Source organism: Acinetobacter sp. WCHAc010052, from assembly GCF_002165295.2.
Lineage (GTDB): Bacteria > Pseudomonadota > Gammaproteobacteria > Pseudomonadales > Moraxellaceae > Acinetobacter > Acinetobacter chinensis.
The window spans coordinates 403,700-461,370 of sequence record NZ_CP032143.1; the positions used below are offsets into that span (position 1 = coordinate 403,700).

General features: G+C 43.3%; 57 protein-coding genes and 2 pseudogenes (2 of these 59 running past the window's edge). 38 read left to right on the top strand and 21 right to left on the bottom strand.

The annotated features are described in order from the left end of the window. Positions 1 to 548, top strand: the 3' portion of a protein-coding gene (wecB, locus tag CDG61_RS02295) for a non-hydrolyzing UDP-N-acetylglucosamine 2-epimerase (RefSeq protein ID WP_087549909.1). It extends 598 nt beyond the left edge of the window; the window shows 548 of its 1,146 coding nt (coding positions 599-1,146); its start codon lies off the left edge, out of view; it ends in the stop codon at positions 546 to 548. 31 nt (positions 549 to 579) lie between these two features. On the opposite strand, the gene CDG61_RS02300 is transcribed toward wecB, so the two are convergent. The 6 genes from CDG61_RS02300 to CDG61_RS02325 all read right to left on the bottom strand — a co-directional run bounded on the left by CDG61_RS02300 (position 580) and on the right by CDG61_RS02325 (position 8,242). Beyond that, positions 580 to 1,446 (bottom strand): hypothetical protein, encoded by an 867-nt coding sequence (locus CDG61_RS02300; protein ID WP_087549910.1) that lies wholly within the window; start codon positions 1,444 to 1,446, stop codon positions 580 to 582. Next, positions 1,424 to 3,250, bottom strand: coding sequence for a hypothetical protein (locus tag CDG61_RS02305; protein WP_087549911.1), 1,827 nt, complete (start codon positions 3,248 to 3,250; stop codon positions 1,424 to 1,426). Before CDG61_RS02305 ends, CDG61_RS02300 begins: the two co-directional genes overlap by 23 nt. Next, the gene (locus CDG61_RS02310; RefSeq protein ID WP_087512858.1) at positions 3,250 to 4,500 is read right to left on the bottom strand and encodes a glycosyltransferase family 2 protein; all 1,251 of its coding nucleotides are present in this window, start codon (positions 4,498 to 4,500) and stop codon (positions 3,250 to 3,252) included. Before CDG61_RS02310 ends, CDG61_RS02305 begins: the two co-directional genes overlap by 1 nt. Continuing rightward, positions 4,487 to 5,401: a hypothetical protein gene (locus tag CDG61_RS02315; RefSeq protein WP_087549912.1), complete on the bottom strand. Its 915-nt coding sequence runs from the start codon at positions 5,399 to 5,401 to the stop codon at positions 4,487 to 4,489. Before CDG61_RS02315 ends, CDG61_RS02310 begins: the two co-directional genes overlap by 14 nt. Further along, the gene (locus tag CDG61_RS02320; RefSeq protein WP_087549913.1) at positions 5,385 to 6,143 is read right to left on the bottom strand and encodes a hypothetical protein; all 759 of its coding nucleotides are present in this window, start codon (positions 6,141 to 6,143) and stop codon (positions 5,385 to 5,387) included. The genes CDG61_RS02315 and CDG61_RS02320 overlap by 17 nt, the downstream gene beginning before the upstream one ends. Positions 6,144 to 6,418: 275 nt before the next feature. After that, positions 6,419 to 8,242, bottom strand: coding sequence for an acyl-CoA dehydrogenase C-terminal domain-containing protein (locus CDG61_RS02325; RefSeq protein WP_087549914.1), 1,824 nt, complete (start codon positions 8,240 to 8,242; stop codon positions 6,419 to 6,421). A 241-nt stretch (positions 8,243 to 8,483) separates the two neighbouring features. Here CDG61_RS02325 and CDG61_RS02330 point away from each other — a divergent pair, with 241 nt between their 5' ends. Continuing rightward, positions 8,484 to 10,907, top strand: a complete 2,424-nt coding sequence (locus tag CDG61_RS02330) for a hypothetical protein (RefSeq protein WP_087549915.1) — start codon at positions 8,484 to 8,486, stop codon at positions 10,905 to 10,907. 63 nt (positions 10,908 to 10,970) lie between these two features. Here the strand turns inward: CDG61_RS02330 and aroE are convergent, their stop codons facing one another. From aroE to hemF, 3 genes are all read right to left on the bottom strand, one after another. After that, complete coding sequence (gene aroE, locus CDG61_RS02335; protein ID WP_087550022.1) at positions 10,971 to 11,759, bottom strand: shikimate dehydrogenase; 789 nt, start codon at positions 11,757 to 11,759, stop codon at positions 10,971 to 10,973. Between the two features lie 127 nt (positions 11,760 to 11,886). Then, positions 11,887 to 12,096, bottom strand: a complete 210-nt coding sequence (locus CDG61_RS02340; RefSeq protein WP_087512893.1) for a hypothetical protein — start codon at positions 12,094 to 12,096, stop codon at positions 11,887 to 11,889. 217 nt (positions 12,097 to 12,313) lie between these two features. Then, complete coding sequence (gene hemF / locus CDG61_RS02345; RefSeq protein WP_087549916.1) at positions 12,314 to 13,255, bottom strand: oxygen-dependent coproporphyrinogen oxidase; 942 nt, start codon at positions 13,253 to 13,255, stop codon at positions 12,314 to 12,316. Positions 13,256 to 13,497: 242 nt separating this feature from the next. On the opposite strand from hemF, the gene hemN reads away from it, so the two are divergent. Next, positions 13,498 to 14,862, top strand: a complete 1,365-nt coding sequence (hemN, locus tag CDG61_RS02355) for an oxygen-independent coproporphyrinogen III oxidase (RefSeq protein WP_087549918.1) — start codon at positions 13,498 to 13,500, stop codon at positions 14,860 to 14,862. A 194-nt stretch (positions 14,863 to 15,056) separates the two neighbouring features. On the opposite strand, the gene ribA is transcribed toward hemN, so the two are convergent. Further along, a complete protein-coding gene (ribA, locus tag CDG61_RS02360) occupies positions 15,057 to 15,659 on the bottom strand; it encodes a GTP cyclohydrolase II (protein ID WP_087512850.1) in 603 nt (200 codons plus the stop codon). 302 nt (positions 15,660 to 15,961) lie between these two features. On the opposite strand from ribA, the gene dxs reads away from it, so the two are divergent. The 8 genes from dxs (at position 15,962) to CDG61_RS02400 (ending at position 24,926) form a co-directional block, all read left to right on the top strand. Further along, positions 15,962 to 17,866 (top strand): 1-deoxy-D-xylulose-5-phosphate synthase, encoded by a 1,905-nt coding sequence (dxs, locus tag CDG61_RS02365; protein ID WP_087549919.1) that lies wholly within the window; start codon positions 15,962 to 15,964, stop codon positions 17,864 to 17,866. A 119-nt stretch (positions 17,867 to 17,985) separates the two neighbouring features. Beyond that, complete coding sequence (locus tag CDG61_RS02370; protein WP_087512848.1) at positions 17,986 to 18,816, top strand: inositol monophosphatase family protein; 831 nt, start codon at positions 17,986 to 17,988, stop codon at positions 18,814 to 18,816. A 596-nt stretch (positions 18,817 to 19,412) separates the two neighbouring features. Beyond that, positions 19,413 to 21,293, top strand: coding sequence for a DEAD/DEAH box helicase (locus CDG61_RS02375; RefSeq protein ID WP_087549920.1), 1,881 nt, complete (start codon positions 19,413 to 19,415; stop codon positions 21,291 to 21,293). Positions 21,294 to 21,703: 410 nt separating this feature from the next. Beyond that, on the top strand, positions 21,704 to 22,522 hold the full coding sequence (locus tag CDG61_RS02380) for an ABC transporter ATP-binding protein (protein WP_087549921.1): 819 nt from the start codon (positions 21,704 to 21,706) through the stop codon (positions 22,520 to 22,522). Next, on the top strand, positions 22,519 to 23,298 hold the full coding sequence (gene mlaE, locus CDG61_RS02385) for a lipid asymmetry maintenance ABC transporter permease subunit MlaE (RefSeq protein WP_087549922.1): 780 nt from the start codon (positions 22,519 to 22,521) through the stop codon (positions 23,296 to 23,298). Before CDG61_RS02380 ends, mlaE begins: the two co-directional genes overlap by 4 nt. Further along, complete coding sequence (locus CDG61_RS02390; RefSeq protein WP_087549923.1) at positions 23,298 to 23,981, top strand: outer membrane lipid asymmetry maintenance protein MlaD; 684 nt, start codon at positions 23,298 to 23,300, stop codon at positions 23,979 to 23,981. The genes mlaE and CDG61_RS02390 overlap by 1 nt, the downstream gene beginning before the upstream one ends. Before the next feature lie 18 nt (positions 23,982 to 23,999). Continuing rightward, positions 24,000 to 24,626, top strand: a complete 627-nt coding sequence (locus CDG61_RS02395; protein WP_087549924.1) for an MlaC/ttg2D family ABC transporter substrate-binding protein — start codon at positions 24,000 to 24,002, stop codon at positions 24,624 to 24,626. A gap of 12 nt (positions 24,627 to 24,638) precedes the next feature. After that, a complete protein-coding gene (locus CDG61_RS02400) occupies positions 24,639 to 24,926 on the top strand; it encodes an STAS domain-containing protein (protein WP_087549925.1) in 288 nt (95 codons plus the stop codon). 150 nt (positions 24,927 to 25,076) lie between these two features. On the opposite strand, the gene CDG61_RS02405 is transcribed toward CDG61_RS02400, so the two are convergent. Then, positions 25,077 to 26,090: a CorA family divalent cation transporter gene (locus tag CDG61_RS02405; RefSeq protein ID WP_087549926.1), complete on the bottom strand. Its 1,014-nt coding sequence runs from the start codon at positions 26,088 to 26,090 to the stop codon at positions 25,077 to 25,079. Between the two features lie 156 nt (positions 26,091 to 26,246). Between CDG61_RS02405 and CDG61_RS02410 the strand changes: the two genes are divergently transcribed. Together CDG61_RS02410 and CDG61_RS02415 are read left to right on the top strand one after the other, a co-directional pair. Beyond that, entirely contained in the window at positions 26,247 to 26,843 is a 597-nt protein-coding gene (locus CDG61_RS02410) for a TIGR00730 family Rossman fold protein (RefSeq protein ID WP_087550023.1), read from the top strand. A gap of 78 nt (positions 26,844 to 26,921) precedes the next feature. Next, positions 26,922 to 27,314 (top strand): NUDIX hydrolase, encoded by a 393-nt coding sequence (locus CDG61_RS02415; protein ID WP_087549927.1) that lies wholly within the window; start codon positions 26,922 to 26,924, stop codon positions 27,312 to 27,314. A 334-nt stretch (positions 27,315 to 27,648) separates the two neighbouring features. On the opposite strand, the pseudogene CDG61_RS02420 reads toward CDG61_RS02415, so the two are convergent. After that, positions 27,649 to 28,269: pseudogene (locus CDG61_RS02420) on the bottom strand (ComF family protein); the annotation flags it as partial. 109 nt (positions 28,270 to 28,378) lie between these two features. Here CDG61_RS02420 and CDG61_RS17720 point away from each other — a divergent pair. Further along, positions 28,379 to 28,726, top strand: coding sequence for a DUF4184 family protein (locus CDG61_RS17720; RefSeq protein ID WP_087549929.1), 348 nt, complete (start codon positions 28,379 to 28,381; stop codon positions 28,724 to 28,726). 5 nt (positions 28,727 to 28,731) lie between these two features. Beyond that, positions 28,732 to 29,139 (top strand): DUF4184 family protein, encoded by a 408-nt coding sequence (locus tag CDG61_RS17785; protein ID WP_171405569.1) that lies wholly within the window; start codon positions 28,732 to 28,734, stop codon positions 29,137 to 29,139. A gap of 13 nt (positions 29,140 to 29,152) precedes the next feature. Here CDG61_RS17785 and recG read toward each other — a convergent pair whose 3' ends face one another. Continuing rightward, on the bottom strand, positions 29,153 to 31,198 hold the full coding sequence (gene recG, locus CDG61_RS02435; protein ID WP_087549931.1) for an ATP-dependent DNA helicase RecG: 2,046 nt from the start codon (positions 31,196 to 31,198) through the stop codon (positions 29,153 to 29,155). 383 nt (positions 31,199 to 31,581) lie between these two features. Between recG and CDG61_RS02440 the strand changes: the two genes are divergently transcribed. Then, positions 31,582 to 32,370: an NAD(P)H-binding protein gene (locus CDG61_RS02440; protein ID WP_087549932.1), complete on the top strand. Its 789-nt coding sequence runs from the start codon at positions 31,582 to 31,584 to the stop codon at positions 32,368 to 32,370. A gap of 147 nt (positions 32,371 to 32,517) precedes the next feature. Here CDG61_RS02440 and CDG61_RS02445 read toward each other — a convergent pair whose 3' ends face one another. Both CDG61_RS02445 and plsB read right to left on the bottom strand, forming a co-directional pair. Then, on the bottom strand, positions 32,518 to 34,605 hold the full coding sequence (locus CDG61_RS02445; protein WP_087549933.1) for an acyltransferase family protein: 2,088 nt from the start codon (positions 34,603 to 34,605) through the stop codon (positions 32,518 to 32,520). A gap of 203 nt (positions 34,606 to 34,808) precedes the next feature. After that, a complete protein-coding gene (plsB, locus tag CDG61_RS02450; protein WP_087549934.1) occupies positions 34,809 to 37,373 on the bottom strand; it encodes a glycerol-3-phosphate 1-O-acyltransferase PlsB in 2,565 nt (854 codons plus the stop codon). 288 nt (positions 37,374 to 37,661) lie between these two features. On the opposite strand from plsB, the gene CDG61_RS02455 reads away from it, so the two are divergent. Together CDG61_RS02455 and CDG61_RS02460 are read left to right on the top strand one after the other, a co-directional pair. Then, positions 37,662 to 38,534, top strand: coding sequence for an acyl-CoA thioesterase (locus CDG61_RS02455; RefSeq protein ID WP_087549935.1), 873 nt, complete (start codon positions 37,662 to 37,664; stop codon positions 38,532 to 38,534). Between the two features lie 237 nt (positions 38,535 to 38,771). Then, a complete protein-coding gene (locus CDG61_RS02460; protein ID WP_087549936.1) occupies positions 38,772 to 40,010 on the top strand; it encodes a dicarboxylate/amino acid:cation symporter in 1,239 nt (412 codons plus the stop codon). Between the two features lie 85 nt (positions 40,011 to 40,095). Here CDG61_RS02460 and CDG61_RS02465 read toward each other — a convergent pair whose 3' ends face one another. From CDG61_RS02465 to hmpA, 4 genes are all read right to left on the bottom strand, one after another. Beyond that, positions 40,096 to 41,043, bottom strand: coding sequence for a metal-dependent hydrolase (locus tag CDG61_RS02465; protein WP_087549937.1), 948 nt, complete (start codon positions 41,041 to 41,043; stop codon positions 40,096 to 40,098). Between the two features lie 158 nt (positions 41,044 to 41,201). Then, a complete protein-coding gene (gene yihA, locus CDG61_RS02470; protein WP_087549938.1) occupies positions 41,202 to 42,047 on the bottom strand; it encodes a ribosome biogenesis GTP-binding protein YihA/YsxC in 846 nt (281 codons plus the stop codon). Between the two features lie 85 nt (positions 42,048 to 42,132). Further along, entirely contained in the window at positions 42,133 to 42,561 is a 429-nt protein-coding gene (locus CDG61_RS02475) for an RrF2 family transcriptional regulator (RefSeq protein WP_087549939.1), read from the bottom strand. A gap of 87 nt (positions 42,562 to 42,648) precedes the next feature. Beyond that, positions 42,649 to 43,857 carry an NO-inducible flavohemoprotein gene (hmpA, locus tag CDG61_RS02480; RefSeq protein ID WP_087549940.1) on the bottom strand — a complete coding sequence of 403 codons (1,209 nt, stop codon included), beginning with the start codon at positions 43,855 to 43,857 and terminating at the stop codon, positions 42,649 to 42,651. 303 nt (positions 43,858 to 44,160) lie between these two features. Here hmpA and CDG61_RS02485 point away from each other — a divergent pair, with 303 nt between their 5' ends. The 4 genes from CDG61_RS02485 (at position 44,161) to CDG61_RS02500 (ending at position 47,055) form a co-directional block, all read left to right on the top strand. Next, positions 44,161 to 44,529, top strand: a complete 369-nt coding sequence (locus CDG61_RS02485; RefSeq protein ID WP_087549941.1) for a hypothetical protein — start codon at positions 44,161 to 44,163, stop codon at positions 44,527 to 44,529. Positions 44,530 to 44,540: 11 nt separating this feature from the next. After that, on the top strand, positions 44,541 to 45,125 hold the full coding sequence (locus tag CDG61_RS02490; protein ID WP_087549942.1) for a hypothetical protein: 585 nt from the start codon (positions 44,541 to 44,543) through the stop codon (positions 45,123 to 45,125). An 18-nt stretch (positions 45,126 to 45,143) separates the two neighbouring features. Continuing rightward, a complete protein-coding gene (locus CDG61_RS02495; RefSeq protein ID WP_087549943.1) occupies positions 45,144 to 45,644 on the top strand; it encodes a hypothetical protein in 501 nt (166 codons plus the stop codon). A gap of 175 nt (positions 45,645 to 45,819) precedes the next feature. Beyond that, positions 45,820 to 47,055 (top strand): ATP-binding protein, encoded by a 1,236-nt coding sequence (locus CDG61_RS02500; protein ID WP_087549944.1) that lies wholly within the window; start codon positions 45,820 to 45,822, stop codon positions 47,053 to 47,055. Between the two features lie 53 nt (positions 47,056 to 47,108). Here CDG61_RS02500 and CDG61_RS02505 read toward each other — a convergent pair whose 3' ends face one another. Together CDG61_RS02505 and CDG61_RS02510 are read right to left on the bottom strand one after the other, a co-directional pair. After that, positions 47,109 to 48,656, bottom strand: coding sequence for a helicase HerA-like domain-containing protein (locus tag CDG61_RS02505; RefSeq protein WP_087549945.1), 1,548 nt, complete (start codon positions 48,654 to 48,656; stop codon positions 47,109 to 47,111). A gap of 252 nt (positions 48,657 to 48,908) precedes the next feature. Further along, a complete protein-coding gene (locus tag CDG61_RS02510) occupies positions 48,909 to 50,093 on the bottom strand; it encodes a PLP-dependent transferase (protein ID WP_087549946.1) in 1,185 nt (394 codons plus the stop codon). Between the two features lie 162 nt (positions 50,094 to 50,255). On the opposite strand from CDG61_RS02510, the gene CDG61_RS02515 reads away from it, so the two are divergent. The 16 genes and pseudogenes from CDG61_RS02515 to rpsN all read left to right on the top strand — a co-directional run. Continuing rightward, positions 50,256 to 50,993: a type 1 glutamine amidotransferase gene (locus CDG61_RS02515; RefSeq protein WP_087550024.1), complete on the top strand. Its 738-nt coding sequence runs from the start codon at positions 50,256 to 50,258 to the stop codon at positions 50,991 to 50,993. A 265-nt stretch (positions 50,994 to 51,258) separates the two neighbouring features. Further along, complete coding sequence (gene rpsJ / locus CDG61_RS02520; RefSeq protein WP_004725677.1) at positions 51,259 to 51,570, top strand: 30S ribosomal protein S10; 312 nt, start codon at positions 51,259 to 51,261, stop codon at positions 51,568 to 51,570. A 59-nt stretch (positions 51,571 to 51,629) separates the two neighbouring features. Beyond that, complete coding sequence (rplC, locus tag CDG61_RS02525) at positions 51,630 to 52,268, top strand: 50S ribosomal protein L3 (RefSeq protein WP_087512822.1); 639 nt, start codon at positions 51,630 to 51,632, stop codon at positions 52,266 to 52,268. A gap of 11 nt (positions 52,269 to 52,279) precedes the next feature. Continuing rightward, a complete protein-coding gene (rplD, locus tag CDG61_RS02530; protein ID WP_087512821.1) occupies positions 52,280 to 52,882 on the top strand; it encodes a 50S ribosomal protein L4 in 603 nt (200 codons plus the stop codon). Beyond that, on the top strand, positions 52,879 to 53,199 hold the full coding sequence (gene rplW, locus CDG61_RS02535; RefSeq protein ID WP_087512820.1) for a 50S ribosomal protein L23: 321 nt from the start codon (positions 52,879 to 52,881) through the stop codon (positions 53,197 to 53,199). Before rplD ends, rplW begins: the two co-directional genes overlap by 4 nt. 11 nt (positions 53,200 to 53,210) lie before the next feature. Further along, positions 53,211 to 54,035 carry a 50S ribosomal protein L2 gene (rplB, locus tag CDG61_RS02540; protein ID WP_087549947.1) on the top strand — a complete coding sequence of 275 codons (825 nt, stop codon included), beginning with the start codon at positions 53,211 to 53,213 and terminating at the stop codon, positions 54,033 to 54,035. Positions 54,036 to 54,054: 19 nt separating this feature from the next. Further along, positions 54,055 to 54,330, top strand: a complete 276-nt coding sequence (rpsS, locus tag CDG61_RS02545) for a 30S ribosomal protein S19 (RefSeq protein ID WP_004281508.1) — start codon at positions 54,055 to 54,057, stop codon at positions 54,328 to 54,330. A gap of 9 nt (positions 54,331 to 54,339) precedes the next feature. Further along, entirely contained in the window at positions 54,340 to 54,669 is a 330-nt protein-coding gene (gene rplV / locus CDG61_RS02550; RefSeq protein ID WP_087512818.1) for a 50S ribosomal protein L22, read from the top strand. Position 54,670: 1 nt separating this feature from the next. Further along, positions 54,671 to 55,484, top strand: a pseudogene (gene rpsC / locus CDG61_RS02555) (30S ribosomal protein S3); the annotation flags it as partial. After that, on the top strand, positions 55,427 to 55,840 hold the full coding sequence (gene rplP, locus CDG61_RS02560) for a 50S ribosomal protein L16 (RefSeq protein ID WP_087512817.1): 414 nt from the start codon (positions 55,427 to 55,429) through the stop codon (positions 55,838 to 55,840). The pseudogene rpsC and the gene rplP, both read left to right, overlap by 58 nt. Next, positions 55,840 to 56,037, top strand: coding sequence for a 50S ribosomal protein L29 (gene rpmC, locus CDG61_RS02565; protein ID WP_087512816.1), 198 nt, complete (start codon positions 55,840 to 55,842; stop codon positions 56,035 to 56,037). Before rplP ends, rpmC begins: the two co-directional genes overlap by 1 nt. Further along, on the top strand, positions 56,034 to 56,291 hold the full coding sequence (rpsQ, locus tag CDG61_RS02570; RefSeq protein WP_004691314.1) for a 30S ribosomal protein S17: 258 nt from the start codon (positions 56,034 to 56,036) through the stop codon (positions 56,289 to 56,291). Before rpmC ends, rpsQ begins: the two co-directional genes overlap by 4 nt. A gap of 91 nt (positions 56,292 to 56,382) precedes the next feature. Beyond that, the gene (gene rplN / locus CDG61_RS02575) at positions 56,383 to 56,751 is read left to right on the top strand and encodes a 50S ribosomal protein L14 (RefSeq protein WP_004657680.1); all 369 of its coding nucleotides are present in this window, start codon (positions 56,383 to 56,385) and stop codon (positions 56,749 to 56,751) included. A 9-nt stretch (positions 56,752 to 56,760) separates the two neighbouring features. Then, positions 56,761 to 57,078 carry a 50S ribosomal protein L24 gene (gene rplX / locus CDG61_RS02580; protein ID WP_087512815.1) on the top strand — a complete coding sequence of 106 codons (318 nt, stop codon included), beginning with the start codon at positions 56,761 to 56,763 and terminating at the stop codon, positions 57,076 to 57,078. Between the two features lie 16 nt (positions 57,079 to 57,094). After that, positions 57,095 to 57,631, top strand: coding sequence for a 50S ribosomal protein L5 (gene rplE / locus CDG61_RS02585; RefSeq protein WP_087512814.1), 537 nt, complete (start codon positions 57,095 to 57,097; stop codon positions 57,629 to 57,631). Between the two features lie 9 nt (positions 57,632 to 57,640). Then, positions 57,641 to 57,671 carry the 5' portion of a 30S ribosomal protein S14 gene (gene rpsN, locus CDG61_RS02590; RefSeq protein WP_087512813.1) on the top strand. Its footprint extends 275 nt past the window's final position, so the window shows 31 of its 306 coding nt (coding positions 1-31); its start codon is at positions 57,641 to 57,643; its stop codon lies off the right edge, out of view.

Consider the following 57,671-nt stretch of genomic DNA (forward strand, 5'->3'; position numbering starts at 1 on the left):
AGGAGCTGGGATTAAATTTTAATCCAGAGCAGAAAGTGGTACTGGTGACAGCGCATCGACGTGAAAATTTTGGTGAAGGGATTGAGCATATCTGTCAGTCAATTCAGACACTGACAGAGCATTATCCTGAACTGAATTTTGTCTGGCCGGTACACTTAAATCCAGCTGTACATCAGGTGGTACATGGATTCTTTAAAGACCATAAACAGGTACATCTGTTACAGCCGCTGGATTATCCAAACCTGCTAAATATGATGCATCGGGCATATTTTATTATGACGGATTCGGGAGGACTGCAGGAAGAAGGTCCATCCTTTAACAAGCCGGTACTGATTTTAAGAACAACCACAGAGCGTCCAGAAGTTGTCGATGTGGGCGCTGGTGTACTGGTTGGAACAGACAAAGAGCTGATTATCGAACATGCCAGACGACTGATGGATGATAAAAAATATTATCAGCAAATGTCAGAAGTGGAAAATCCCTTTGGAGATGGTCATGCATCTGAACGTATTCTGGAACGGATGTACCAGGATGTCTTTGGACGCTGAATGATGGAATGTACCTGATCTGACTCAGACATCAGGTATTCATTTTTTGCCATAAAGCAATCATATATACAGATGGTCGGCTCAGATAGTGTGGACCATCAAAGATATAGACTTTCTGGTTCTGATAAGTGTTGAGCTGCTGAATAATTTCCCAGGGATAGGCAGCTCGGAAACCACCACCACGTTTAGGTCTGAATGCTTCAACCACAAGGACGATCCGTTCTTTGCCAAATTTATGCTGCAGATTTTCCAGTATTTTTTTTGCCTGGACTGGGGTGCGTACACCTGTACCGACACCATCCTGGAAAAAAACCTGAGTCTGTTCAGGAAGCCAGCTGCCTAACCACAGATCATAAGCGGCGGGTTCGGCTTTAGCACTGTATATACTGACCCATAACGGTTTAGGTAGAGTTTTGAGGGTTTGTCCCAGTAAGCCAACACCTAACCAGGAGGGATCGGCTTCGACAGGAAAATAATAGGCTGTCGGTTTCTGTGTTAACTGCTGTTCCTGAATAAACTGTAGTGACATTTCGCCATGGCGGGCTACATTGGCGCGTGCCTGTTTTTCATCATACTCACCTGAAAGCCCCAGAATCAGATGTTTTGCCCATGCATTCTGCTGGATTTTTTTCCAGTCAGGCAGTGGATTCCATTGCGGAATATTTTGCGTAGGAACCCATGATTTACCATCCACCACACCAAACTGAGGTACGAAAGTCCGTACCCCGAGCAGATCCCAGTTGCCGCTTGGTCTGGTCTGTAAAGTCGGTTGCCAGAAAACACCAACCACCTGAGCAGGTGGTACTGTACCAGGCGTTGCCCATACAGTACCCAGTAACAACACACTGATCATGATGCTGACATAGAGACTGATTTTAATCGTCTTTTTTCGTATCATTTTTACGTTTACGCCATAGTAACAGAAGCATGATGACTACAATTGCAAATAAGCCGAGCATGATCCAGAGGAAGCTGTTGGATTGTTTAATCACTGCCTGCTGCGTTTTCACCGGAGAAATATTTTCCAGGATATGCAACTGTCCTTCAGATGAGACAAAAATCTGTCCTACATTATTTGGAATTTCACTCTGAATGCCAGACCAGTACTGGTTAAAGGTATTGGCTCCAAGCTCGTTACTGGTAATGAAGTGTACATTGTCGTTGGTGAACACCGCAAAAAAACCATTTTGTGCAGTAGGTGCGTAGAGCATATTTTCATGCTGTTTCACCAGTTGCTGATAGGTTGCAGCATCAATACGGATATTCACTTTTTCAGGTGCTGCTGGATTAAATGTTGAAATCTGCAGCTTGACTGGTGCATTGGTCAGTAACATATCTTTGGCAGACTGCATGGCGGTGACAGCCATTCCCAGACTGCCAGGATCACCGGATACCGCAATTTTGGGTGTGGCGGCAAGAGATGATGAAGCACTCATGACCCCGATTTTTAATGTATAAGGCAGTGTCAGCTGAGATTTTTCTGTATTGACCCAGACTGCGCCGTGTGCAGCGGGCAGACATTGGGAGTTGGCAATAATTGAGTTTTCCAGATGTAAATTATAATTTGGCTTAACTTCAACTTTGGCACCTAAAATATTAAACTGGCGATCAAGCGGTTTTTCTTCCAGATAAGCCAGCTGAATATTTCCTGCCAGCTGATCATTGATCCAGGCGGAGATTGAAGAACCTTCAAGCAAACCGGTCTGTGAACGCAGTGAAATAATACCGGAAAGACTGTCAGAGGGTTCCCAGACGGATGGGAAGGCTAAACTGAAATTATATTTGTCCAGACCTATCCTGAAGTCCTGGATACCAAAATCTGCCAGGGTATTGAATGTTCGGGCGGTTGCCCATTCAGGCTCAGAAACTGAGGAGGTGATACTGGCGGAGTCACCGGTCAGCTGATTGTTGAACTTTGGTTGCAGCAGTACGCGGGCAACAGCTTCGAGCTGTTCAGCCGTGGAATATTCGATACTTAATGTCGGAATCCCCTGAACATAGCTTAACTTTACAGGTGCAGTAGTTAAGTTCGGAACCTGTTTGATATTAATCCGATAATCAGCCGGCTGCTCTGTTTTCTGTTCAGGACGGAACCACTGAATCTGCCTTGCATGTTCCCAGCCCACGACCAGTCGCGCCAGTATATTACGTTCAGTTATGCTTTTGGTGTTGTAGTCAAAAACAGCTCTGAGTGGTGTTTTACTCGTGAGTTTAGGGTTGTACAACGCATCTGGCAGTTCACTTAAACGGAGCTGTGAACGGTGAGGCTGATAACTGATTTCTGCCTGTTCAAGTGAGCTGATATAAATGGGTGGTTCAGCACACATGTTTTCTTTTGAAGTGGTCTCACGGTTTTCAACAATAAAATCCAGACGGTGAAAGCCACTTTTTTCAACAGGCAGTGGAAAGCTCAGAAGACCGGTGCCATCTAAAGTTGTTCTGTAAATGGGTTTGTCATTATAAGTGACCAGCAGGTGCGTATTGGGGTCGGTATTATATTTTGCTTTATATACCGCATTGTTCCATTGCTCGCCTTGACCGACATAAAAATACTGACTGATCTGACTGCGTTTGTTCTGGCTTAAAACATCGTTAAATGTCCAGCTGGCAGGGACAGCGGCATGAGATAAGGTCGTCATGAAACTCATGGCACTGGTTGCCAGCAGGCAGAGGGAGAGGGTTTTGAAATGGAAAGTTTTCATTATTTTTTCTCTTTGCTGCGTTCAGTTTTATACCATTGAATACCTTCACCTTTGATTCTGCTTTTCAGCATGTCGTAGGCGGCTTTGACAACGATAATCAGGAAAACTTGTGAATATGAAAAATAAGCAATCACTGAATAAAAATACAATTCAGGTTTTACTTTTTCTAAAGATAAGGTAAACCACATCTGAGCAATATACAGGCAGAATGAGAGCCCCCATAAAGCAACGAAGGGTCCTGGAATGGTCATGCCTGCGATATTCAGCAGCCCTAAAACCAGTGCGACATGGCTCCAGAAAAGGGCAGGTACAAACATGATGTAACACATGATGTTGTTGCCAATTTCAACGCCAATTGGAAAGGGTTTTCTCAGGGCAATCGGGAGGTATTTTTCCGTAACGTAGAAATTCCCCTGAGTCCAGCGTGAACGCTGTTTAATAAATACCTCAAGAGAGGGTGGGTCCTGCTGCCAGCCGATTGCATAGGGAACCCACTTGATTCTTTTACTGCCCAGAAAGACACGGAAGCTCATTTCAGTGTCATCCACCAGGGATTTTTCATCGAAACCACCTAAGGTATCCAGCGCATTTCGCCAGATCACATAATTGGTGCCCATCAGGGTGGAAAGACGGAAACGGTTCCATCGTCCACCCTGAAAAATCCACTGAAAGTAAATAAACTCAATTGCAATGAAGCGCGTTAAAATACTGTCACGCCAGTTCCGGGTTCGGACTTTACCATTCACTGCAACCAGGCTTGAATCTGCAATCAGTGTCTGGGCCAGTAAGCGTACACAGTCAGGCTCAGGTGTACTGTCCGCATCATAGACCACGATCAGCTCACCTTTGGCATGCGGTAAACCATTGTTCAGGGTTCTGGATTTTCCTTTTCCTCCCATACCTTTGGGAACATTGACAATCTTGATGCAGGGATAGATTTTTGCCAGCCGTTCAGAGATAGCGAGGGTATCGTCTTTGGAACCGTCATTGATTAACAGAACTTCGTATGATGCTGATGGATAATCCTGCGCAGCCATAGCATGCAGGGTGTCTTCAATCACGACTTCTTCGTTGTAGGCAGGAATAAGCACACTCAGCATTGGCCAGCGTTCAGGTGTCGGCAAATTTTTCAGTTCGTCGGCGGCTTTACGTGAATATTGCCAGGCTGAATAACTGAGCCAGGCCCAGAAAGCCTGAGGAATCCAGATGCCAATAAAACCAAATAAGAAAATTAAATTAATCGGTTCCATTTTTCCTTACTTTTCTAATGATAGAAATGCTTAAAAGGACAAACAGTCCTATGCCAAGTAATAACGAGACCCATGAAATGGAGCTACCTAAGGTACTCAGAATACTGGGGTAACGGGTGTTGAGTATCAGGTCCATGGGTAATAAAACAAAACTTACAATCAGTAAGCCGTAACCAGCGGGAGTGGTATGAATCCGTTCATAATCACTTTTAAAATCAATACCATTAAACCGCCAGGACAGCCCGAACTCAGGTGCCTGTATATTATGTAGAGGGATAGTGTCCGCAGGATTCAGAATGATCTGTTTGCCCACAATCAGGTGATCTTTAGTGGTTGTCGCATACAGGGTGAGCTGATTGAATTTAATCTCACGCGCAGGCAGAGGAAGCTGTCCGATACCGCGTGTATGCTGAATTAAATATGTGCCTTTCGGCTGAATCAGTAAATTGGCATCCCAGCCATCAGGGACATAAGCCGCCACGGGGCGTAAGCCGAAAGCTGTGGCTAAGGTCGCTTCTGATGAAAAATAGTCTGGATCTTCAAGTCGGTATTCCAGAACAGGGACGGCACCGCGTTGCACAGCAGATTTAAGCGTTCGGTAATATGCCCAGTTCACAGTAGAAGGAATAATAATGCCTGGTTTGATTCCATTCTCAAGCATCCGGTTAAAACTTGCGGAGTTGATCTGATCGTAGCTGTACAGAGGCCACCAGGTACTCTGTGACGGAAAAAAGACATGAATTTCCCGTGTACGGTGAATGGGCAGTTTTTCATCAGGACTGGCGGGTTGAATTTCAAAACTGCATCCATATTCCTGCTTATAGATTTTCTGCAAAGTTGGATCGGGAAAATGCTGTACTGAAACTAAAAACGCCCCACATATATTAAGGAGTATGGACATAAGCCTCTCCCTGCTGAGCACTGTGAGTCTCAATCAGCTGGCTGTGTATGTCGAACTGCAGACTGTCAATATTTTTGAGTGCTTCAAGAAACAGAGGAGTCTGTTCCTGAGAGGCATTCTGTCGAAATACAATACTGCGGATCTCGTCCAGGTTTTCAGAGGCAAAATGATAGACCGCCCCCTCATTTTTGGTTGCCAGAACCTGAATAATTTTATTTTTTCTCACCAGCCATTCATGTTCACCCAGCATTTCCTGAATCAGAACGACATTGGTGATTTTGATATGAATAATTTCATAATAGTTGAGGGACAAAAACGGCAGGACTTTCAACACTTCCTGACTGGTGTTCTGCCATGCCCGCAGGGGAAGCAGATCGGTGTTGTAATTACTGATAAATGCTGCTGCATCTGAACTTTCCTGTTTGGTTGAATACAGGTTGTAACGGACAGCACTAAGGAAAAGTGGTGCAAACATCACAGTGAACAGCAGTAAAATCTGACGCTGAATATTCAGCATGGAAGAAAGATCAAACAGGAAATAAACTGAAACGCAGAAAAATGCGATAACACCAATCAGAATGGCTGTTCCAAAGCGGACCAGTGCACCAGAAATCATCAGTGTAAGCACGAAAAGCCAGCCACCACGGTAGCTCGAAGGGAGCCACTCATAACCGACAATACCAATAAATGCGATTGCCAGGATAATCCAGTACAGGACGGTTTGAATATGGTGACTTTTCATAACATCAGCCTGTTATTTGTAAATAAAATGTATGACATCTATTTCTGGCACAGACGACCGAAAGACGAATTTATAAGAATCTTCTTAAAGATTTATGGTGAATAAACACATGTTTATTGGAACTTTTTTTAATCGGATTTTCTGTTTTATTTTATTTAAGGATCAGTTTTTTTTGTGTGTTATTTGTGCTTTTTGTAATCTGACCAATTTATGGTTCTGAATCTGTTGCTATAAAAAAAGACCGCCGGAGCGGTCTTTTTTTATTGACTGAAAACTCAGTAGTCGAAGCTGAAGTGTTCAGTTTCAAGAGACATTGTTGTTTTGGATGGGTTAACCATTGATTCAGCATGACCCTGTGTACGAGGCAGCAGCTGGTCAAAGTAGAAGTTTGCCACTTTGATTTTTGCTTTATAGAACTCAGGAACTTCAGAACCTGTGCCCGACGCCAGTTTTTCTGATGCTACAGCAGCCTGTTGCGCCCAGTAGAAAGCCATCATTGAATAACCGGAGAACATCAGGAAATCTACAGATGCAGAAGAAACAACGTCGCGGTCTTTACGTGCTGCCAGCATGATGCGGACAGTCAGTGCATTCCACTGTGCACAGATTTTGGTTAAATCCCATGCAAAACGGCGCATGTATTTATTACGTGCATGCTGACCACAGAATTTCAGAATTTCAGCGGTGTATTCACGAACCACTTTACCTTTAGAGGAAAGCAGAACTTTACGACCGATTAAATCAAGCGCCTGAACACCTGTTGTACCTTCATACAGTGTAGAGATACGTGCATCACGTGCAATCTGTTCCATGCCGTGTTCTTTGATATAACCATGACCACCGAAGATCTGCATACCGTGGCTGGCAGCTTCCTGACCCATTTCAGTTAAGAAACCTTTCAGGATAGGGGTGTAGAAGCCCAGTTTGTCATCGTATTCATCAAATTTTGCCTGATCACCCTGTGCCAGAGCATCTGCCATTTTATCTGCAAGCTGTGCTGCATGATAAATCATGGAACGACCGCCTTCAGCAATGGCTTTCTGAGTCAGCAGCATACGGCGTACGTCAGCATGGTGAATAATGGCATCTGCAACTTTGTCTGCATCTTTTTTACCAGACAAAGCACGCATGGACATACGTTCTTTTGCATAAGGCAGAGCACCCTGGAATGCAAGTTCTGCGTGTGCAAGACCCTGTACCGCAGTACCGATACGTGCTGTGTTCATAAAGGTGAACATGGCATGTAAGCCTTTGTTGATTTCACCGATCAGATAACCTGTTGCGCCATCAAAGTTCAGTACAGCTGTTGCAGAAGCACGGATACCCATTTTGTGTTCGATTGAACCACAGGTTACCGGGTTACGCTCACCCACACCACCATCAGCCGTTGGCAGGAATTTAGGCACGATGAACAGCGAAATACCTTTGGTACCTGCAGGTGCATCAGGAAGACGTGCAAGCACAATATGCACGATGTTTTCTGTCAGGTCATGTTCACCCGCAGAAATAAAGATTTTTGTACCTGAAATGGCATAAGTACCATCTTCTTTCGGTTCTGCTTTGGTTTTTACCTGACCTAAGTCTGTACCACACTGAGGTTCAGTCAGACACATCGTTCCAGACCATGTACCAGCAGTCAGGTGAGGCATATAGATGTTTTTCTGTTCATCTGTACCAAACTGCATGATTGTGTTCATACAGCCCATACTTAAACCTGGGTACATGGTGAACGACCAGTTTGCCGTACCCATCATTTCAGACTTCACCAGGTTCAGCGACATTGGTAAGCCCTGACCGCCAAACTCTTCTGGATAGGACAGACCTTGCCATCCACCCTGCACAAACTGATCATAGGCTTCTTTAAAGCCTTTCGGTGTGGTCACTTCGCCATCTTTAAAATGACAGCCTTCTTCATCGCCTGACTGGTTCAGCGGAGAAAGAATGTTTTCACAGAAATCTGCAGCACCATCAATGATCATATCAATTGTATCTGCATCAGCATTTTCACCGGTTGACAGTGTTTTGTAATGTGCTGGATAGTCAAATACTTCATTCATTAAGAAGCGGATATCACGTACGGGAGCTTTATATGCGGGCATGAGATGTCATCCTGAATTCAAATATAGTTATGGGTTTTCACTCTATGGATTTATTATTCAATTTTACTTCTATAAATGCATTGATAAGAAGTCCCGAAAAAACTGTCAGAAAAGCGAATCTGAGCGGAAAGGCTAAATGCCTCCTGTTCACTTTTTGTTAAGATAACAGTATGACTGGATTTAAGTCATATGTATGGATTCTGTACTAAAGTATAAATAAATTAAGGTTTTTATAAGTTTTATGAAATTAAAATATTTAACATTCAGTTTATTTGCTCTGAGTTTAACAGCGTGTTCACAGCATGTCATAAAATCCACTCAGAATAAGTCTGCCACTGTGGAGCAGGATGCAGTGAGTGCCATGAATGCGATGTTTGAAACCTCAGGTTTTGATTATCGTGGCAAAACTACGCTTCAGGCAAAAAGTACAGAACCTGCAAAGTCCTCAAAGAATGCAGATCATCAGACCAGAACACTTGAGCCTGAGTTGAGACGACAGCTGGAGCAGTATCTGACAGGGCAGGGCGTAAAGCTGAGTTCTGAACAGAAATCACTGCTGTTCAGTCAGCTTGCCCAGGAACAGTCATCCCATACAGATCGGTCAGCAGACGCTTCATCCCGGTTTCTTCGGAGCGCAGTCAATATTCTGAATGACCTGAAGTTTGATTATGAGGGTTCGGTACATTATCGTGACCGGCTGGCAACACTGAATATGAATGTTCAGTACCTGAAACCGACGTTACAGATTCAGGCTCAGTTGCCCATGATTGCAGACCTGAAAAATTATCGCTTCTACACCAACTATTTTGCCCTGATGCCATTTCTGGTGAACAGTGAAAGCCAGGATACCTATGCCTATGTCGATTTTTCTAAGTTCAAAGGTGACATTGAAAAAGTCGATATTAAAAAATTTGCAGAATATCTGCGTCAGATGAATGCAGTTCCTTTTGTGCTGGCTGATAAAGGTCAGCTGCATGAAAGCACGGTGACGGCTCAGGATCAGAAACTGGGGATTCACCGCAAAATCCGTTATCAGGGTGATATGGAAACACTGATGATGCAGATGGCAATTTTTGAAACTGTAAACAGGGACTATGTGCAGAAGCAGATTCTGAAAATTACAGATACAGAACAGGCTGCTGAAAAAAACCATGCTGAATCTGAGGTTCAGGATAATGATGGAAAAGGGGGAGCTGACGAATCCCTGTCACTGGCTCAGAAAGCCTATGATTCTGAGGAGCGGGTTGCAGAGCTGGTGAACAGCCGTTTACATGAGCTGATGTACCATCATGATGATCATGAGTACGCGAAACATGCTGAAGCAGAGGCTGAAAGTCAGGAAAATGATTCGAGTGCTGCATATGCCGCTGCGGCTGCGACAGATGCTGCTCCATCTGATGAAGATATGCCTGCCGAACATATGGATTCTGAAGAACAGCAGAGCGTAGCCGATGCAACTGCAGAACAGTCAGACATCCTTTCCAGGGAAGCCTGTTATGCAATACAGACAGCAGGTTCAGCGGTTCCGATGGGAAGTGTTTCTCAGTGCCAGTATTATTATGGTATTCGGGTGCTGAAAGAGGCTGAACAGAAAAAGCAGGCAACCGCTCCAGGTATGCAGGCAATTTCAGCACTGATCAGTGTTGAACCTTTATTTTCTCCCTATCAGCAGCGGGTGCTGATGACGGCTCAGGATGTAAAAACCTTGTGGCATAAACATCAGGCTGAAATTCAGCAGATGATGGCTGGAACAGCTGATCAGCGAACGCCACTGGTGCTGGACATTGGTATGGATGCGCAAGGGCGTCTGATTCAGCTCGATACGCATGTTGACTGGAAAAGCCCTGAAACAGGAAAGATCAGTCTGCTCAATCAGCTGGCAATCAGCAATTATGGTCATGCAACTGCCATTGACCGTAAACTGATGCAGAATGCCAGATCTATTGATGAAGTCAGCAAAGGTTCCATGTTTGAAAAAATGGTGAAATCTTTTACAGGAAGTCTGGAGTCATCTTCAGCTGATCAGAAAGCATCTGGGAAAACCGACAGCAAATCGCTGGAAAAAAATATTGCCGAAATTGCAGAACAGACCTTTACACGTACAGGTTCAGAAGTCCGAACGTATCAGGCAGTTTTTGTTCCGGAAATGACAAAACGTTATCCTGAACTGCTGAAACATTATTCTACGGCACAGTTGAATGAAATTTCTGAAGTTTATGCTTATTACTTTATGGAAGAAAAACAGGAACAGCTGAAAGGAAAAGCATTGCAGCGTCTTGAAGCGTTGCAGAAAAAGCATCAGCTGATTCGTTCAGACCAGTTTGATGATGCGGGTGCCAGTATCGAACAGGTTGTTACTGATGCGGTGAAGCAGGTTCAGACACACCAGAAATGGGCAAAACTGAAAAAGCAGCTCGGAACTGAGCAGGCGGTGTTTGCACAGTATTATATGCAGCTGTTCAGTGCGGATTACGAGATGAATGCAGAACAGCAGCAGAATCTGAAAGCTGTTGCGGCTGTTCTTGCGCAGGCTTATATGGATGACCGAAAAGGCAGACTGTCAAAAGCATCAGTCAAAAATCTGAAAGCTGCGCATGATGGTTTCTATGATGGTGATCTGTACCGTAAAGCCTATACGGATGTGACAGAAAATCTGAATCCATAAGCAGATTCACATTGTCAAAGTGATAAAAAAACCTCTGTCATGTGCAGAGGTTTTTTATATCGGTCAGAGAAAATCCTTCAGTTCGGGTTTAATGCCGTTCCAGATGGAAAAAGATTCAATGGCCTGACCCACCAGCATGCCAAAACCTTCTGAATGTGCTACACCACGGGCTTTTGCCTGGTCCAGAAAGGACGATGGTTTGCCATAAGCCATTTCATAAGCATGCTGGAACTGTAATGTGTCAGGTAGAATCAGGGCATCACCGCTTAAACTGGCAGAGGTTGCATTGATGACAATATCAAACTGACCATTCAGTTGATCCAGACCACAGGCAATGAGTTCAGCACCAGGGACGGCATCTTTTAAGTCCGCAATTAGCTGTTCAGCACGGGAAAGTGTACGGTTGGCAATGACAATTTTTTTTGCACCTGCCTGCACCAGTGGATAGATCACGCCACGGGTTGCGCCACCAGCACCGATGATCAGGATGTTCGTCTGATCAAGTTCCCATCCGAGTGCCTGAATGGCATAAACCAGTCCCTGTCCATCGGTGTTATCACCATGCAGCTGACCGTTTTCCATCCATAATGTATTGACTGCACCCGCAATTCGGGCACGTTCAGTCAGGACAGAACTCATGCTGTATGCCTGTTCTTTAAAAGGCACAGTGACATTCATCCCTGAACCGCCCTGGTCAAAAAAACTCTGGACGCTGTGCTGAAAGCCGTCAAGCGGTGCAAGACGTTTGCTGTATTGCAGAGCTATGCCTGTTTTTTCTGCAAAGGCATGATGAAGTTCAGGTGAGCGTGACTGCTCAATCGGATTGCCAATAACGGCGAATTGTTTGCTCATCGCACAGAGTCCATGTGGAGAAATGTGCATCAATATACGCTGAATTGGAGGGATTCAGAAGCCTTTGCAGAATATTCCAGCACAGCGAAAACAGTGGTATCAGGCTGGATTCGTCTGTTTTACAGGTTTATTCTGGATTACAGATGGCATGTACCAGATTGACCAGCAGTACTGATGTGCTGCTGACCAGTCCAATAATCGCAATGGTCATGGTTGTGAGCGCAAAATGATCATTAAAAGCACTTTCTGAAAAAACAGTCGTGCTGATAGAGCTGCATAACACCACTAAAAATATCCAGAACAGAAGCATAGGACGGCTGACAGTAAATTTCGGCATTTCGTTCCCCTGAAAGAATTCAGCATCAAAGTATAATGGCGTGAAATTTTTACACTGTGATGAAAGAGTTTCAGCCTCAAGTTGATTATTAAACTCCGATTGGTGCAGAAGTACCATTTATATTTGTGGGTTAATGTTTCAGGGTTTTTCAGCCCATGAATGATACAGTTAAAAAAAAAAAGCCATCCATATAAGGATGGCTTTTATGTGATCTGTTTCAGTCTGAAAGTTTTAACCAGTCCTGCGGTTTCAGCCAGTAATCCGTCAGACGTTTTTCAGGGCTGTTTTCATCCCATTCAGGGCGGTATGACCAGCCTGCCAGTGGCGGCATGCTGACCAGAATGGACTCAATGCGTCCACCGGTCTGTAAGCCAAACAGGGTACCACGGTCGTAGACCAGGTTGTATTCTACATAGCGTCCACGGCGGTAGAGCTGAAAATCACGCTGTGCCTGGGTAAAAGGTTTGTTCTGATTTCGCTGGAACACTGGAATAATCGCTTCAAGATAGCCATTACCCACTGCCTGAATATATTCAAAGCATTTTTCAAAGTCCCACTGGTTCAGGTCATCAAAAAACAGACCACCGACACCACGCTGCTCATCACGATGTTTTAAATAAAAATAATCGTCACACCATTTTTTATGTTCCGGATACACATTTTCGCCAAAGGGTGCACAGAGATCATGGGCTGTCTGATGCCAGGCTGAAACATCTTCTGCATTCGGATAAAACGGGGTGAGGTCAAAACCGCCACCAAACCACCAGATCGGTTCCTGTCCTTCTTTTTCTGCAACGAACAGACGGACATTGGCATGAGAGGTTGGAACATTGGGGTTGTTGGGATGAATCACCAGTGAAACACCCATTGCCTGAGCTTTTGCACCTGCAATCTGTGGGTGACGTTCGGTTGCAGATGCAGGCAGTTTTGAGATGTTGATGTGTGAAAACATCACGCCACCTTTTTCAATCACAGTACCATTCTGCAGTACACGTGAGCGACCACCGCCACCCTCAGGGCGCTGCCAGTCATCTGTTTCAAATGTCGCAGTTCCACCGCCCTGAATTTCCTGCTGTTCTAAAGCAGTACAGATTCGGGTCTGTAAGTCCGTCAGAAAGTCTCTTACACGTTGAATGTCGGCGGATGTTGGATTTTGCATGGCAGGCTTCCTGGGAGATTGACCAAAACAGAAGATGTTTCACATCAAAGCATATATTCAGTCAAAAAATAAGGGAATTTCTATATTCAGCATTTTAAATCATGCAGTTTTGTTGAAATTCCGACTGATCTGCTTGGTTGAATTATTTATTTACGCTCCGCACAATGGAGCTGAAGCTGTGGAAATTTCAGATGTTCTGAGGATTTTTTCTACAATGCGTACAGGTAAAACAGGTGCTGAAAATGAGTATGTCACTGGTTCAGAAATATAATGTAGCGGGTCCCCGTTATACCAGTTATCCAACTGTGCCGTACTGGGATGAAAGTACATTTTCATCAGTCAGCTGGCAGGACAGTGTATTGCGTTCATTTACAGAATCCAGCAGTGCAAAGGGTATCAGTCTTTATATTCATCTGCCGTTCTGTGAAAGCCTGTGTACATTCTGCGGCTGTCATAAAAAAGTGACCAAACGGCACGAAGTGGAACAACCCTATATTCAGGCTGTGTTAAAAGAATGGTCGCTGTACTGCGCACTGCTGAAGGAAAAACCTGTCATCAGGGAAATACATCTGGGAGGCGGTACTCCTACATTTTTTTCGGTTGAACACTTACAGCAGCTGATTCAGGGCATTTTAGCCAGTGCGGATATTGCCAGTACACATGAGTTCAGTTTTGAAGGGCATCCGAACAATACCACCCGTGAACATTTACAGGCGTTGTATGAGCTGGGATTCCGTCGGGTCAGTTATGGTGTTCAGGACTATAACCCTGATGTGCAGAAAGCCATTCACAGGATTCAGCCTTTTGAAAATGTAGAACGTGTAACCCAGTGGGCAAGAGAAATCGGCTATGAATCCATTTCACATGATCTGGTGTTTGGTCTGCCGTTTCAGCAGCTGGATGATGTGCTGTATACCATTGAGCAGACGACACGCCTGATGCCTGACCGTCTGGCATTTTACAGTTATGCTCATGTGCCATGGATTAAAGGCAATGGTCAGCGTGGTTTTAAAGATCAGGATGTGCCTAAAGATGATCTGAAACGACAGTGCTATGAAGAAGGTAAGAAAAAACTGCTGTCCTGTGGCTATCATGAAATCGGTATGGATCACTTTGCTCTGAAAGAAGATGCCATGTACCAGTCATTTCAGCAGGGCACTCTGCATCGTAACTTTATGGGTTATACCGCTTCCAGAACACAGTTGATGATCGGTCTGGGGGCATCCTCCATCAGCGACAGCTGGTACGGATTTGCACAGAATGAAAAAAATATTGATGACTACTATGCACGGCTTGAGCGTAATGAACTGCCTGTATTTAAAGGGCATGTGCTGAATCAGGAAGACCTGATCATCCGCAGACATATTTTAAATCTGATGTGCGGTTTTAAAACGTCATGGCAGGAGTCAGCCATGTATTTTTCTGAGTTGCCACAGGTGCTGGAGCAGTTACAGGAAATGCAGCAGGATGGTTTACTGGAAATAACCGAACAGCAGATCTGTGTGACTGAAAAAGGCAAAGCATTTGTACGGAATATCTGTATGGCATTTGATTTAAGGTTAAAACGCAGAAAACCGGATAATCAGATTTTTTCCATGACGATTTAAGTGGTGAGTGCGTTGAGAGGCTTCCTCTCCTTACAAAGGGGAGGAGTCCATTGAACTTACTTGCTTCCTCTGCGGAGCTGACTCCTCATCTCTGAGCCGTTATGGCGCATGAGAAGGGATGTTTAATGTCATTCAGAAACTGTTTTACGAATTTTTTAGCATGATACTTATAAAACAATGCACATCAGATTTATTTAAAAATCATCTTTCTGATACATGTGTGACATGCGGTCATGCTTGGTTTTTAAATAATCTTCATTGAATTTATTTAAACCAACGGTCAGCGGAACACGCTCCACCACATCAATGCCCTGATCGGTCAGTGCCTTGAGTTTCAGTGGGTTGTTGGTAATCAGTCTGACCTGCTTAACCTGGAGCTGATCCAGCATGATGTTGCACATTTCATAAGTACGCGCATCGGCAGGTAAGTTCAGCAACAGATTGGCATCCACCGTGTCATGTCCCTGATCCTGTAAGGCATAGGCACGGATTTTATTGGTCAGCCCAATACCACGACCTTCCTGACGTAAGTACAGAATAACGCCCTGTCCTGCATCATCAATCATTTTCATGGTGTTGTGCAGCTGTGGACCGCAGTCGCATTTCAGCGAGCCAAATGCATCACCGGTTAAACATTCAGAGTGTATACGGACCAGAACGGGTGCAGAGGGTGCTGTTTCAAGCCCTTTGGAGATTGCCACATGTTCTTCACCTGTTTCCGGATCCTGAAATACTGTGATTTTGAATTCGCCATAAGCGGTTGGTAAACGTGAAGTTGCGACAAATTTTACAGGCACTGCTTAACCCATCAGTCAGTTCATAAATTGACTAAAGTATAGCGTAATGCTTGGACATTGGTAGAATTGCATTGATGATTTTATGCAGAAGATTTTCTTTTTTGTATAAAGAGAACGATAATAGTTGATAAACAGGAAGATTATTCAGGATAATCTAGGCTTCGCATTGTCATACTGAACAGTCATTCATTCGGTATGGCATGATAAATGTGGCTGATTGAATGTGTTATGATTCGCGCTCAATCGTTGCTAACCCGTTTCCCTAGCTTAGATTTGCCAGGCTTTAGAAGGCTTCGCCACATATGCTGTATACAGAAATACCCACTCAACGCCCTGTAACTCCTTTGCTGGATACCATAGATCATCCTCAGCAACTGCGTTCACTCGGCCAGTCTCAGCTTGAACAGGTGGCAGATGAGTTGCGACAGTACATTCTGTATGCTGCTGGTCAGAGCGGTGGTCATTTTGGTGCGAACCTGGGTGTAATTGAACTGACGGTTGCACTGCATTACTGTTTCAATACACCACAGGACCGACTGATCTGGGATGTAGGTCATCAGGCTTATCCGCATAAAGCACTGACGGGTCGCCGTGAGCAGCTGGTGACAATCCGTGCCAAAGATGGACTGGCTGCGTTTCCTGCCCGTGAAGAATCTGTATTTGATACCTTTGGTGTAGGACATTCGTCCACTGCTATTTCAGCGGGGCTTGGGATGGCGCTTGCGCGGCGTTATCAGAAAAACCCGTGTGAAGTTGTTGCGATTATCGGGGATGGCGCAATGACAGCCGGTATGGCATTTGAAGCCATGAATGATGCTGTGGCACATAACGCTGACCTGATGGTGGTACTGAATGACAATGATATGTCCATTTCATGCAGTACGGGCGGTTTTGCAAAACACCTGGCTGCCATCTGGGAAAGTGGTCAGTCTGTCAGTATAGATGATGATGGACAGGCGTATGTTCAGTCACATCCAGAGTGGACATATAATTCAAGATTACACAGTGCTGCTACAGATGCAGCAGATAACCTGTTTAAAGCGATAGGCTTTGATTATTTTGGACCTTTTGATGGTCATGATGTACAGCAGCTGGTTCAGGTCTTCAATGCACTGAAAAAACGTAAAGGACCACGTCTGATTCATATCTATACTGTGAAAGGCAAAGGTTTTGCACCTGCCGAAGCAGATCAGATCAAATACCATGCTATTGGCAAATTAAATGCCGTTGCTGCAAAAACAGCAGCACCAAAATATTCAGATGTGTTTGGTCAGTGGCTGTGTGATGAAGCGGCACAGGATGACAGACTGCTGGCGATTACTCCTGCCATGTGCGAAGGCTCTGGTATGGTGAAATTTGCAAAACAGTATCCTGAGCGTTTCTTTGATGTTGCCATTGCTGAACAGCATGCGGTGACACTGGCTGCCGGTATGGCATGCGAGGGTTTAAAACCGGTTGTTGCCATTTATTCAACGTTTTTACAGCGTGGTTACGACCAGCTGATTCATGACGTTGCACTGCAGAACCTGGATGTTACCTTTGGTATAGACCGTGCAGGTCTCGTGGGTGAAGATGGTCCGACACATGCAGGTGCATACGATTATGCATTTATGCGGACAGTGCCGAATATGGTCATCATGGCACCCAAAGATGAAAATGAATGCCGTCAGATGATGCATACGGCTTATCTGTACCCTGGTCCGGCAGCTGTGCGCTATCCGCGTGGCAATGGTTATGGTGTCGAAATTCAGCAGAAAATGACAGCACTGGAAATCGGTAAGGCTGAAGTGGTTGCCCGATTCAATGATCAGTATGACGAATGTATTACTGTGCTTGCGTTTGGCAGCAGAGTAAATGCTTCTGTTGAAGCTGCACAGCAACTGGCAAAACAGCATGAAACAGGTGTCTGTGTGGTTAATATGCGTTTTGTGAAACCACTGGATGAGCAGCTTATTGCTGAACTGGCTGACAGTACAGCACTGTTTGTCACCGTGGAAGAACATGCCGTCATGGCAGGTGCTGGCAGTGCGGTGAATGAATATCTGGCTAAGGCGCAGATCGTGAAACCGATTCTGAATCTTGGACTGGATGACAGCTTTATGCATCAGGCAGCTCATGCTCAGATGCTGAAGCAGGCTGGACTTGATGCACAGGGCATAGAAAATGCAGTGAATCAGGCATGGCTGAGACATATTCAGGCGGTTTAAGCTGCTGAAAAAAATTCTGAAAACATTTTTTACCTAAAGCCTCATATTTTTGCTAAAATATCGGGGCTTTTATGCATTATTCTTTATCAGTCTCCTTTCAGATTTGTAGTGGGTGTTCAATGGAACCTATGGTGGTTATGGCTGCGCGTGCGGCGCAATTAGTTGGTCAAGAGCTTTTAAAAGCGCATCAGAATCGTCATAAACTCGATCTGCAAGTCGAAGAAAAGGGGATTGATGGTCCTGTTACACGTGTAGATCGCTACATTGAACAGCTGACAATTGATACACTTCGCAAAAGTTATAAAAATCACAGTTTCCTCGGTGAAGAGTTTGGTCTTCAGGAAGGTAAAGGTCACGATGCTGACTGGTGTTGGGTGATCGACCCACTTGATGGCACTTTAAATTTTATTAACGGTTTTCCACATTTCTGCGTATCCATTGCAGTTCAGCACAAAGGTGTGACTCAGCACGGTGTTATTTACGATCCAGTAAAAGACGAACTGTTCTCTGCAAGCCGTGGTCGTGGTGCAATGCTGAACCAGCGCCGTATCCGTGTAAATGTAAAAGACAGCCTTGAAAATACCTTTATGGGTGTAGGTCATGCCTACCGTAAAATCCGTAACGGTGAAGTGGTGTCTTATGCGAAAAACCATTTTGACTCATTACTGAACGTTACTGAAGCTGGTGCGCAATACCGCCGTGCAGGTTCTGCTGCACTGGATCTGGCTTATGTGGCTGCTGGTCGTTTAGACGGTTATTTTGAACTGGGTCTGAAACCTTGGGACATCGCTGCGGGCGAACTCATTGTGAAAGAAGCAGGCGGTACAGTGGTTGATGCGCGTGGTGGTTCTGATTCCATGGAAAATGGTCAGGTGATCGCATGTTCCATGAAGATGTTAAAACCATTGATGCAGCAGGTTGTTCCTGCCTGGGGCGATGCTGCTAAATAAGCAGTTTATATCTGATTCAAAAAAGCCTTCATGTGAATGAGGGCTTTTTTTGTGTCTATGATTTTTTTAAGTTCATTGCTGATTTTGAATTTATGCATTCCCGCTGTAAGTTCTGAGGGGTATAAGTCACACCCTTATATTTCTTATCTTCTTTTTATAAAGGTAATGGATACCTGTGGGGAATTGGATTCCAGGTTTCTGATTTGTATTGAATGTTCCCTCTCCTGATGGAAGAGGTTTAGGGAAAGGTATTTGACCAAGTGATCCCTCACAGGAAAAAACAATAAAACTTCGTGACATTATTTTATATTCTGCTATACTCCGCGCACGCACTTAAATTCCGTTCATTACCTGAACATTTCTCTTCTATTATTGTGTATGCGCGTCCGGTCCAAAGAGAGGACAATATTTCGCGCCCCACCCAATCGCTTAAGCGATTCTTTCAGGTTGCGGCTGTAATCATGTGTGCGTTATACGCATCGTCGTTCTCGGATCGCCGCTGATTTATTTTTTCAGCGATTATTGCTGTGCCGCTTTTTGCCGATGTCCATCAGATCTTATATTAATGGAGCACCCACATCAGGGTGAATATCTCTATGAGCAAAACTTTTGCTGATTTTTCTTTAGACGAGTCGCTACAAAAAGCACTTGAATCTCTTGGTTTCACTGCACCTACTCCTGTGCAGGAACAATCTATTCCAGCGGCTATGGAAGGTAAGGACCTTCTTGTATCAAGCCAGACTGGTTCAGGTAAAACTGCTGCTTTCTTACTCCCTACGTTAAATGCTTTGGCTGGTCAGGAAGATACTTTCGTTCCTTTCAAAGAACGTATGAAAGCGGTAACTCAACCAAACATTTTAGTTATTTCTCCTACCCGTGAACTTGCTCAGCAGGTTTGTCAGGATGCAATCGCACTTGTACGCCACATGAAAGGTGTTCGTGTTGCTGCAATCATGGGTGGTATGCCTTTCGGTAAGCAGATCCAGCAGTTAAAAGGTGCACAGGTTGTAGTTGCGACTCCAGGTCGTTTACTTGATCTTGTAAACCGTCGTCAGATCAAACTTGATAAAGTTGACGCTTTAATTGTTGATGAAGCTGACCGTATGCTTGACCTGGGTTTCTCTGAAGACCTGGAAGCAATCAGCGATTTAGCTTTAAACCGTAAACAGACTTTAATGTTCTCTGCAACATTTGCGCCACGTATCATCAATCTTGCTGAACGCATGATGAATGATCCAATGCGTATTTCGATTGAAACTGGTCATTCTACAAATACTGACATTACCCAGACTTTACATTGGACTGATGGTTTTGAGCATAAGAAAAAACTGCTTACGCATTGGTTAAATGAAGAAGATGTTGATCAGGCAGTTGTATTTGCTTCAACTCAGGAAGATACAGACATGCTGGCTGAAGAGCTTGCAGAAGCAGGTCTTTCAGTTGTAGCACTGCACGGTGCAATGCCACAGACTGTACGTAACCGTCGTTTACGCAGCATTCGTGAAGGTCGTGCTAAGATCCTGGTTGCTACAGACGTAGCGGCTCGTGGTCTGGATGTACCGACAATTTCTCACGTGATCAACTTCGGTCTTCCAATGAAGAATGAAGATTATGTACACCGTATCGGTCGTACAGGTCGTGCGGGTCGTACAGGTAAAGCAATCACTCTGGCAACTTACCGTGAACGCGGTAAAATCCGTGCTTTAGAAGATTATTTAGAAGCGCGTTTAAGTGTTTCTGAAATCGAAGGTTTAGAGCCATCTCCACCTCCTGCACGCGGTAGTCGTGATGGCGGCGGTCGCGGTCGTAATGGCGGTGGTCGTGGTCGTGATGGCGGTCGTGGCGGTTTTGGTGGCGGTCGTCGTTTTGAAGGTGAATCAAACTTCAAACGTCGTGAAGGCGGTGATGATCGTCCACGTCGCAGCTACGATGACAAACCACGTGGTGATCGTCCTTCTTATGGCGATGATCGTCCTAAGCGTGATTTCGGTGATCGTCCACCACGTCGTGAAGGCGGTTTCGGTGATCGTCCTCAGCGTTCATTCGGTGGTGAAGATCGTCCACGTCGCGAGTTCAACTCTGATCGTCCACGTCGTGAAGGCGGTTTTGAAGATCGTCCACGTCGTGAGTTCAACAATGATCGCCCACGTCGTGAAGGCGGTTTTGAAGATCGTCCACGCCGTGAGTTCAACTCTGATCGTCCACGTCGTGAAGGCGGTTTTAACGATAAACCTCGTTTTAACTCGAATGATGACAACCGTGGTAACAGCGTAGATTACAAACCACGCCGTGAAGGTGGCTTCGGCGACCGTCCTAAACGTGATTTCGGTGATCGTCCAGCACGTCGTGAAGGTGGTTTCGGTGACCGTCCACAACGTTCATTTGGTGATGATCGTCCTAAGCGTTCATTTGGCGGTGAAGATCGTCCGAAACGTACTTTCGGTGAAGATCGCCCACGTCGTAAATTTAACGATTGATTTGATTTCTAAAGTTAAATCGAAAAAACCGGTGGTAACACCGGTTTTTTTTATGGGATTAATAATTGATCTTTTGCCAAGTAAATGTATACTAGATCATACTTTGAATTTGTTTTGATAAATGCGAATAACAATATGATTCATCAGTTATTTTTAAACCGTTCAGCAAAAGAGGTGCTTATGCCATATATCGGTGTGATTCTGCTGCTGTGTAACCTTGCCTATTATCTGTATAGCTATTTTGCGTAATACAGTGTTTTATTTTTAGATATTTCATACTCACAAAAAAATAAATAAAATAAGCAAGTAAGAACAATCAGTACACAGTTGCATTTTTTTTACAAGGTAACATTTTGTCTTCCAATCCTTTATAGTATGCATGCTGAAAAAATGCAGGATAACGCTCAGCTATGAATAATCAGACACCTCTACAGGCTCAGACACTCATCGAGGTGAAAAATCTGAGTTTTAAGCGAGGCGACAGAATCATCTATGACAATGTCAGTATAAACATCCGTCGCGGTCAGATCACTGCGATTATGGGTCCATCAGGCACAGGAAAAACCACGCTGCTCAGACTGATCGGCGGACAGCTGACGCCTGATCAGGGTGCGGTACTGCTGGATGGAAAAGATATTGCTCAGATGTCACGGCAGGAACTTTTTGCAGCACGTGCCCGTATGGGGATGCTGTTCCAGAGTGGCGCACTGTTTACAGACATGTCAGTCTATGAAAACGTTGCTTTTCCTATCCGCGCGCATACCAAACTGTCAGAGCATCTGATTGCAGAACTGGTTGCACTGAAACTTGAATCGGTTGGACTGCGTGGTACAGAGCAGTTTATGCCCTCTGAACTTTCGGGCGGGATGAACCGTCGTGTCGCACTTGCACGTGCCATTGCACTTGATCCTGAACTGATTATGTATGATGAACCTTTTGCAGGGCAGGACCCGATTGTGAAAGGTGTCCTGACCCGCCTGATCCGCTCTTTAAGAGAAGCACTGGATCTGACCACCATTATTGTTTCGCATGATGTGGAAGAAACACTGTCCATTGCCGACTACATTTATGTGGTTGCTGAAGGCAAGGTGCAGGGTGAAGGTACACCAGCTGAACTGAAAGCTCATGCGTCTCCATTTGTACGTCAGTTCCTGACCGGTGCTGCTGAAGGTCCGGTGGATTATCAGTTCAGTCATAAACCCTATTTAAGTGATGAGGTGAAGGCATGAATGCCATAGCTCTGCTGGGTCGTCGGGTGATAGATCGGGTACGTGGCATTGGCGTTGCGACGTTAATGCTGCTTCAGATTCTGTTCTCCATGCCCACCCGTATTGGTGTAAAGCTGTTTGTCTATCAGATGTATCGTGTCGGTGTCATGTCACTGCTGATCATTGTGGTTTCAGGGCTGTTTATTGGTGCAGTACTGGGCTTGCAGATGTACAGCATTCTGGTGACTTTTGGCAGTGAGGCAATGCTGGGGACAGCAGTTGCACTGACGCTGCTGCGTGAACTTGCACCTGTAGTTGCAGCATTACTTTTTGCGGGTCGTGCAGGCTCTGCGCTGACCGCTGAAATTGGTCTGATGAAAGCGACTGAACAGCTCTCCAGTATGGAAATGATTGGTGTCGATCCTTTAAAAAGAGTGATTTCACCAAGACTCTGGGCAGGTATTTTCAGTTTACCCATGCTTTCTGTCATCTTCGCTGCGGTGGGCATTATGGGGGGCAAGATGGTGGGTGTGGACTTCCTGGGAGCAGATGAAGGCTCTTACTGGAGTGGTATGGAAAATTCCGTCCAGTTTTATAAGGATGTCCTGAACGGCACTGTCATTAAAAGTTTTGTTTTTGCATTGATATGTACATGGATTGCGGTATATCAGGGCTATGCCTGTGAGCCGACATCTGAAGGTATTGCAACATCCACAACACGGACAGTGGTGTATTCATCGCTGTGTGTACTGGGTTTTGATTTTGTGTTGACTGCGGTCATGTTTGGAGGTGTTTAATGAAATCACGTACAAGTGAGCTGGCCGTAGGTATTTTTGTTGTTATCTTCGGTATCGCCATGTTTTTCCTGGCAATGAAAGTCAGTGGTCTGGTCGGAACAAATCTGAAAGACAGTTATAAGCTGACAGCAACCTTTGATAACGTCAATGGAATCAAGCCACGTGCCAAAGTTGCCATGAGTGGTGTAAAGGTTGGGCAGGTGGATTCGATTACCCTTGATCCTGTAACCCGTCTTGCAACAGTAAAAATAACAATGGATGGAAGCCTGACTTCATTCAATGCAGAACAGTTGAAACAGGTACAGCAGAATGCACTGGAAGATCTCCGTTACAGCAGTGATTACGAACAGGCTGATCTAGCGAAACAAAAAGAAATGGAACAGCAACTGATTGGTAACATGAAATCCATCACAAATATTGATGAAGATGCTTACATAATGGTAGCAACCAATGGTCTGCTGGGTGAGAAATACCTGAAAGTTGTACCAGGTGGCGGTCTGAATTACTTAAAACGTGGTGATCAGATTGGAAACACACAGAGCACCATGGAAATTGAAGACCTGATCACCAAATTTGTGACCGGTGGTGCAGGTAAATCATCAGATGAAAAGCCAGAAGGTGGAGCGTCTAAAGAGTCCGCTTCTACCGAGACAGCAGATGCTGAAGTGTCATTTGTTGAATAATTTTTGAGGAGAATCAAAGTGAATACACTGATTAAACAAACGCTTGCAGCAAGTATTCTTTCCACGATGATTGCAGGTACAGCTATGGCTGCGCCAGCTGAAGCACCACCTGATTTTATCAAGCGTGTAGCAGATGGTCTGATTTCCAGTCTTAAGGATGATCATGCAAAACTGCAGAATAATCCTGCTGCGGTGAAGGCGATTGTTCGTCAGAAACTGGATCCGCATATTGATTCTCAGGCATTTACCCGCACAGTCATGGGTACTTATGCTCAGAGCAGCAGTCCAGCTCAGCGTGCTCAGTTTGAGAAAAATTTCCGTGAAACACTGATTGAAAACTACGGCAGTGCTTTTGCGAAATATTCAAATCAGACTTACAGCATGCGTCCGTACAGAAAAACTGAGAGCAAAAATCCTGTAGTCACCATTGATTTCATTAATAAAGGTGAAAAAATTCCTGTGGCTTTCCAGCTGGCGGATAAAGGCAGTCAGTGGAAAATCCGTAATATCAATGTATCAGGTATTGACCTTGGTCTTCAGTTCCGTAACCAGTTTGCTGCAACTGTAAAACGTAATGGTAATAACCTGGATAAGGCAATTGCCAACTTCAAACCGGATGCAGAAGCAGCGGTTGATAAAAAATAAGACAGGTGGACAATGATTGAATTCATTGATCAGGAATTGAAAGTTTCTGGAACAATAGACGATACCAATGCTGAGCAATATTATCAGCAGGGCATTAAACTGATACAGGCTCAACAGCAGTTTCCTGTTGTGGTTAACCTGAGTCAGCTTGAACAGGGCAGCACACTGGCACTTGCGGTACTGGTGCGCTGGCTTCGACAGACACCAGCGGCAACAGGGCTTCAGTTTAGGTCAGTTCCTGAAAAAATGATGAAAATCATCCAGGCCTGTCATTTGCAGGATGCTTTAAAACTCATCTGACGCAATAAAAAAAGCACCGAAAGGTGCTTTTTTTATTGGATTTAAATTGTGTGCTTTTAATATGGTCTTTATAAAGCATTTTTTATAACCTCTCCCTTGCACAGTATTACTGCTCATCTCCTGGAAGGAGAGGGAGTAAAGAAAGCTTGCTCAAATCCATTTTTTCCATCTGAAGTAAATCAGTGGACCAATGAAGAAAGCAACCAGAATAAGACTGACGACAACAAAGCTGGTTGTGCCATGCGCAAACGGCAGAACATCTGTATTCATGCCATAGATACTGGCAACCAGCATTGGTGGTGCAAGCATACTCGGTAAGATGGAAAATCGACGGATCGTATCGTTTTGTTCGGTGTTAATGAATCCGGAAGTTGTATCCAGCAGGAATCGGACTTTCTGGAATAAGAATGCATCGTGCTCCACCAGTGATCGTACATCTTCACTGAGCTCTCGAATATCAGCATCATAGATGTGACTGCCCAACGCACGTGGACGTGATAAGAAAGTCAGGACACGACGTAAATCAATCAGACATAGCTGTGCTTTTCCGAGCATATCTTCGAGTTGAGCCAGTCGGGTAATCATGTCATCCAGGTCCAGAATCATTTCCCTGTGACGGTTATTCAGTACCTCTGTGGAATATTTTTCCAGATCCTTGTGGATATCTTCCAGGATATCCGCAAGCTCATCCAGTTTGGCTTCAAGCAGACCTAACAAGATCCAGGTGGGATCTTTGTAGTCAATATCGTAATCATTGCGTCGGGCACGGGCACGAAAAGCCCGGAACGCCACCAGTTTTTCACCACGCATGGTAAACAGGCGTTCTTTATGCAGAATAAAAGCAACTGTCTGAACTGTGGCTAAAATACTGGAATTGTCATCAGTTTCGCCATCAAGCAGGAAGTTTTTATTTTTCGTTAAAAAATAGGTGCTGATATGTAAAATACCGTCATCATCGCGATAGAATCGGGCAGAGGATGAAATATCTTCAAGTGATTTCAGTGTAGGTAAATTCTGATCATATGCGTCCATAATCCATTGCTGTTCTTCCTGCGAAGGTGCAATCAGATCCAGCCAGACAAGATCCTGATGCAGGTCGAAGCCACCGTTAATAGTGGCATCTTCCAGGCTACCGCGCTCTGTGGCGTAAAAGGCTTCAAGCATGCCGTCTTTTCTCCTTTGCGCAGTATGGTTGATGTTGATGCATGTATTTTAGACAAGGATTTAAATAAAAACACTGATCGAAACGTTATTTTATTAAAAAATCTGCCCGAAGTTTAATGCAGTGGCATGACAGATGTATAACATGGTGAAAAAATGATGAATTCGATAGCAGTTTTCTGTGGTTCCTCAATGGGAACCGATTCAATCTTCCTCGAAAATGCGCAGAATACCGGTCGTAAAATTGCTCAGGCAGGAAAAACCCTGGTATATGGTGGTGGTCGTTCAGGCTTGATGGGTGTGGTTGCGGACAGTGCGCTGGAAGCCGGTGGTCGAGTGATTGGTGTTATCCCACAGAATCTGGTGGATGCAGAGCTTGCACATCCTCATCTGACTGAGCTGCATGTGGTTAAAGATATGCATGAACGCAAAACTAAAATGTCAGAACTGTCTGATGCTTTTATTGCTTTGCCTGGTGGTCCTGGAACCTGGGAAGAGATTTTTGAACAGTGGACCTGGGCACAGCTGGGTATTCACTTAAAGCCTTGTGCATTTTTAAATGTGAATGGTTTTTATGATGATTTACTGAAGTTTATCCAGTTGAGTGCCGATAAAGGTTTTACGAAAAGCCGCTTTACTGAGGCATTGATTCAATCTGATTCGGTCGAGGTTATTCTGGAGCAGTTTGAGCGTTATATTGCACCTGAACCGAAATGGGGTGCGCAGGAACGGCAGGCTGTGGGTAAACTGGCGTAAATAAGTTTTAGCACAATATATTGTTTTTATTTTTAACAATGTCACAATATATTGTGTTTTATCCTCTGTTTTAATTTTATGAATATCATCACTGTTGCAGCTGCCATTATTTTAAATGAACAGAATCAACTGCTTCTGGTCCGCAAGAAAAATACGCAGTTCTTTATGCAGGTCGGCGGAAAGCTTGAGTCGAATGAAGCGCCTGAACAGACCATGATTCGTGAAATAGCTGAAGAAATCAGTGCGAATGCTGAAATTGAGCAGTTTGTTGGACGTTTTGAAACGAAGGCTGCCAATGAAGCAGGGCATCAACTGGTCAGTTATGTCTATCAGGTCAGTCTGGATCAGGCACCGCAGATTGATGCTGAAATTGCTGAGATGAAATGGATTGATCTGGATGATCAGCAGACTTTACTTGCGCCATTAACCAAAGAAGTTGTGATTCCGTGGTGTAAGGAAAATCTTGTTTAATATCAATCTATTAAATTAACTTTATATAAATTAGCCACTTTTGCTTTTCTGCAACCAATTGCTTTAAACATGGTGTTGCTATCGTGAGGCGACATGGATGTCGCCGTTGGACAAGGGCGATATGGACATCCCCTTTGTCCAACAAAGGATTTTTGTCACTTTTGATCTTTCAAAAGTGAGGCATCGACTACGCAAAGCAATTTAAACTTGTCAATGTAAGTCGAGTCTGTGCAAACCTTTAATTTATATTATCCAACTTTGATAGAATGGTATAACTATTCTCTTTGAAATTGATCTCTACTTCTCCAAGCTGAGATTGTCTTTTAATTCCTCCTGCTGCAATACATGCGGTATAAATCTGCTGACAGCCAAGTTTTTCTAAGGCTTGGCTGAGTGCATGAATTGAACTTCCTGTGGTGACCACATCATCAATGATCAGCACTTTTTTATATTTTCTTTTTTCTGCTGGAATGATCTGAAACTGTTCTTCGATATTTTCCAGTCGTTCGATGCGACTTAAGCCTTTTTGTGAATATTGCGCTGCACGGATTACAGGTTGCCATACAGGGATTTTCAGTTCTCTCGCCATAATTTTTGCAATGATCAACATCTGGTTATAGCCACGTTCTTTGAGTCGTTCTGTTGAAATGGGCATGGGGACAATGGCGTGAACTTTGGGAGTTCTTAAATTCAGTAAGCTGTGTGCGAGCAGATTCTGATACTGGAGCTGCTGTTCATATTTATAAGTCTGAATAATTCGGTTCATGGGAAAGTCATAATGGTGTGCGCAAAGGATGCTGTGTTCATGACGCTGGATGTGTTGCTTGTACCACGGCAGTTGTTCCCAGCAGTCTGCACAGAGTGAATGCTGTTGCTGACGGTCTATGCCACAGAGCAGGCAAGGGGAGATGCTTTGTACACCTTTATGGAGCAATTGGTTGATGAATGAGAGCATTTTTATTCTGATTTTTTATTTTAAATAAATTTTGTACAGTATAATTTAGAATAAAGTTTATTCACTATGAAAATTAAAAAACTGAATTACTCTACAGTGTAAAAATTCCATGCCATTTACTTTTTCTCATACTGCGGCAACGTTACTGTTCAGTCCATGGTTACAAAAACAACAACTGTCTGCTACAGGACTGATTCTTGGTTGTATGGCTCCTGATTTTGAATATTTTTTAAGAATGAAAATGCAGGGGGATTTTGGACATCATTTTGCGGGAATATTTCTTGTAGATATTCCTGTCAGCATCCTTCTGGCATTGTTCATCCACATCGTAATCCGTGATCAGTTCATAGAGCATCTTCCTCCTTTTTTACGACAGCGTTTTATTGTTTTTCAGCATTATGACTGGCTTTCATACTGCATGAAAAATATCTGGATTATTGTGATATCAATTTTTTAGGTATTTTGACTCATATTGTCTGGGATGCTTTCACCCATAAAACAGGTTTTTTTGTTCAACAGATGTCTTTTTTACAACAAATGTTATATTTGGGGAATATCAGTATTCCTGTGTTTAAGTTTCTGCAATATTTAAGTGGTGTATTGGGATTATGGGTTGTGATGATGTTTATTTATAAAATGCCAGTATCTCAGTTACCTGAAAACCAGAATCAGACCCAGAAAATGTTTATTTACTGGAGCATAATTTTGTTGTGCTTTATTACTTTATTCAGCTGGAAAATGCAGTTGAACTCATTCTCAGTCCAGTCATTGGTGACAGTTCTGGTTGTTGCAATACCTTGTTTCTTCTGGGGTGTGCTGGGTGTATCTGCTTTGTTTAAATATCTGAGGTTAAACAATCAAAAAACCTGAATATTTCGATTGGTCACACATACGCATATCTTGGTGCTTCAGGTAGCCAGCGTTTGAGTAAGGCTTCAGCATTATCAGGGTAGTCTTTTAACACTTGCCCTGCAACATGGTGGGCTTGGTTGAGTAGGTGATCGTCCCGTTCAAGTTTGGCGACTCGGAAACCCATATCACCTGTTTGCTTCGTTCCGAGTAATTCACCAGGTCCACGTATTTCCAGATCTTTTTCTGCAATGATAAAACCGTCATTGGTTTCACGCATGATACGTAAACGCTCCTGCCCATTTTGCGACAGCGGGCTTTTATAGAGCAGGGCACAGAAGCTCGCTGTTGCACCACGTCCAACACGTCCACGTAACTGGTGCAGTTGTGAAAGCCCTAGACGCTCAGCATTTTCAATCACCATGATGGAGGCATTGGGTACATCGACACCGACTTCAATCACGGTGGTTGCAATCAACAGCTGTAATTCATTATCTTTAAACTGCTGCATGACCGACTGTTTTTCATCGGCTTTCATTTTTCCATGAACCAATCCGATATTGAGTTCAGGAAAACGTTCTTTGATTTCTGCATAAGTGGCTTCTGCGGCTTGTGCATCAAGGGTTTCAGATTGCTCGACAAGGGTACATACCCAATAGGCTTGTTTACCCTCAGCGCAGTTCTTGGCAATGCGCTGTAAGACTTCTTCACGGCGATCCAGTGGAATGGTCACGGTTTGAATCGGGGTACGTCCAGGCGGTAGTTCATCAATCACCGAAGTATCCAGATCACCATAAGCAGACATGGCTAAAGTACGTGGAATGGGTGTTGCAGTCATGACCAATTGATGTGGTGTGGTATTGTCCACGCCTTTATTACGTAGTGCTAAACGCTGATCCACACCAAAACGATGTTGCTCATCAATGATGACTAAACCCAATTTGGCAAATTCGATATTGTCCTGAAAAAGTGCATGTGTTCCCACAATGACATTCGCCGTACCATCTTTAATGGTTTGTTCTGCCGCTGTACGTGCCTTGCCTTTTTGTTTGCCTGAAAGCCAGGAAACATTTAAACCCAAAGGCTCAAACCATTTTTTAAAATTCAGATAATGCTGTTCCGCTAAAATCTCAGTTGGTGCCATCAGTGCCACTTGCCAACCTTCTTCCAGAGCATGACAGGCGGCAACACCTGCAACCAAGGTTTTCCCTGCGCCCACATCACCTTGTACAAGGCGTAACATCGGTTTGTTCTGTTTTAAGTCTTTGGCAATTTCATTCGATACACGTTTTTGTGCATTGGTCATTTCAAAAGGTAAGCTTGCCAAAAGTTGTTTGGCAAAACTTTTGCTATAGGAAAATGACGGTGCTGCGATCTGCTGAATATAAGCACGACGTGTCAGTAAACTGATCTGGTGTGCGACCAGTTCTTCAAATATCAAGCGTTGCTGTGCAGGATGCGAACCTTGTGACAGTTGCAACATATTGGCATCCACAGGGGGATGGTGAATATATTCAAGTGCTTGATTGAGTGCATAACCATTGGTGAATTTTTCAGGCAATAATTCAGGTAAATCATCGGCATGATGATTCAGTGCCTGCTTCACATATTCACGCAGTTTTGGTTGAGTTAAACCGTCGGTTGCAGGATAAATGGCGGTCAATTCAGTTTGTGGTAAAGGCGTATGTTCGGTAATGAGCTGTATTTCAGGATGATAAAGCTCTAAACCACGGGAGCCGACACGGACTTCACCGAAGATTCTTAAACGGTTGCCTGCTTTGGCACGATCCATCAATGCTTTATAAATATGGTAAAAACGTAAGGTGACTTTGCCGTAATCATCCTGCAATAGAATCGCCATCGACTTGCGCTTTCCTGGTGGCATGTCAATGGATTTGACCACGCCTTCCATGAGGTAGCTTCGCCCAACCTGTAATTGGTTCATGGCAATGATCGTGCTACGATCTTCATAGTCACGGGGCAGATGAAACAACAGGTCATCTGTGGTGAATATATTCAGTTTTTCAAGTAGCGCAGCGGCGGCATTGCCAACCCCTTGCAATTGATGGACGGCAGCCATGTCCCCTCAACTTCGGTTCGTAACGAATATTAAATAATCATTTATGTGCTAATCAATTCTTTTCGACGGAGTCTTACAACTAAGGTTTTGATTAAGGGATTAGCCTTAATTTTACGAAATGTATTTTGCATTCGTAAAATGAGCAGTGAAACTGCGCAAGAAAACCATCTTGCGGAGCTTCGCTCCTCACCGCAAAACTCGTCATATACCATCGTTAAAACAAGAATATTGCAAAAACATTATCTATTAAAAGAAGTCCTGCCTCAAACAGTTGCGGATGACGTTATCGCATATCCACATTGATCTATAAGCCAAGTATGCTATAGATATTTTGTATAAAATTAACTAACAGCTTAAATGTATAGATTTAAATAGGTCGTTTGATGCATATTCTATTTATCGGTTATGGTAAAACATCGCAGCGTGTTGCTAAACAATTATTTCAACAGGATCACCAAATTACCACAGTGAGCCGTAGTCCGAAAGAGGATGATTTTGCTGAGCATTTGATTCAGGATATTCAGCAACTGGATTTATCCAAGATCAGTCCTGTTGATGCTGTTTATGTACTCCTTGCACCATCTCGAAATACAACTTTAAGTTCAGTTGAAGCGTATCGGCAGACTTATGTGGATTCTGTTCAACCGATTGTATGTGCTTTAAAAGATCATCCTGTAAAGCGAATCATTGTGGTGTCATCGACTCGTGTTTATGGTGAAAATCATGGTGAAATCATCAATGACGATTCGCCTGCGATTCCAGGTGATGAGCAGGGAAAATTGTTGTTAGAAATGGAACAATTATGGCAACAGGCTTATCCTGAACAGTGTGTGATTGTACGTCCGACAGGGATTTATGGTACTTCGACTGCGAGAATGGTGAAGCTCGCGGAAACTACAAAAACTTATCCAAATATTCATTGGTCGAATCGGATTCATATAGATGATCTAGCGAGTTTCTTAGTGAATTTACTTCACGTGGAACGTCCTGAAAAATCTTATATTTGTACCAATAATCAACCTCAGCCTTTGCATGAAATGATTTTAAAGATTCAAAGGGAGTTGGGTTTGCCTGAACTGGTTTTGGAGAGTGACAGGGAAGTAGGGAAAAGGATTTTTGCAAGGCAGGAGGGTTTCAAGGGGAGCCTGGTTTTAGGAGGATTAGGCTTTTGAATTAAATTTATTAAAATGTTCGGGGTGTTGTTTGAGAATATTTAACGTAATAAATCATGTAAAAACCACTCTGTTATGGGTGGTTTTTACATGATCAGTTTATTTTTTGTAAATAATTAAACTTCATGCGAGGTACATTATTTAAATTTAAAAAGAGCGTTCAACACGTTCAATGATAATAAAATCAGGCTTTTTATTTGCTTTGTTCAATTCCTCTGATAAGTTATTTAACTTATCACTCCAATGCCCTATATATCGTACTTCTTTAAAAGTTGCATTGATATAAGTGGCTAATCCGTTAGAGAAGGAATCTCCAATAACCCAGACATATTTATCAGTTAGAGCATTCTTTGTAGTTACAATTCTTGGATGTCCAAATGAAGATTCATGTTCATATGATAATCTTTTTTCAATGGAAATAGGCTTTTTATCCCATACTACGATCCAATTGTCTGATGCAGAAAGCGGGAAATTTTTTAATTGTGAAATACCGATTAAATCACCTTCATATATAGGTCCTAAGTGAAATTTAACTTTTGGAATAGGTTGTGATAGCATTCGAGCTAGACCCGAAAATGCTATATATGCACCTTTCTGATTCCAGTGTGTATCAGTTTTCCAGTATAAAATACCTTCCTTTTCTTTAGCATTTTTTAAGTCAAGTGTAGGATCATATACACTAAGTTTAGGTATTTTTCTTAGAGAATTTAAAAAATAGCTACTATATTTTAATTCAGATGGAACTAAAGCCGTTGGTAAAAATTCAGTGTAAATATTTTCTTTGTTTGGCCCCATAATAAAAAGAACATGTGTATTAAACAGTGCTGCTGTATTAACAATTTCCTTCATATTTAGATGTATTGCTTCAATGCTCTGTATATTTGGTGGGGTAACTAATTTTAATTTTTCTACACTGGCATCATGGTTATTTCCTAAAAATAGCCAATTCTCTTTACCTTCATACCAGTTTAGTGATGGACCATAGGCATGCTCAAAACCTTTTCTCTGAATTTTTAGATCATTGAATATTTTGGAATCCATAAAATTTACTTTGTATGTAATTAAGCCAATAAGACCGAGTATCAGTGCTGTACTACATAAAAAAATTACTTTTGTTTGCGTTTTGTATTTACTGTATCGAAAAGGTTTTTCAATATATTTAACAGTCAGCCACGCTAGTAATATAGAGGCTAGAATAGCAATCCATCTGAAACTTTCGGGTGGAGTTTTGTCATAATAAATTCTTCCATAAGATAGTATGGGCCAATGCCATAAATAGAGAGGAAAACTAATTAAACCAAACCAAACAGCAATTTTATTGGAAAGAATATTTTTATTTATCCATGCTGTAGGGCCTGCCATAATTACCATAACTGTGCCTAAAACAGGGAGTAAAGCCCAAAATCCAGGAAAATTCGATTCTTTTGTTATTTCTATGAAGCCTATAAGAAAGAATATCATTCCGGAAAAGGAAAGGATATTGGAAAATAAATATTCTTCCCTAATGTGCTTGAAAAAAAACATTTTGGATAAGGATGCGTTTGCTGTTTTATTTAGGTTTAAAAGTTTATCGTTTTTAAACACTACTACCCAAGCTAATAGGCTACCAAAGAGTAATTCCCATATTCTTGTTACAGGCGAGTAAAATGTAGCAATTGGGTCGGTTTTAATATTTAAAATATTGAATATAAGTGAAAAAAATAAAACGATAATTGTTACTATCAAAAGATTGAAATTACGTTTCCATGCAAAAAATAGTAATAATGGCCAAAAAAAGTAGAATTGTTCTTCAATACCCAGGCTCCAAAGGTGTAGCAAAGTTTTTGTTTCAGTGGCAGAATCAAAATATCCAGCCTCACTCCATAGGACTAAATTAGCAACAAAACCTATGCCTGCAGCAACCAATTTTCCTAATTTATTAAATTCATCAGCAGATAAGATAAAGAAACCAAATATAAAAGTTGTAATTACTACGACCAATAAAGCAGGAAAAATACGACGAATTCGCCGTGAGTAAAAGTCCTTGAAGCTAAAGGTTTCATTTTTTATATTTTCATAGATAATTGTTGAGATTAAAAAACCAGATATTACAAAAAAAATATCTACGCCTATAAACCCTCCTCTTAAAGATGAGGGGAAAGCGTGAAATAGAACTACAGCTAAAACAGCTATAGCTCTTAAACCGTCAATATCGGGCCGATATTTTGGATGGGATAAGTTGAATTTTTTTTTCATGGTTCTGCTTCTTTACAAAAATCTAAAACAGACAGGATTATAAGTTAAAGATTTAAATTTTTTCTAAACAATGCATATTCAAACGGAAAAACTCATGTGAATATGCATTTATCGCAATGTGGAATGCACTAATGATAAAAGTAGCACCTTATTTGGGGTGAATTACTATTCACTGATCTTCAGTGAAGATAGTGGAAAAGTTTCTACTTCTTCTTTCGCTTCAGACGCTTCTTCGCCTGCTGTGCAGCCAAAGCATCCAGTGCTTCTTTTAGCTCATCATCGGTAAATGAAGTAATATGCTGAAGCATCTGTAAAGTCACATCATCCAGTACCAGGTTGGCGTATTGCGCTACATTACGGAACTGAGCATCAAACACAATCGCATTGTCTTCATTGGTCTTGATATAACCCTGCTCAGTCAACACTTTCACAAAGCTCTGGAACAAGGCTTTATCAAAGAATTCAGGTGAATTGAATTCATACAACACAGACAGACGCTGACCAACCAGGTGACTCAGTTCCTCAACCTGACGAATAGAAATATTGCCTGAACCACGCTGAGTAATCAGTGCCAGAGTCATGTAATAACGCTCAAGACTTTGACGTACAGGTACTGCCAGTACTTTCAGCTGATTGTGATCTTCAGAGTTCGGTGTTGGGCTGTAAATAAGATCTGCATCATCGACAAAGATCAGATTTGCCTGAGCCAAAGCATTTACATACTCTTCGACCTGAGCTTTGATTTCACCATCTTTCCATTTTAAGAACAGTTCAGCTTTTAAGAATGGATAAAGCGTACGGATCACATTGATCAGATCCGCCTTACTGATTTTACCGTTATGCTCAACCAGTGCTGCGACCAGTGAAGGTAAAACAAAGGCATGCAGAATGTTATTGCGGAAATAAGTCAGCAGAATCGCCTGATTGTCCTCAATCGCAATAATATCACCCAGTACGTGCTGAACCCGTTTGATCAGTTTCAGTTTTAGACCATAAGCAATAATTTCTTTGCCTGACAGCGGAGTAACCTGAGTACGTTCATCATAAGGCAGTGCTGTCAGCAGATTACGGTAAGTATCCAGCTGTTTAATGCAGATTTCTTCATCCAGGGTATGTTTTGGTGTTGCCAGTAAAATTAAGGACAGTAATGAAACAGGATTGATCACCACAGCACGGTTAATGTTTTCCAGAATTGCATTGGCAGAGCTGTTGACCGCAGCAGAAACCGCTTCGGGAACAGGTGCATCGTTGCTTTCAATTTTGATCTGTTCAGCATTGTGCTGTTTCAGCATGTCATCCAGAAAAACAGGTTCACCAAAGTTCACATGAACCTTGCCAAAAATACGTTCAATTTTACGTAATGTTTTTAAAATGCCGATAATGGATTCAGATTCTTTCGGCTTACCATTCATTTCGCCGACATAGGTCGAACCTTCCATTAAGCGTTCATAACCGACATAAGTCGGAACAAATACAATCGGTTTAGCACGACCACGTAAATGTCCATGAACAGTCATGGCGAGCATGCCTGTTTTGGGTGGTAACAGGCGACCGGTACGCGAACGACCACCTTCAATAAAGTATTCCAGTGGTGTGTTACGTGACAGAATGCTGTACAGATATTCTTTAAATACCGTGGTATACAGCCCATTGCCACGGAAGGTACGACGGATAAAGAATGCACCGCCACCACGCAGTAACTGACCGACAAACGGCATGTTCAGGTTATCACCCGCAGCAATGTACGGCACCATCATGCCACGTTTATAAATCACATAAGACAGTAACAGGTAGTCAATGTGACTGCGGTGACATGGGGTGTAAATAATTTCGTAGTCTTTGGCAAGTTCACGGACAGTGCTGAAGTTGTGGACTTCCACACCATCATAAAGCTGTGTCCATAAACGGGTCAGTGCCATATCTGCAAAGCGGACTGCTGAATGGGAGTAGTCCGATACAATCTCATTCAGATATCCAATGGCACGGCGTTCTGATTCAATCATGCTGATTTTGCTTCGGATACTTTCACGACGGATTGCATCCTGTACATCATGCGATTTGATCAGGGAATGCATGACATTGCGACGGTCTGACAGGTCAGGACCGAGTACAACTTCACGTTCATTGTCCAGGAAATCATTTAAGGTGTTTGCAATATACGTCGCAGGGGACAGGTTTGGATGCGTGGTTTTCGCATAATCCACCAGTTGACGTAAAGACTGTCCCTGATGAAATTCAAGGTACGACTGGCGACCATGCAGACCAATATTCACCAGCTGTTTTACCGTGCCGGGTGTTGCCCATGTATCTGTAAACAACAGCTTCAGCAGCGAGTCTTCTTTGTCAGGAGAACGTCCCCACAGGACTGTCACCGGAATCAGTTCAATATCAGTTTCAGGATGTTTTTCCAGTACTTCAATCAGTCGGAGCAGACGGGGCGGAAATGCATGAAGCGGAGGATTCAGCAGATTGTTTTCATTATGGTGCTGTAAAAACAGAATGGATGCTTTTTCTTTATGTGCCGCAATGTTCAGTGAGTCAAGTGCAGGCGGAAGTTTCAGACGGCGTGTTTCACCATCCACCACCAGTGCATTACTGCGTGAATAATTCTGTAGGACATAACAGACCACTTTCTGCGGTGTCTGTTCTGAATCTGCAGTGGCAGTCGGTTCAGCTGGAACCTCACCAAGTACGTGTGGGGTTACCACCAGGTCAAGCAGCTTACTGGAAAGCTGGCGATACATTTGACCAAAACCTCTTTGGGACATAAATACTCCTACTCCAAAGGACTGAGAACGGCAGATATTTCAGGGGGATAATATTTTGCGTAATTCTACGCAGAAACAGTATGTCATTTTCTGACAAAATGCAGCGTTATGGTGGGATTTTATCGTTAATAACCGCAAATTTGCAGGATTTTTTCAAAAATAATCATGACACGGCAGTCAGTCATTCTATAGGGTTTTACTCAGGATTTATGGCAGAATATCCATACAGAACATGTTGAAATTATAATACGTCTGCCACATGGTCAGCTTTACTGAAAAGGTTATCCAATGAATGCATTGACTCAGGAACTGGTTGAATTACTCAGCCTTGAAAAACTGGAAGAAAATATTTATCGCGGAATCAGCCGTAACCTGGTCGGTAAACGTGTTTTTGGTGGACAGGTACTGGGGCAGGCTTTAAGAGCTGCTTCCTATACCACTGACCGTCCTGCGCATTCCCTGCATGCTTATTTCCTTTATGGGGGTGATATCAATGCACCCATTATTTATGAAGTTGAGCGTCTGCGTGATGGCAAAAGTTTTGTCAGTCGTCAGGTCAAAGCCATTCAGCATGGACGTACTATTTTTACAGCCATGATTTCTTTTGCTGCGCACGAAGAAGGTCTGAACTATCAGATTAATGAGCCGGATTATCCCGCAGTGGATCAGCTGAAAGCAGAAGCTGAACTGAAAAAAATGATGGTTGAATTTGTGCCTGAAAATGTCCGTGCCAGTTTCATGCGTGACCGCCATGTGGAAATCCGTCCGGTCAATCCAAGTAATCCGTATCAACCACAGCCTGAAGCACCATCCTATGCGCACTACATCCGCACGCATGACCAGATTGCAGCAGAGGTGGATGATATTTCACTGCATCAGGCCATTGCTGCGTTTTATTCAGACTTCACGCTGATGACCACGGCATTGCGTCCGCATGGGCTGAGTTATCTCTCTCCAAGTCTGCAGTGTGCCAGTATTGATCATGCCATGTATTTTCATAAACCGTTCAGAGTGGATGACTGGATGCTGTATGACATGGATGCAACCGTCAGTGCAAATTCACGTGGTCTGAATTTCGGTCGCATGTGGCAAAACGGTGAACTGGTCTGCAGCACAACGCAGGAAGGTTTAATCCGTCTGCGTGAAATTGAAACGCAATAAGTCATTTTATGTGTCCCTGAAGCCGCAATATTACGGCTTTCTTTATTGAAATCAGCGGGTGGTTCAATGGAGTCAGGTTTACAGGTGTATAAAATTCAGGGGATCAAGCGGTGTCTGCTTTTTATTTAAAGAGACATGCAAAGTTAAAAAACAGCAGAACGATGACAAAATAATGCTCGATTCTGAAAAAATCACATGGCATATTGCCCTCAGGATTGAACGATAAAAGCAGATGCCATGAGCTTGAATACACAAATATTAATTGCTGCGATTCTGGGATTGATTGCGGGATACGTACTGACTCTGTTTCCTGGAACTCAGTTTTTTCATGCCGGTATTTATGGATTAAGCATTATCAGCAGTATTTTTATCGGTCTGCTGAAGATGCTGCTGATTCCTTTGATTTTCAGTTCCATTGTGGTTGGTGTATCCAATTTACAGGCAGGCGGTCAGCTGGGGCGGGTATGGAAAATTACGCTGGCCTGCTGTGTGACGACTACGACCCTGGCACTGATTCTGGGAATTGGCAGTGCGCATCTGTTTGAGGTTGGAAAGGGGGTAGATATTGCCATGTTTCAGCAGGCAATGAGCGAGCACCAGACACCGGATACACTGACACCGACCTCATTTTTGACGAATTTTATTCAGAATACACTGATCAATCCGTTCAAGGCATTTGCTGAAGGCAATGTGCTGGCTGTGGTGGTATTTGCTTTGTTTATCGGGGTTGCACTGGTTCATGGCGGAGACCGCTTCAGAACGGTACGTAATCTGAGTGCACAGTTTTTTGACATTATGATGCTGATGATCGGCTGGGTGATGAAACTTGCACCACTGGGTATTTTTGCACTGCTTGCAAAACTGCTTGCGACTGAAGATATTTCGGTACTGAGCCGTCTGGCTGAATTTGCTGTGGTGGTGACAGGAACCACCATTTTTCACGGTGCTGTCGTTCTGCCTTTACTGTTATGGATTTTTGGAAAGATGGATCCACTGACCTTTTTTAAGGGTACACGGGCAGCATTGATTACGGCATTCGCCACCAGTTCAAGTTCAGCAACCATGCCTTTATCACTGAAATGTGCCCAGGAAAATCTGGGGGTCAGACCTCAGACTGCAGGTTTTGTTATTCCATTGGGGACGCAATTGAACATGGATGGTACGGCACTGTATGAGGCAGCTGCTGCTTTGTTTATTGCCAGTCTGATGGGGCTGGATCTGAGTCTGGGGCAGCAGGTGATCGTCTGTCTGACGGCTATGATTGCATCTCTGGGCGCGCCGGGTATCCCAAGTGCAGGCATGGTGACCATGATTATGGTGCTGCAGTCTGTTGGGTTGCCTGCGGAAGCGATTGCGATTTTATTGCCGATAGACCGTCTGCTGGACACGGTTCGTACCGTGGTCAATGTTCAGGGCGATATGATGATTTCTGTGGTGGTGGATCGGCATACCCGTGAAATGGAACAGCCGACCTGACGGTTCTGCTGAACAGTATGCTTTCAACAGACATTGAAAAAGCAGGATTGAAATCCTGCTTTTTATTGAACTGAATATTTAAAGTTTATGCGGCAACCTTTGGCAAAGCACGTTTTGCAGCAGGGGACTGATCCAGGTATGCAATAGCATCTTCAGTTTTTGCTTCATGTACTGGATCGTACCACGGCATTAAGTAACCGAGCTGTTGTGAAACCAGCCACAGCGGGTGAGGCATGATACGGTTATCTCTTTGAGCGATGCTTGCCCATTCACGCCAGATCCACGGTTTATAGAATGCAGGTTTTTTGTCTGCAAAACGTGGATCCTGTCCCATGATGTGTGCCGCGCCATCAACCCAGAGTGCCAGAATAGCCGCAATGGCAATCACACTTTGATAATAGCGGGAAATATAACCACCGCCCAGGTGACGATATAAATCAAAGGCAACAGTACGATGTTCAATTTCTTCCGCGCCGTGCCATTTGATCAGATCAAGCATGTTTGGATCTGCGCCTAATTTTTCCCACTGGGTATTATAAAGTGCATATTTTCCTAATACACAGGTCATGTGCTCAACTGTCGCAACAATACCGACACGGAACAGATCCCATTGATGGTCAAGTGCTTTGGGAACTGTGATTCCGAGTGGCTGATCTGCCAGTAATTTTCCAAACAGAAAATCCATAAGATCCAGGTTGCGCTGAATGTCGATGTTACGAACGGTCAGATATTCTTTATTTGCTGATACATGCGCCTGTGCATGCATCGCTTCCTGACGGATAAATGCACGGACATCTTCAGCCAGTTTTTCATCAGTGACTTTAGGTAAAACACGGTTGTACAGACGGCAGAACCAGAACTCGCCCGCAGGAAGAATATTGTTAATTTCATTAATAAAATAACTGGTGAATGGGTGGTCTGGAATCCAGTCCACAGGCGTTTCCTGCCATTCAAATTTAACCTTACGCGGTTTAATGGAATAGGAAATGGAAGATCCAATTCGGGAGTTACGGAAACGATCAAAAATTTTCATGCTTATCATCCTTTTAATTTTTCTTGCTTCACTAAGCATAACCATAAGACATATCAGTCAGCATAAAAAAATTGTCCCGAATTGTTATTAGCAATTCGGGACAATTGATTGTCAATTAAAGATGAATCTGGTCGGACAATCTTTAAATTGCAGTGAAATCAGGGCGTATCATTTCTGTCGTCTGAAGGAGTGTTTTCAGTCTCAGGCTCAGAAAAATCATCCGGATCTTCATCCAGGTCATCTTCTGAAACTTCAGCAATCGAATTGATATCAAAATCCTGTGATTGTTCAAGTGTGAAGTTCAGACGACCTGCCATCACACTCGCCAGTTCTTCCAAACCCTGTTTGTTCAGGGATGAGAACAGCTGAATGGAAAATTCAAGTTTCATCTTTTTCAGTTGTTGCTGCACATCCAGCAGGACTTTACTGGCAGGGCCACGATTGAGTTTGTCAGATTTGGTTAAAAGTACATGAACAAATAAATGACGTGAATACGCCCATTCAAGCATCATGACATCGAAGTGCTGAAGTGGATGACGGATATCCATCAGGAGTACAAGTCCCTGCAGACTTTCACGGTGAATCAGATAGTTTTCAAGTTCTTTCTGCCATACAATCTTCATGGCTTCAGGAACGGCTGCATAGCCATAACCAGGTAAATCGACCAGTCGCTGGTCAGGATTGCCCAGGCTGAAAAAGTTGATCATCTGGGTGCGTCCAGGACGCTTTGATGCACGGGCAAGCTGTTTCTGGTTGGTCAGGGCATTGATGGCGCTTGATTTACCGGCATTGGAACGACCGGCAAATGCGACTTCATAACCTGTATCATCCACACACAGATTCAGTTTTGGAGCACTCATCAGAAATTCAGCTTTACGCAACCAGGTCAGTGCCCGTCCAGCATATTCATCAATGACGGAATCCGTCTTTTTTGAATAATTGAATACTTGCTTTGGCGCATTCGCAACTTTACTGTTTCTGGATTTTCCTCTGCTGTGGTGCATGACTCAACTTCAATTTATTGCCTGTAATTCTGCATTATAAAGGAAGACGCTTCACCAGGCGAATTTTAGCGTTCACAGTGAGTGATTAAAGGTTCAGTAATGCAATTGGGGAGTTTTTCGGTGGAGCATTCAGTACCGTGCTCAGTGTGTACTGATCCAGGCTTGAATAAAACTGTTCAAGTGCCTGATCCAGTATGCCTTTCAGTCCGCAGTTGGAGCGAAGTACGCAGGGCGGAGTGTTGCATTCCACAATCTGATTTTCACCCTGAAGAATACGGACCATACTGCCCAGCTTCAGTTGCAGTGCTTTTTCGTTCAGACGGATTCCACCACCTTTTCCTCGGGTTGTAATCAGCCACTCGTGTTTACCCATAAAATGTACGATTTTTACCAGGTGATTCTGTGAAACACGAAGATCAGTGGCAATTTCAGCAATGGTATAGGGTGTTTCTCTGGGGCGTGAAACATACATCAGAATACGTAAGGCGTAGTCGGTAAATTTATTCAGCTGCATGATAATACTGTGGGGGTAGGAGAAATCAATAAAGGTTAGTCTAGCATAACTAAACTAACCCTATTTTATTTCAGGTGGGCGGGAGAGTTAGTGTTTTACACCACCTGTACCGAAAGCTTCGCTGTGGATACTGGCAGCCGGGATACCACGGGCAATTAAAGCTTTTTGTTGTTCAGCCATAAATGGCATTGGACCACATAGATAATAGTCTGCATTTTGTGGCAATAAAGCCGTATCAATGGTACTGAGATCCAAACGACCGCTAATCTCAAAGTCCTCTCCCTGTCTGTCACTGGCATGCGGGAATTCATAAGCAGTCACAGTGGTGAGGCGCGGATACTTCGCTTTCAGATCATGAATATGCTGTTTCATTGCATGCACATGTTTGCTGCGACAGGCATGTATAAAGGTAACGGGCTGCGGCATATCCAAAGTTACCAGTTGATTCAGCATCGCAATCATTGGAGTTAAGCCGACACCACCGCTGATGAAGACATTGCGTTTATTTGGATCAATGAGATAGAAGTTCCCTGTTGGCGCAGACACTTCAATTTCTGAACCGACATCCATACCATGCAGAGTATTCGATACCCAGCCTGCAACCAGGTCACCTTTCTGGTCCTCACGTTTCACTGAAATACGTAAATAGTCGGCTTGTGGGCTGGTGGAAAGTGTATATTGGCGCGGTTGTTTTAAACCAAGCTCCTCAACAATCACGCGTACCGAAATATATTGACCTGCTTCATATTTTGGTAAGTCGCCACCATCTACAGGTGCAAGGTAGAATGATGTAATTTCTTCGCTTTCCACCACTTTTTTAGCAATTTTGAAATTGCGCCAGCCTAACCAGCTGCCTTTAGTTTGCTGGTGCTGTTCATAAATGGATTTTTCAGTACTGATGAATAAATCAGCCAGTTGACCATAGGCCGTAGCCCAGGCATCAATTAAAGGATCTTCCATTGAAATACTTAGAACTTCACTGATGGAGTGAAGCAGGTTTTCTCCAACAATGTTGTAATCTGGCGCTTGAATATTCAGGCTGACATGTTTATGAGCAATCATCTCAACAACAGGTAGCAGTACGGATGGATCTTCAATGTTTTCTGCATAAGCCAGTACAGCCCCTGCCAAAGCCTGTGCCTGCGCACCACTGCGTTGATGCCCCATGTTGAAAGTTTCTTTTAAGCCGGGGTTATTGCCCAGCATACGGTTATAAAAATAGCCAGTTAATGCTACGCCATTTTCGCGAAGTACAGGTACAGTGGCTTTTACAAGGTCAATTTGCTGCGGAGTCATGCTTGATCTCTCATGGCTATATAAGATATATTTAAAATACATTTTATATGATCACTTGTAAATATCTTTTCAGATTAAAACCATAATTTTTTTATGGAATATACTTATGATCTGGTTTTTTATTGAAATTTAGTGAAAATATTATGGATAAAATGTACATCTTGAGTGAATTCAATGATTAGGTAGAGAGACTTTCCTTATTTTTGTCAAAACTTTGCCTGTTTCAGGTTAACCTCCTCATTTGAGGATAGTGTACCTTTCTAAAAGCTGTTTAAACTAAAAGTTTGTGGAGGAGATCATAAGATGCAAAAGACAAAAATGATTGCTAGTGCAGTGTTACTAATGGGGCTGTTGGGTTCAGGTGTGGTGCAGGCAAATAATGATGTTCGTTATGGTTACTGTTCTACACGTTACGGTGAGTCTACAGATCCGCAATATGTAGTTTCTTCTGTATTTCGTATTAAAAATGGTATTTACCATGTTGGTGTAGAGAATAGTTTTCGGTCTTATGTTAATGCTGAATTTGGGACTTTAAGTGATTCTCCAAATTGTTCAATACTATATGCTTCATATCAGGAAGCAGCAGATAAACGCAATGATGAAATCAGTCAAATAAGAAATAGATTTAATTGGAAAGCTCATACAGTCCGTTGGTCATATCACGGTGACTAAAGAGAAGCACTATGAAAATATCTTTTCAAAAAATCGCCATTGTCTGTTTGGCGACAAGCATGGTTTTAAGTAGTGGCTGTGTGTCACCATATTTTAAGCGTTCATATGTTTCAGTCGCAGAAAGAGATGGAGGTAATGGTAATACGGTTGGGTCATTATTTGTTTGGGATTCTGATGTTTCCGCAGCTTTTGTATATCCTAAGGGGGAAGCATGTGTTCAACGGGCATTAACCACTAAAGATGTCAAAGCCAGTGTTGCACTGTCAGATCAAATCCTGAAATGGACTAGGGCATTGGAAATTTCGAACAATGAAAAAGAGCGAGAGGCTTTAAGTGCAGCCATTGCGACCACCTCAACACTTTTAACTACCACCACTGAACGCACAGCTTTTCTTGATACAGGACTATTTTATCTCTGTCAGCTTGGGGCAAATAATACTTTAAAACAAGATGAAGTCGTTGGGCTAAGTGTACAGCTCATCAAATCAGCAGCAGGGCTGGAAGTCAATAAAAGCAGTGCCACAGTGTTGAATCGTGCCAATGCACCTGTGCAATTGATTGCACCAATACCGTCTACGCCACTTACTGAGCCTTAACTAATTTGGAGTCAAAAAATGAAAAAACTAATGATAGCAATGATGTTGGGGGTGTTATGTACTGTGCCTGTTGCCTATGCAGAAGATAAAATTGAGAAATTTACGACATTAAAAGAAGCTCATGCTTATCTTACGGAAAGAAAAAATCACCTTGAGTTACTAGGAGAAATTAATAGTGATAAGGCGTATATCCATGATTGGAAAAGTGATGGTTGTGTAACTAGTTATTTTCAAAGTGGCAAGGGGGTGAGTTATGGTGGTCATGAGTTGCGTTTAAGGCAAGAGGTTGTTATAGATTGGTCTAAGGTATCAGAACTAAGGGATTTGTTTACCAGTCGATATAGAATGTTTCTTGTAGGTGGAGTGTCATACCAAGAATATACGTTATTGGTAAGAGGGTGGCAGGCACGTGATAGTGGAACAGCTGTCGCATTTAGACCCGAAGATATGTCAGAGAATGATATTAAACGTACTTTTAACGCAATGGAGTTTATCCATCAGCAATGTAAGAAACGATAATTTATCGACTCCTACTTAAATCCCATTATATCTCACATGCATAATGGGATTTTTATCATCTAATGTTATTAAAAGTTTAGAGTTTGGTCTAAACTTTTGGTATAAAAACTATTTCTTCATACTTGCACTCTAAATTTTGATATTATTGGTGGAGAGATTAGAGTGTGGGCGAAACATGAGAACACCAAAGATCCGCAGGAAAACCTATCTGGACTTTTTGCATACATGGCAAGACCGTGACCTGATTAAAGTGCTGTCGGGCGTGCGTCGTTCAGGCAAATCGACTTTATTGGCATTGTTTCAGCAGGATTTACAGGCACAGGGCGTACAGCCACAAAATATCATTGCCATTAATTTTGAAATGATGGAATTTGAAGAGCTGACCGACTATCGTAAACTGCAAGACTATATTTTATCAAAAGTCGATAAAAGCCAAAAAAACTATGTGTTTTTAGATGAAATTCAGTATGTTGCACAATTTGAAAAAGTCGTAGATTCCCTCTATGTACGAGAGTGTATCGACTTATATATTACAGGTTCAAATGCGTTCTTTTTAAGTGGTGAGCTGGCAACTTTGCTTACAGGACGCTATATCGAACAGCATATTTTACCCTTATCATTTCAGGAATTTAAACAATGGCATGTAGAAAATAATCCACAGATTAGTCAATTATCCAACCCCGATCTATATGAGATGTATCTACAAAGTAGCTTTCCTTATACGCTGGCAATATCGAACCAGCAAGAAAGCTATGATTATTTGCAAGCTGTGTACGCCAGTATCATGTTTAAAGATGTGATTCCACGTTTAAAGACGAGTGATGTGAATGCACTGGAACGAGTGGCAAAATATTTAGCCAGCGTCACAGGCTCAGCCATTTCCATCAATAAAATCAAAAACACCTTTGCTTCCAGTGGTGTGAAAATTTCCTTTGAAACCGTCAAACGCTATATTCAGGGCTTGCAGGATAGTTTGCTGTTTTATCGTGTTGCACAATTTAAAGTGCGTGGTCGTGAGTTGCTGCAATCATCAGAAAAATACTATCTGGTTGATGTGGGTTTACGCCGTATCATGCTGCCCGATGCCAATGCAGACCAAGGACATATTTTAGAAAACGTGATTTATCTGGAATTACTAAGACGTGGCTATACGGTTTATGTCGGGCGAGTTGATGAATATGAAATTGATTTTGTAGCAGTCGATACGATGCAAAATCTTGCTTATTATCAAGTGGCTTTAGACACGCTCAACGAAGATACTTTGGCACGAGAATTACGCCCACTGCAAAAAATATCCGACTCCTATCCAAAGTATCTTTTAACTTTAGATCGGATCGGTGCTGATGCAAATTATAATGGTATTGTGAAAATGAATGCTTTGGATTGGCTGTTATCTAAAGAAAATCGTTAAATTGGTGCAGTCCTGTTCTTGATATATTACTGAATAGGCCTGCAACAAAAAAACTACTTCTTAAACAACGACCCCAACAGTCCCCGAACGATTTTCTGACCTGTACTGCCTCCCAGGCTGCGGGCAACACTTTTTGCAAATGTCCCTACAATATCCTGTGTCAGTTTTGCGCGTGCAGCTGCTTCTTTCTCAGCTTCTTTAGCCTGAAGCTTTTCCAGTCGCTCCTGTTCTTTGGCTTGCTGTTTTGCAAGTGCATCCTGCTCTTTCGCCTGCTGTGCAGAGAGAGCATCAGCCTGTTTCTGCTGTTCACTTTCAGACACTTTACGCTGCAGCATTTCATAGGCGCTGTCACGGTCTATTTCCTGTTCATAAACGCCCGCCACGATGCTTTGTGTCATCAGTGTTTTCCGTTCATCAGGTGTAATTGGGCTGAATGAGGAGTAGGGAGGCATCACCATGCCTTTTTCCACAATCTGAGGCGTACCCTGTTCATCCAGGCAGCTGATCAGCGCTTCACCCACAGCTAACTGAGTAATGGCTTCATCCACCTTAAACTCAGGATTTGCCCTGAATGTATCAGCTGCGGTTTTTACTGCTTTCTGATCTTTTGGTGTAAATGCCCGTAATGCATGCTGTACACGGTTCCCCAGTTGTCCCAGGACATTTTCAGGAATATCCAGTGGACTTTGGGTAATAAAATAAATACCCACACCTTTCGAGCGGATCAGGCGCACCACCTGCTGAATTTTTTCCTGCAGTGCGGGGCTGGCATTATCAAACAGCAAGTGTGCTTCATCAAAGAAGAACACCAACTTAGGTTTGTCCATGTCGCCGACTTCAGGCAGTTTTTCAAACAGCTCTGAGAGCATCCACAGCAGAAAAGTTGCATACAGCTTGGGTGTATTCATCAGCTTGTCAGCAGCCAGCAGGTTGATATATCCCTGACCATTGCTGTCGGTCTGAATAAAATCCATGATATCTAGGCTGGGCTCGCCAAAAAACTTATCTCCACCCTGATCGGCCAGAGCGAGCAGATTACGCTGAATTGCACCCAGGCTGGCAGGTGAAAGATTGCCATATTCGGCTTTCAGACTGGCTGCATTTTCACTGACATAAGTCAGCATGGATTTTAAGTCTTTAAAATCAATCAGCAGCAAGCCCTGATCATCTGCAACGCGGAATATAGCAGAAAGCACACCTTCCTGTGTGTCATTCAGATTCAGCATCTGTGCCAGCAGTAATGGACCGATTTCTGAAATGGTGGTGCGGATCGGGTGTCCCTGTTCACCAAAAAGATCCCAGAATGTCGTTGGAGATGAAGCAAAAGGAACGCTGTCAATTCCTAAGCTTTTAATGCGTTCGTCAAATTTAGGATTGGATGCGCCAGCTTTGGCAATACTTGAAACATCACCTTTGGCATCGGCAAGAAATACAGGTACACCAAGACGTGAAAAACTTTCTGCAAGTACTTTGAGCGTTACAGTTTTACCTGTACCTGTCGCCCCTGCAATCAGTCCATGACGGTTGGCAAATTGTGAATGTAAAACGATGTCTTGTGAGGTATCTGATGTTTTTTTTGCAATGACGATTGGCGTTGCCATAAATAAACCTATTTCTAACTATAAACTTTGGAATTATTGGCTTAATTTTTAACATAGAAAGAATGTGTTGTGCTTAATTTTTATCTGTTTTTACAATGCTCAGACAATGTCCGACTAGATATTAAATCACTGAATTTATAGTGCTTATAGATGTTTTGATGTGTGTAATTCACATTCTAATAATGTGTACCAAAAAAGAACAACAGGCTTTACTATGCATGTTGTTCTTAAGTGCTATTAAATGCCTTTGATTTACAAAGCTTTTAAAGCCTGCTGAATATCCGCAACTAGATCATCAGCGTCTTCCAGGCCAATACAAAAGCGAACCAATATGCCTTGTTGTAAATGTGAATGCTCTAAATGACGCATATCAGCCAGGTTATACAACATCACTAAACTGACAGGTCCGCCCCAACTGAAACCGAGTTTAAAAAGCTTTAAAGCATCGCAGAATTTACGAATCGCATTCATATCATATTTAGCTTTAAAGATGACACTGACTAAGCCTGCACTTTGTTCGGTCTGACAAGTTTCTTTCCAATATGAATGGCTGATATTTTCAGGGTCAGCAGGGTGAAGGACTTGTGCAAAAGTCTCTTGTGTTTTGAGCCACGTTAAAAGTTGTAATGCGCTATTTGATTGATGCTGATAGCGGATTTGCATCGACGCTAAGCTACGCTGAACTTGTGCTGCATCATCCCCTGAAATCGCAATGCCCTGTACGGCATGAGTACGGAACAGTTTGTGATGTAATGCTTTATCCTGAGTAATGACAGAACCCATCAGAATATCACCGCCACCACTCGGATACTTGGTCAGTGCATGGACGGTTATATCGACGCTCAGATGTTTATCGCTGAAATCAAAAGCATTAAATGCAAGTCCTGCGCCCCAGGTGTTGTCTAAAGCAGTCAGTATATTGTGAGCCCTGGCTTTTTTGACCAGACCGATCAGATCCGGAAATTCAAGCGTGATGGAGCCGGCAGCCTCGAGCCACAGCAGCTTTGCTTTTTCAGTCGGCTGAAATGTCGTTGCATCAATAGGGTCGTATACACGAACCTGAATACCGTAATGACTTTCCAGGTAATTCAGATGCTCCATATTGGGACCATAGATATTGTCAGGAACCCAGACTTCATCGCCCTGATATAAAAAACAGGAATTGACCAGGTTTATTGCAGAAAGACCACTGGGCGTCAGGAGGTGGTATTTCCCACCTTCGATCTGAGCAATGTTGTCGCCCAGGGTAAATGTGGTTGGTGTTCCATGTGTGCCATAGCTGTAGTCGTAGTCATCGGTCCAGTGGCGATTAAACAGTGCATCGGTATTTCTGAAAATAATCGTGGATGCACGAAACAGGGGAGGCTGTATGGTTTCAATATACTGACCGGCTTTTCTTGGTGCATGAATCAGTGCTGTCTGAAATTTTTTGTCCACAGATATACTCTAAAAATTATTGCTGATTGACCTAAGCTTAAGAGTAAACGGTGTTTTATGGCTAGAGAATCCTGTAAATGTTTAAAAATATAACAAAAACGGAAGTTGGCTTTATTTTTGCTAAATCTAATCAGAGTAAATATAAAAATGAGTCTTTAAATGATGAAGTCAGCATTAAAAGTACATTATTTTCAACATATTGCAGGTGAGGGGTTTGGCAGTTGTCTGAGTTATCTCAAAGCTGGATATGCAGAGATTACAGCAACCGAATTTTTTGCATTACCTGTGGAGCAGCCACTTGAGCTTGAAGCACTGCCAGAGATTAATGATGTTGATCTGCTCATTATTATGGGTGGCACAATGAGTGTAAATGATGAAGCAAATTTTCCATGGCTGAAAGTTGAAAAACGCTGGATACGACGTTATCTGGCACAGGGAAAGCCGGCTATTGGTCTTTGTCTGGGCGGACAGCTGATTGCCAGTGCACTGGGTGCGGCTGTCAGCCGGAACCGTCATCAGGAGCTTGGGTGGACATCCGTGACGAAGGTTGGAAATGTACCGGAAGGAACTTTTGAACTGCCTGAAGTCTTCAGTGTCATGCAGTGGCACAGTGAAACATTTGAACTGCCGAAAGGGGCGGTTCATCTTGCTGAAAATAGTGTTTGCCGTAATCAGATGTATCAGCTGGGCAGTAATGTGCTGGGTTTTCAGTTCCACCCTGAAATGACCCCAGGGGTATTACAGATGTTTCTGGAAAATGATGAGGAGCTTGCGGTTTTTGATGGTATCTATGTACAGAACGAAAAGGAGTTGAAGCAATCGCCAGAACACTGTTTTGAACAAGGAAATCAGCTGCTCAACAGAGCAATAGACTATGTTCTGGCTAAAACTGCGTGCTGATTAAATAATAAACACCTGATCCTGCTGAACTTCTGTAATCAAAACGAAAAAAGGTAAAAGAAGTTTGCTTATGCATTAAACAATCGCTATAATGAGCGACCCTTTAATGAAAGGGGGTTGGCTGTGAATAAAACAGTCAGCATCGTGACAGTCGTGGCATCGATCATGACCTTAGTGATATTCACTGCTCTTGACACTTGCCTTTATAGTGGGGTGAGATGCGTCAGGAGTGATTCTTTATATATTTGGCTTGGAGTTAACTGGTATGTCTAACCAGAGAATTCGTATCCGTCTTAAGTCTTTTGATCACCGTTTAATTGATCAATCTTCTCAAGAGATCGTAGAAACAGCAAAACGTACTGGCGCACAGGTTTGTGGTCCAATCCCGATGCCTACCCGTATCGAACGTTTTAACGTTTTAACATCACCACACGTTAACAAAGATGCGCGTGACCAGTATGAGATCCGCACTTACAAACGTCTGATCGACATCGTTCAGCCTACAGACAAAACTGTAGATGCACTGATGAAGTTGGATCTTGCAGCTGGTGTTGATGTTCAGATCGCATTGGGTTAAGGCTTTCGGTTAATTAACGCTCTAAGTTAATTAGGCCGCTTTTTTAGAGGTTTATGCACATGGCTATTGGTTTAGTCGGTCGCAAGTGCGGTATGACACGTATCTTTACAGATGCTGGTGTTTCTGTACCTGTAACAGTGATTGAGGTTGATCCTAACCGCATCACTCAAATCAAAACGCTTGAAACTGATGGTTATCAAGCGATTCAAGTCACTACTGGTGAACGTCGCGAATCTCGCGTAACTAACGCTCAGAAAGGTCACTTTGCGAAAGCTGGTGTTGCTGCTGGTCGTCTGGTTCAGGAATTCCGCGCTACAGAAGCTGATCTTGAAGGTCGTGAAGTTGGTGGTTCTCTTACCGTTGAGCTGTTCACAGTGGGTCAGATTGTTGACGTAACTGGTCAGTCTAAAGGTAAAGGTTTCCAGGGTGGTGTTAAGCGTTGGAACTTCCGTACGCAAGATGCTACACACGGTAACTCTGTTTCTCACCGTGTTTTAGGTTCTACTGGTCAAAACCAGACTCCTGGTCGCGTATTCAAAGGCAAAAAAATGGCTGGCCATTTAGGTGCTGAACGCGTAACTACACAGGGTCTTGAAATCGTTGCTATCGACGTTGAACGTTCAGTTCTTGTTGTTAAAGGCGCGGTTCCTGGTGCTACCGGTGGTGACGTAACTGTACGTCCTACAATCAAGGCCTGAGGGGAAATATTGTGAATTTAAATACTGTTTCCGGCTCTGCTGTTGAATTATCTGAAGTTGCTTTCGGTCGTGAATTCAACGAAGCTCTTGTACACCAGGTTGTTACAGCTTATTTAGCTGGTGGTCGTCAAGGCTCTAAAGCACAGAAATCACGTGCAGACGTTTCTGGCGGTGGTAAAAAACCATTCCGTCAGAAAGGTACTGGCCGTGCGCGTGCTGGTTCTATCCGCAGCCCGATCTGGGTTGGTGGTGGTAAAACTTTTGCTGCCCGTCCACAGGACTGGTCTCAAAAAGTAAACCGTAAAATGTATCGCGGTGCAATGCAATGCATCCTGGCTGAACTTGTTCGTCAAGATCGCCTGGTACTGGTTGAAGAGTTTGCTGTTGCAGCTCCAAAAACTAAAGAATTGCTTGCGAAACTTAACGACTTGAATGCAGTTCGCGCATTGATCGTTACTGATGCTGTTGATGAGAATCTGTATCTTGCTGCACGTAACCTTCCACACGTTGATGTGGTTGATGCTGCTGGTATTGATCCTGTTAGCCTGATTGCGTTCGATAAAGTTGTTATGTCTGTTGCTGCTGCTAAGAAAATTGAGGTAGAACTCGGATGAACAACGAACGTATCTATCAAGTCCTGCAAGGACCTGTATTCTCAGAAAAAGCACAAGTTTTAGGTGAAACTGCTGGTGTTCAGGTTTTTAAAGTTGCACTTGATGCAAACAAACTTGAAATCAAAAAAGCAGTTGAGCAACTCTTTGGTGTTCAGGTTGTTAAAGTTAACACAACGATCACTAAAGGTAAGACTAAACGCTTTGGTAAAACTATCGGACGTCGTTCTGATGTTAAAAAAGCATACGTCACCCTGAAAGCTGGCCAGGATGTTGAAATGGCTGACTTGGGCGATACCGCTGAAAGCGCAGCGGAATAAGGACGAAAATTATGCCAATTCAAAAATGTAAGCCAACGTCTCCAGGGCGTCGCTTTGTAGAGAAAGTGGTTCATAATCACCTTCACAAAGGCGCACCATATGCTCCGTTGACAGAAGCTAAAAAACGTACTGGTGGTCGTAACAACAACGGTCACATTACGACTCGTCACGTTGGTGGCGGTCATAAACAACAGTACCGTATTGTTGACTTCAAACGTAACAAAGACGGCATTCCTGCTGTAGTTGAACGTATTGAATACGATCCTAACCGTACAGCTCATATTGCACTTGTGCTTTATGCTGATGGTGAGCGTCGTTATATTATTGCACCTAAAGGTCTTCGCGCTGGTGATAAAGTACAGTCTGGTAACGATGCTCCAATTCGTCCAGGTAACTGCTTGCCACTTCGCAACATGCCTATCGGTTCTACTCTTCACAACATTGAACTTAAAATCGGTAAAGGTGCTCAGTTAGCACGTTCTGCTGGTACTTCGGTTCAGCTGTTGGGTCGTGACGGTTCTTACGCAATCGTTCGTCTGCGTTCAGGCGAAATGCGTAAAGTACACGTTGAATGTCGCGCTGTGTTAGGTGAAGTATCTAACTCAGAAAGCAACCTTCGTTCACTTGGTAAAGCAGGTGCATCCCGCTGGCGTGGCGTTCGTCCTACCGTTCGTGGTATGGCGATGAACCCAGTTGATCACCCACATGGTGGTGGTGAAGGGCGTAACAAAGGTATTCAACCTGTAAGCCCATGGGGTCAAAAAGCGAAAGGGTACAAGACACGTACCAACAAGCGTACGACTAAGATGATCATTCGCGACCGTCGCGTTAAGTAACAAGTAAAGGAATCTGACAATGCCTCGTTCTCTGAAAAAAGGCCCATTCGTCGATGCGCACTTGTTCGCTAAGGTTGAAGCGGCTATCGCGGCTAATAACCGTAAGCCGATCAAAACTTGGTCGCGTCGTTCGATGATCCTCCCAGATTTTGTTGGTTTAACAATTTCTGTCCATAATGGCCGTAACCATGTTCCAGTGATTGTATCTGAACACATGGTTGGTCATAAACTCGGTGAATTCGCGCCAACTCGTACCTATCGTGGTCACGGTGTTGACAAGAAATCTAAACGTTAAGGTGCGATGATGGAAGTTACTGCTAAATTATGCGGTGCCGCTATCTCGGCACAAAAAACTCGTTTGGTTGCAGACCTGATCCGTGGCAAATCTGTTGCTCACGCGCTTAATATCCTGAACTTCAGCAACAAAAAAGCTGCTGTTCTGGTTAAAAAAGCATTGGAATCTGCGATTGCAAACGCTGAACACAATAACAGTTTAGATGTAGACGACCTTAAGGTAACTACGATTTACGTTGATGAAGGCACAAGCCTTAAACGTATTATGCCACGTGCTAAAGGCCGTGCAGATCGTATTACTAAGCGTACTTGTCACATTACCGTTAAGGTAGGGGTTTGATATGGGTCAGAAGGTTCATCCAATCGGTATCCGCCTTGGTGTTGTAAAACGTCATAACGCCAACTGGTATGCGAGTCCGAAACAATACGCTGAATACTTGCTTAAAGATTTGCAGGTTCGTGAGTTTTTAACTAAAAAACTTAAGAATGCAATGATCAGCAACATTCTTATCGAACGTCCTACAGGCGCTGCTAAAGTAACAATCAGCACTGCCCGTCCTGGTATCGTAATCGGTAAAAAAGGCGAAGACATTGAGAAATTACAGCGTGAGCTTACTCAGATCATGGGTATCCCTGCGCAAGTAAGCATCAACGAAATCGATCGCCCTGACCTGGACGCACGTCTGGTTGCTGAAGCTATCGCTTCTCAGCTGGAAAAACGTGTAATGTTCCGTCGTGCTATGAAGCGTGCGGTACAGAACACAATGCGTGCTGGTGCTAAAGGTATCAAAGTTGAAGTTTCTGGTCGTTTAGGTGGTGCAGAGATTGCACGTACTGAATGGTATCGTGAAGGTCGTGTACCTTTGCATACACTTCGTGCGGACATCGACTACGCTACTATGCGTGCTGAAACAACTTACGGTACGATTGGCGTTAAAGTATGGATTTTCCGTGGTGAGATCTTAGGTGGCATGAAACAAGTCATGAACCCTGCTCCTGCTGAAGAACGTCCAGCTAAACGTGGTCGCGGTCGTGGTGAAGGTCAGGAGCGTCGTGGTCGTCGCAATGATCGTTCTGCTGAAAAAGGAGAATAATCCATGTTGCAACCTAAACGTACTAAATTCCGTAAAGTGCAGAAAGGCCGTAACACTGGTCTGGCACATCGCGGTAGCACTGTATCTTTCGGTACAATTGCGCTTAAATCTGTTGAGCGTGGTCAGATGACTGCTCGTCAAATTGAAGCTGCGCGTCGTACAATCAGCCGTCGTATTAAACGTGGTGGTAAGATCTTTATCCGTGTTTTCCCAGACAAACCAATTACTGAAAAACCATTAGAAGTTCGTATGGGTAAAGGTAAAGGTTCTGTGGAATACTGGGTTTGCCAAATCAAACCAGGTAAGATCTTGTACGAAATGGATGGTGTTAGTGAAGAATTGGCTCGTGAAGCGTTTACGCTTGCTGCAGCTAAACTTCCTTTCAAAACCACTATCGTTACTAAGACGGTGATGTAATGAATACTAAAGATCTACGTGAAAAATCGGTAGAAGAGTTGACAGCTTTGCTTGATGAGCAACAGCTTAACCAATTCCGTCTTCGTATGGCGAAAGCAACTGGTCAACTGGGTAAATCGCATGAAGTTGCGCTTACTCGTAAGACTATTGCTCGTATCAAGACCCTCCTTACCGAAAAACAGGGGAACGGACAATGAGTGAGCAAACAGTTCGCACGTTAACAGGTAAAGTCGTAAGCGACAAAATGGACAAGTCTATTGTTGTGCTTATTGAACGCCGCGTTCAACACCCGTTGTATGGCAAATCAATCCGCCGTTCAACTAAATTACACGCTCATGATGAGAACAACACAGCTAAAACTGGTGATGTTGTAACCATTAAAGAAAGCCGCCCAATTTCTAAAACTAAGTCTTGGACTCTGGTTGAAGTTGTTGAAGCAGCTGCTGAGTAATTAACGTTCTTGTTGCATCATCGGTCAATTTCGAGTACTCTTTGAGCCTTTCGAAATTGCGACCGGTGATGCTCGGTTTTGGAGTAGGGCAATGATTCAGACCGAAAGTATGCTCGACGTAGCAGACAACAGTGGTGCTCGCCGCGTACAATGTATTAAAGTACTGGGTGGTTCACATCGTCGTTATGCTTCTGTTGGCGACATTATTAAAGTTACTGTAAAAGAAGCTATTCCACGCGCACGTGTTAAAAAAGGTGACGTGATGAATGCTGTTGTTGTACGTACAAAATTCGGCATCCGTCGTCCAGATGGTTCAGTTATCCGTTTCGACGATAACGCAGCTGTTATTTTGAACAACAACAAAGCGCCGATTGCAACTCGTATTTTCGGACCAGTGACTCGTGAACTTCGTACTGAACAGTTCATGAAAATTATTTCATTGGCTCCTGAAGTTCTATAAGAGGCAATCATGGCTAAGATTAAAAAAGGCGATCAAGTAATTGTGATCGCAGGTAAAGAAAAAGGCAAACAGGGTACTGTTCTGTCTGTTTCAAATGACACGGTTAAGGTTGAAGGTCTTAATCTTGTTAAGAAGCACCAGAAGCCAAACCGTGTAACTGGCGCTGAAGGCGGTATTGTTACTCAGGAAGCTTCGCTTCATATTTCAAATGTGGCAATTTTTAATGCTGCAACCCAAAAGGCTGACCGTGTTGGTTACCAAGTGATTGAAGGCGTGAAAACTCGCGTATTCAAATCAAATGGTGAATCAGTGGCGGTAGCGAAGTAATAGGTTGAAATAGGCTATGGCCAGACTTAAAACACGTTATAACGACGAAATCCGCGCTAAGTTAAAAGAAGAACTTGGCCTGGGTAATGTGATGGAGATTCCTCGCATCACTAAAATCACTATCAATATGGGTGTTGGTGCAGCTTCTGCTGACAAGAAACTCCTTGATGGTGCTTTATCTGATATGCAGGCTATTGCTGGTCAAAAACCAGTTTTAACTTTAGCTCGTAAATCAATCGCTGGTTTTAAAATCCGTGATGGTTGGCCGATCGGTTGTAAAGTTACTTTACGCGGCGAACGTATGTACGAATTCTTAGACCGTCTGATCTCTATTGCGATTCCTCGTATCCGTGACTTCCGTGGTTTTTCTGCGAAATCATTTGATGGACGTGGTAACTACTCAATGGGTCTCAAGGAACAGATCATGTTCCCTGAAATCGATTTTGATAAGATCGATCGTATTCGTGGTATGGATATTACTATCACTACGACCGCTCGTACTGATGACGAAGGCCGTGCGCTTATGCGTGGTTTCGGCTTCCCGTTCAAATAAGAGGTCGATATGGCTAAGAAAAGTATGATTAATCGCGAAT

Coding starts and splice junctions, on each gene's coding strand:
- CDG61_RS02460 (WP_087549936.1), top strand. CDS start 38,772: ATGAGCTTGAATACACAAATATTAATTGCTGCGATTCTGGGATTGATT.
- rplN (WP_004657680.1), top strand. CDS start 56,383: ATGATTCAGACCGAAAGTATGCTCGACGTAGCAGACAACAGTGGTGCT.
- recG (WP_087549931.1), bottom strand. CDS start 31,198: ATGGCTGCCGTCCATCAATTGCAAGGGGTTGGCAATGCCGCCGCTGCG.
- CDG61_RS02485 (WP_087549941.1), top strand. CDS start 44,161: ATGCAAAAGACAAAAATGATTGCTAGTGCAGTGTTACTAATGGGGCTG.
- CDG61_RS02405 (WP_087549926.1), bottom strand. CDS start 26,090: ATGCTTGAAGCCTTTTACGCCACAGAGCGCGGTAGCCTGGAAGATGCC.
- CDG61_RS02305 (WP_087549911.1), bottom strand. CDS start 3,250: ATGAAAACTTTCCATTTCAAAACCCTCTCCCTCTGCCTGCTGGCAACC.
- CDG61_RS02455 (WP_087549935.1), top strand. CDS start 37,662: ATGAATGCATTGACTCAGGAACTGGTTGAATTACTCAGCCTTGAAAAA.
- rplX (WP_087512815.1), top strand. CDS start 56,761: ATGGCTAAGATTAAAAAAGGCGATCAAGTAATTGTGATCGCAGGTAAA.
- CDG61_RS02490 (WP_087549942.1), top strand. CDS start 44,541: ATGAAAATATCTTTTCAAAAAATCGCCATTGTCTGTTTGGCGACAAGC.
- hemF (WP_087549916.1), bottom strand. CDS start 13,255: ATGCAAAATCCAACATCCGCCGACATTCAACGTGTAAGAGACTTTCTG.
- CDG61_RS02475 (WP_087549939.1), bottom strand. CDS start 42,561: ATGCAGCTGAATAAATTTACCGACTACGCCTTACGTATTCTGATGTAT.
- rplC (WP_087512822.1), top strand. CDS start 51,630: ATGGCTATTGGTTTAGTCGGTCGCAAGTGCGGTATGACACGTATCTTT.
- rplE (WP_087512814.1), top strand. CDS start 57,095: ATGGCCAGACTTAAAACACGTTATAACGACGAAATCCGCGCTAAGTTA.
- rplV (WP_087512818.1), top strand. CDS start 54,340: ATGGAAGTTACTGCTAAATTATGCGGTGCCGCTATCTCGGCACAAAAA.
- rpsQ (WP_004691314.1), top strand. CDS start 56,034: ATGAGTGAGCAAACAGTTCGCACGTTAACAGGTAAAGTCGTAAGCGAC.
- CDG61_RS17720 (WP_087549929.1), top strand. CDS start 28,379: ATGCCATTTACTTTTTCTCATACTGCGGCAACGTTACTGTTCAGTCCA.
- CDG61_RS02465 (WP_087549937.1), bottom strand. CDS start 41,043: ATGAAAATTTTTGATCGTTTCCGTAACTCCCGAATTGGATCTTCCATT.
- CDG61_RS02325 (WP_087549914.1), bottom strand. CDS start 8,242: ATGCCCGCATATAAAGCTCCCGTACGTGATATCCGCTTCTTAATGAAT.
- dxs (WP_087549919.1), top strand. CDS start 15,962: ATGCTGTATACAGAAATACCCACTCAACGCCCTGTAACTCCTTTGCTG.
- yihA (WP_087549938.1), bottom strand. CDS start 42,047: ATGCACCACAGCAGAGGAAAATCCAGAAACAGTAAAGTTGCGAATGCG.
- CDG61_RS02500 (WP_087549944.1), top strand. CDS start 45,820: ATGAGAACACCAAAGATCCGCAGGAAAACCTATCTGGACTTTTTGCAT.
- CDG61_RS02340 (WP_087512893.1), bottom strand. CDS start 12,096: ATGCCGAAATTTACTGTCAGCCGTCCTATGCTTCTGTTCTGGATATTT.
- CDG61_RS02415 (WP_087549927.1), top strand. CDS start 26,922: ATGAATATCATCACTGTTGCAGCTGCCATTATTTTAAATGAACAGAAT.
- rplB (WP_087549947.1), top strand. CDS start 53,211: ATGCCAATTCAAAAATGTAAGCCAACGTCTCCAGGGCGTCGCTTTGTA.
- plsB (WP_087549934.1), bottom strand. CDS start 37,373: ATGTCCCAAAGAGGTTTTGGTCAAATGTATCGCCAGCTTTCCAGTAAG.
- CDG61_RS02440 (WP_087549932.1), top strand. CDS start 31,582: ATGCATATTCTATTTATCGGTTATGGTAAAACATCGCAGCGTGTTGCT.
- CDG61_RS02310 (WP_087512858.1), bottom strand. CDS start 4,500: ATGGAACCGATTAATTTAATTTTCTTATTTGGTTTTATTGGCATCTGG.
- aroE (WP_087550022.1), bottom strand. CDS start 11,759: ATGAGCAAACAATTCGCCGTTATTGGCAATCCGATTGAGCAGTCACGC.
- CDG61_RS02495 (WP_087549943.1), top strand. CDS start 45,144: ATGAAAAAACTAATGATAGCAATGATGTTGGGGGTGTTATGTACTGTG.
- CDG61_RS02515 (WP_087550024.1), top strand. CDS start 50,256: ATGAAGTCAGCATTAAAAGTACATTATTTTCAACATATTGCAGGTGAG.
- CDG61_RS02315 (WP_087549912.1), bottom strand. CDS start 5,401: ATGTCCATACTCCTTAATATATGTGGGGCGTTTTTAGTTTCAGTACAG.
- rpmC (WP_087512816.1), top strand. CDS start 55,840: ATGAATACTAAAGATCTACGTGAAAAATCGGTAGAAGAGTTGACAGCT.
- CDG61_RS02505 (WP_087549945.1), bottom strand. CDS start 48,656: ATGGCAACGCCAATCGTCATTGCAAAAAAAACATCAGATACCTCACAA.
- CDG61_RS02400 (WP_087549925.1), top strand. CDS start 24,639: ATGATTGAATTCATTGATCAGGAATTGAAAGTTTCTGGAACAATAGAC.
- CDG61_RS02410 (WP_087550023.1), top strand. CDS start 26,247: ATGAATTCGATAGCAGTTTTCTGTGGTTCCTCAATGGGAACCGATTCA.
- hemN (WP_087549918.1), top strand. CDS start 13,498: ATGAGTATGTCACTGGTTCAGAAATATAATGTAGCGGGTCCCCGTTAT.
- CDG61_RS02370 (WP_087512848.1), top strand. CDS start 17,986: ATGGAACCTATGGTGGTTATGGCTGCGCGTGCGGCGCAATTAGTTGGT.
- CDG61_RS02320 (WP_087549913.1), bottom strand. CDS start 6,143: ATGAAAAGTCACCATATTCAAACCGTCCTGTACTGGATTATCCTGGCA.
- CDG61_RS02375 (WP_087549920.1), top strand. CDS start 19,413: ATGAGCAAAACTTTTGCTGATTTTTCTTTAGACGAGTCGCTACAAAAA.
- hmpA (WP_087549940.1), bottom strand. CDS start 43,857: ATGACTCCGCAGCAAATTGACCTTGTAAAAGCCACTGTACCTGTACTT.
- CDG61_RS02330 (WP_087549915.1), top strand. CDS start 8,484: ATGAAATTAAAATATTTAACATTCAGTTTATTTGCTCTGAGTTTAACA.
- mlaE (WP_087549922.1), top strand. CDS start 22,519: ATGAATGCCATAGCTCTGCTGGGTCGTCGGGTGATAGATCGGGTACGT.
- CDG61_RS02390 (WP_087549923.1), top strand. CDS start 23,298: ATGAAATCACGTACAAGTGAGCTGGCCGTAGGTATTTTTGTTGTTATC.
- CDG61_RS02300 (WP_087549910.1), bottom strand. CDS start 1,446: ATGATACGAAAAAAGACGATTAAAATCAGTCTCTATGTCAGCATCATG.
- CDG61_RS02445 (WP_087549933.1), bottom strand. CDS start 34,605: ATGAAAAAAAAATTCAACTTATCCCATCCAAAATATCGGCCCGATATT.
- rplP (WP_087512817.1), top strand. CDS start 55,427: ATGTTGCAACCTAAACGTACTAAATTCCGTAAAGTGCAGAAAGGCCGT.
- rpsJ (WP_004725677.1), top strand. CDS start 51,259: ATGTCTAACCAGAGAATTCGTATCCGTCTTAAGTCTTTTGATCACCGT.
- CDG61_RS02380 (WP_087549921.1), top strand. CDS start 21,704: ATGAATAATCAGACACCTCTACAGGCTCAGACACTCATCGAGGTGAAA.
- rplW (WP_087512820.1), top strand. CDS start 52,879: ATGAACAACGAACGTATCTATCAAGTCCTGCAAGGACCTGTATTCTCA.
- rpsS (WP_004281508.1), top strand. CDS start 54,055: ATGCCTCGTTCTCTGAAAAAAGGCCCATTCGTCGATGCGCACTTGTTC.